Source organism: Paenibacillus phytorum, assembly GCF_013141715.1.
GTDB lineage: Bacteria > Bacillota > Bacilli > Paenibacillales > NBRC-103111 > Paenibacillus_E > Paenibacillus_E phytorum.
In genome coordinates this window covers 57,672-98,473 of record NZ_WHOA01000116.1, presented here as the reverse complement: position 1 = coordinate 98,473, position 40,802 = coordinate 57,672, and the positions used below count along the sequence as shown (strand labels likewise).

General features: G+C 45.9%; 42 protein-coding genes. 32 read left to right on the top strand and 10 right to left on the bottom strand.

Annotated features, from left to right (window positions below):
* Nucleotides 1-104: 104 nt before the first annotated feature.
* Entirely contained in the window at nucleotides 105-740 is a 636-nt protein-coding gene (locus GC098_RS17750) for an FMN-dependent NADH-azoreductase (RefSeq protein WP_171644456.1), read from the bottom strand.
* Between the two features lie 231 nt (nucleotides 741-971).
* On the opposite strand from GC098_RS17750, the gene GC098_RS17745 reads away from it, so the two are divergent.
* The 4 genes from GC098_RS17745 to GC098_RS17730 all read left to right on the top strand — a co-directional run bounded on the left by GC098_RS17745 (nucleotide 972) and on the right by GC098_RS17730 (nucleotide 4,435).
* Entirely contained in the window at nucleotides 972-2,006 is a 1,035-nt protein-coding gene (locus GC098_RS17745; protein WP_171644454.1) for an agmatine deiminase family protein, read from the top strand.
* 5 nt (nucleotides 2,007-2,011) lie between these two features.
* The gene (gene aguB, locus GC098_RS17740) at nucleotides 2,012-2,887 is read left to right on the top strand and encodes an N-carbamoylputrescine amidase (protein ID WP_171644445.1); all 876 of its coding nucleotides are present in this window, start codon (nucleotides 2,012-2,014) and stop codon (nucleotides 2,885-2,887) included.
* A 5-nt stretch (nucleotides 2,888-2,892) separates the two neighbouring features.
* Nucleotides 2,893-3,513 (top strand): LysE/ArgO family amino acid transporter, encoded by a 621-nt coding sequence (locus GC098_RS17735; RefSeq protein WP_171644444.1) that lies wholly within the window; start codon nucleotides 2,893-2,895, stop codon nucleotides 3,511-3,513.
* 448 nt (nucleotides 3,514-3,961) lie between these two features.
* Nucleotides 3,962-4,435 carry a YkvA family protein gene (locus GC098_RS17730; protein ID WP_246358678.1) on the top strand — a complete coding sequence of 158 codons (474 nt, stop codon included), beginning with the start codon at nucleotides 3,962-3,964 and terminating at the stop codon, nucleotides 4,433-4,435.
* Between the two features lie 246 nt (nucleotides 4,436-4,681).
* Here GC098_RS17730 and GC098_RS17725 read toward each other — a convergent pair whose 3' ends face one another.
* Nucleotides 4,682-5,752 carry a branched-chain amino acid aminotransferase gene (locus GC098_RS17725; RefSeq protein ID WP_171644443.1) on the bottom strand — a complete coding sequence of 357 codons (1,071 nt, stop codon included), beginning with the start codon at nucleotides 5,750-5,752 and terminating at the stop codon, nucleotides 4,682-4,684.
* Between the two features lie 126 nt (nucleotides 5,753-5,878).
* Between GC098_RS17725 and GC098_RS17720 the strand changes: the two genes are divergently transcribed.
* Complete coding sequence (locus GC098_RS17720; RefSeq protein WP_171644442.1) at nucleotides 5,879-6,751, top strand: LysR family transcriptional regulator; 873 nt, start codon at nucleotides 5,879-5,881, stop codon at nucleotides 6,749-6,751.
* Nucleotides 6,752-6,894: 143 nt separating this feature from the next.
* Nucleotides 6,895-7,899, top strand: a complete 1,005-nt coding sequence (locus GC098_RS17715) for a TRM11 family SAM-dependent methyltransferase (protein WP_171644441.1) — start codon at nucleotides 6,895-6,897, stop codon at nucleotides 7,897-7,899.
* Nucleotides 7,900-7,901: 2 nt separating this feature from the next.
* On the opposite strand, the gene GC098_RS17710 is transcribed toward GC098_RS17715, so the two are convergent.
* Nucleotides 7,902-8,519, bottom strand: coding sequence for a PdaC/RsiV family protein (locus GC098_RS17710; protein WP_246358677.1), 618 nt, complete (start codon nucleotides 8,517-8,519; stop codon nucleotides 7,902-7,904).
* A 585-nt stretch (nucleotides 8,520-9,104) separates the two neighbouring features.
* A complete protein-coding gene (locus GC098_RS17705; RefSeq protein ID WP_171644440.1) occupies nucleotides 9,105-9,272 on the bottom strand; it encodes a hypothetical protein in 168 nt (55 codons plus the stop codon).
* Between the two features lie 294 nt (nucleotides 9,273-9,566).
* Here GC098_RS17705 and GC098_RS17700 point away from each other — a divergent pair, with 294 nt between their 5' ends.
* A complete protein-coding gene (locus GC098_RS17700; RefSeq protein ID WP_171644439.1) occupies nucleotides 9,567-10,136 on the top strand; it encodes a pyridoxamine 5'-phosphate oxidase family protein in 570 nt (189 codons plus the stop codon).
* Nucleotides 10,137-10,147: 11 nt separating this feature from the next.
* Here GC098_RS17700 and GC098_RS17695 read toward each other — a convergent pair whose 3' ends face one another.
* Complete coding sequence (locus GC098_RS17695) at nucleotides 10,148-10,540, bottom strand: acyl-CoA thioesterase (protein ID WP_171644438.1); 393 nt, start codon at nucleotides 10,538-10,540, stop codon at nucleotides 10,148-10,150.
* A 199-nt stretch (nucleotides 10,541-10,739) separates the two neighbouring features.
* Here GC098_RS17695 and fumC point away from each other — a divergent pair, with 199 nt between their 5' ends.
* The 7 genes from fumC to dgoD all read left to right on the top strand — a co-directional run bounded on the left by fumC (nucleotide 10,740) and on the right by dgoD (nucleotide 20,234).
* The gene (fumC, locus tag GC098_RS17690; RefSeq protein WP_171644437.1) at nucleotides 10,740-12,131 is read left to right on the top strand and encodes a class II fumarate hydratase; all 1,392 of its coding nucleotides are present in this window, start codon (nucleotides 10,740-10,742) and stop codon (nucleotides 12,129-12,131) included.
* 259 nt (nucleotides 12,132-12,390) lie between these two features.
* Complete coding sequence (locus GC098_RS17685) at nucleotides 12,391-13,731, top strand: ABC transporter substrate-binding protein (protein WP_246358675.1); 1,341 nt, start codon at nucleotides 12,391-12,393, stop codon at nucleotides 13,729-13,731.
* A 95-nt stretch (nucleotides 13,732-13,826) separates the two neighbouring features.
* A complete protein-coding gene (locus GC098_RS17680) occupies nucleotides 13,827-14,711 on the top strand; it encodes a carbohydrate ABC transporter permease (protein ID WP_171644436.1) in 885 nt (294 codons plus the stop codon).
* Complete coding sequence (locus GC098_RS17675; RefSeq protein ID WP_171644435.1) at nucleotides 14,708-15,523, top strand: carbohydrate ABC transporter permease; 816 nt, start codon at nucleotides 14,708-14,710, stop codon at nucleotides 15,521-15,523. Before GC098_RS17680 ends, GC098_RS17675 begins: the two co-directional genes overlap by 4 nt.
* Before the next feature lie 114 nt (nucleotides 15,524-15,637).
* Nucleotides 15,638-17,392 (top strand): sensor histidine kinase, encoded by a 1,755-nt coding sequence (locus GC098_RS17670; RefSeq protein WP_312880181.1) that lies wholly within the window; start codon nucleotides 15,638-15,640, stop codon nucleotides 17,390-17,392.
* A complete protein-coding gene (locus GC098_RS17665) occupies nucleotides 17,389-19,005 on the top strand; it encodes a response regulator (RefSeq protein WP_171644433.1) in 1,617 nt (538 codons plus the stop codon). Before GC098_RS17670 ends, GC098_RS17665 begins: the two co-directional genes overlap by 4 nt.
* Before the next feature lie 80 nt (nucleotides 19,006-19,085).
* Entirely contained in the window at nucleotides 19,086-20,234 is a 1,149-nt protein-coding gene (gene dgoD, locus GC098_RS17660; protein WP_171644432.1) for a galactonate dehydratase, read from the top strand.
* 512 nt (nucleotides 20,235-20,746) lie between these two features.
* Here dgoD and GC098_RS17655 read toward each other — a convergent pair.
* The gene (locus GC098_RS17655) at nucleotides 20,747-21,160 is read right to left on the bottom strand and encodes a hypothetical protein (protein ID WP_171644364.1); all 414 of its coding nucleotides are present in this window, start codon (nucleotides 21,158-21,160) and stop codon (nucleotides 20,747-20,749) included.
* A gap of 65 nt (nucleotides 21,161-21,225) precedes the next feature.
* On the bottom strand, nucleotides 21,226-21,642 hold the full coding sequence (locus tag GC098_RS17650; protein WP_171644431.1) for a YtxH domain-containing protein: 417 nt from the start codon (nucleotides 21,640-21,642) through the stop codon (nucleotides 21,226-21,228).
* Between the two features lie 262 nt (nucleotides 21,643-21,904).
* Between GC098_RS17650 and GC098_RS17645 the strand changes: the two genes are divergently transcribed.
* From GC098_RS17645 to rsbW (GC098_RS17610), 8 genes are all read left to right on the top strand, one after another.
* Complete coding sequence (locus GC098_RS17645; RefSeq protein WP_171644430.1) at nucleotides 21,905-23,038, top strand: PP2C family protein-serine/threonine phosphatase; 1,134 nt, start codon at nucleotides 21,905-21,907, stop codon at nucleotides 23,036-23,038.
* 285 nt (nucleotides 23,039-23,323) lie between these two features.
* Nucleotides 23,324-25,228 carry a 1,4-alpha-glucan branching protein GlgB gene (gene glgB, locus GC098_RS17640; RefSeq protein WP_171644429.1) on the top strand — a complete coding sequence of 635 codons (1,905 nt, stop codon included), beginning with the start codon at nucleotides 23,324-23,326 and terminating at the stop codon, nucleotides 25,226-25,228.
* Nucleotides 25,229-25,235: 7 nt separating this feature from the next.
* Nucleotides 25,236-26,420: a glucose-1-phosphate adenylyltransferase gene (locus GC098_RS17635; RefSeq protein ID WP_171644428.1), complete on the top strand. Its 1,185-nt coding sequence runs from the start codon at nucleotides 25,236-25,238 to the stop codon at nucleotides 26,418-26,420.
* Between the two features lie 104 nt (nucleotides 26,421-26,524).
* Nucleotides 26,525-27,676 carry a glucose-1-phosphate adenylyltransferase subunit GlgD gene (gene glgD / locus GC098_RS17630; RefSeq protein WP_171644427.1) on the top strand — a complete coding sequence of 384 codons (1,152 nt, stop codon included), beginning with the start codon at nucleotides 26,525-26,527 and terminating at the stop codon, nucleotides 27,674-27,676.
* Nucleotides 27,677-27,705: 29 nt separating this feature from the next.
* A complete protein-coding gene (locus GC098_RS17625; RefSeq protein WP_171644426.1) occupies nucleotides 27,706-28,395 on the top strand; it encodes a hypothetical protein in 690 nt (229 codons plus the stop codon).
* A 279-nt stretch (nucleotides 28,396-28,674) separates the two neighbouring features.
* Entirely contained in the window at nucleotides 28,675-29,760 is a 1,086-nt protein-coding gene (locus GC098_RS17620; protein WP_171644425.1) for an RNA-guided endonuclease InsQ/TnpB family protein, read from the top strand.
* 131 nt (nucleotides 29,761-29,891) lie between these two features.
* Nucleotides 29,892-30,224, top strand: coding sequence for an STAS domain-containing protein (locus GC098_RS17615; RefSeq protein WP_171644424.1), 333 nt, complete (start codon nucleotides 29,892-29,894; stop codon nucleotides 30,222-30,224).
* Nucleotides 30,221-30,655: an anti-sigma B factor RsbW gene (rsbW, locus tag GC098_RS17610; protein WP_171644423.1), complete on the top strand. Its 435-nt coding sequence runs from the start codon at nucleotides 30,221-30,223 to the stop codon at nucleotides 30,653-30,655. The genes GC098_RS17615 and rsbW (GC098_RS17610) overlap by 4 nt, the downstream gene beginning before the upstream one ends.
* Before the next feature lie 359 nt (nucleotides 30,656-31,014).
* Here rsbW (GC098_RS17610) and GC098_RS17605 read toward each other — a convergent pair whose 3' ends face one another.
* Nucleotides 31,015-31,473: a Dps family protein gene (locus GC098_RS17605; RefSeq protein ID WP_171644422.1), complete on the bottom strand. Its 459-nt coding sequence runs from the start codon at nucleotides 31,471-31,473 to the stop codon at nucleotides 31,015-31,017.
* A gap of 166 nt (nucleotides 31,474-31,639) precedes the next feature.
* Here GC098_RS17605 and GC098_RS17600 point away from each other — a divergent pair, with 166 nt between their 5' ends.
* From GC098_RS17600 to GC098_RS17555, 10 genes are all read left to right on the top strand, one after another.
* A complete protein-coding gene (locus GC098_RS17600; RefSeq protein ID WP_171644421.1) occupies nucleotides 31,640-32,095 on the top strand; it encodes a DUF948 domain-containing protein in 456 nt (151 codons plus the stop codon).
* A gap of 14 nt (nucleotides 32,096-32,109) precedes the next feature.
* Nucleotides 32,110-32,481, top strand: coding sequence for an STAS domain-containing protein (locus tag GC098_RS17595; protein WP_171644420.1), 372 nt, complete (start codon nucleotides 32,110-32,112; stop codon nucleotides 32,479-32,481).
* A complete protein-coding gene (gene rsbW / locus GC098_RS17590) occupies nucleotides 32,478-32,936 on the top strand; it encodes an anti-sigma B factor RsbW (protein WP_171644419.1) in 459 nt (152 codons plus the stop codon). The genes GC098_RS17595 and rsbW (GC098_RS17590) overlap by 4 nt, the downstream gene beginning before the upstream one ends.
* Complete coding sequence (locus tag GC098_RS17585) at nucleotides 32,933-33,700, top strand: sigma-70 family RNA polymerase sigma factor (protein WP_171644418.1); 768 nt, start codon at nucleotides 32,933-32,935, stop codon at nucleotides 33,698-33,700. Before rsbW (GC098_RS17590) ends, GC098_RS17585 begins: the two co-directional genes overlap by 4 nt.
* Before the next feature lie 12 nt (nucleotides 33,701-33,712).
* Complete coding sequence (locus GC098_RS17580) at nucleotides 33,713-34,522, top strand: PPK2 family polyphosphate kinase (RefSeq protein WP_171644417.1); 810 nt, start codon at nucleotides 33,713-33,715, stop codon at nucleotides 34,520-34,522.
* Between the two features lie 101 nt (nucleotides 34,523-34,623).
* Entirely contained in the window at nucleotides 34,624-37,407 is a 2,784-nt protein-coding gene (locus tag GC098_RS17575; RefSeq protein ID WP_171644416.1) for a CHASE3 domain-containing protein, read from the top strand.
* An 11-nt stretch (nucleotides 37,408-37,418) separates the two neighbouring features.
* Nucleotides 37,419-38,267, top strand: a complete 849-nt coding sequence (locus GC098_RS17570) for a CheR family methyltransferase (protein ID WP_246358681.1) — start codon at nucleotides 37,419-37,421, stop codon at nucleotides 38,265-38,267.
* Nucleotides 38,268-38,689: 422 nt separating this feature from the next.
* Nucleotides 38,690-39,253 (top strand): DUF1003 domain-containing protein, encoded by a 564-nt coding sequence (locus GC098_RS17565; RefSeq protein WP_246358673.1) that lies wholly within the window; start codon nucleotides 38,690-38,692, stop codon nucleotides 39,251-39,253.
* Between the two features lie 103 nt (nucleotides 39,254-39,356).
* Nucleotides 39,357-39,521: a DUF1328 domain-containing protein gene (locus tag GC098_RS17560; protein WP_029196203.1), complete on the top strand. Its 165-nt coding sequence runs from the start codon at nucleotides 39,357-39,359 to the stop codon at nucleotides 39,519-39,521.
* A 56-nt stretch (nucleotides 39,522-39,577) separates the two neighbouring features.
* Nucleotides 39,578-39,958: a YflT domain-containing protein gene (locus GC098_RS17555; RefSeq protein ID WP_171644415.1), complete on the top strand. Its 381-nt coding sequence runs from the start codon at nucleotides 39,578-39,580 to the stop codon at nucleotides 39,956-39,958.
* A 175-nt stretch (nucleotides 39,959-40,133) separates the two neighbouring features.
* On the opposite strand, the gene GC098_RS17550 is transcribed toward GC098_RS17555, so the two are convergent.
* Entirely contained in the window at nucleotides 40,134-40,334 is a 201-nt protein-coding gene (locus tag GC098_RS17550; protein WP_082562262.1) for a cold-shock protein, read from the bottom strand.
* Nucleotides 40,335-40,399: 65 nt separating this feature from the next.
* Nucleotides 40,400-40,600: a cold-shock protein gene (locus GC098_RS17545; RefSeq protein WP_029196201.1), complete on the bottom strand. Its 201-nt coding sequence runs from the start codon at nucleotides 40,598-40,600 to the stop codon at nucleotides 40,400-40,402.
* Between the last annotated feature and the right edge of the window lie 202 nt (nucleotides 40,601-40,802).

Below are 40,802 nucleotides of genomic sequence, written 5' to 3'. Positions count from 1 at the left end.
TTTATCATTAGATAAGAAAGTATAAGTTTTATACTTTTGCTTCGCATCTACCTTGACAAACGCGCTCGTCCTAGAAGGACGACGGAGTCGTTTATCCTTGTTTGTTAGAACGTTTTAGCTAATGCTTGCGCACGGCTAATCGCTTCCTCTTTAATTTGTGGAGCCTTGTCGGGTGACTGAGCCATTCCTTCAACAAAAATTCCTTGGAAATCCGTAATGCCGAAGAATGACATGATGACACTTAAATAACGATGTCCCATTTCCATAGCGGCAGCAGGTCCTTCCGAATAAACGCCGCCGCTTGCTTGGATATGCAGCGCTTTTTTGTCAGGCAGCAAGCCTACAGGGCCAGTTTCTGTATACTTAAACGTCTTGCCAGCGATACAAACAGCATCGATATAGGCTTTCATAAGCGGAGGGAAAGAAAAGTTCCACATTGGCGTTACGAATACGTATTTATCCGCTGCGACAAACTGATCCGTTATTTCGCCGAGTCGACCTACTTTTGTTTGTTCTTCCTTGCTCAAATCTGAGAATTGTTGACCGCCTCGCAATTTTCCCCACCCGCTGAATACGTCGGCATCAATGTGAGGCAATTGAATACTGTACAAGTCCAGATGGATGACTTCATCATTAGGGTTGGCTTCCCGATAGGTATCAATAAAGGCTTTGCCTACAGCCATACTGAATGATGTTTGATGGTCATGTGGATGTGCTGAGATATGTAAAACAGTTGCCAATGTGATCCGTCCTTTCATTTGGTTGCATGGTAAAGCCATATATAATGTTCATTAAAAGCAAATAAAATATGCAGGCAGAGCAAATTGGTTTTTTAACGATTGCTAAATTTGTAAACCTATGTACATTGAGCATAAGCTCCTTTTGGTATATGATGAAAGACGGTGCATTTGACTTCAATATTTGCCCTTCATATGGCTGCAAACAAATTTATATAAAGTGAGATGGATGAGATGAAACCTAAGGATTTACACTATAGAATGCCAGCAGAGTGGACAACACACGAACGTACATTTATTTCTTGGCCCGTTCAATCTTCGATGGTTTATCCGGAGGATCATGCGGTTGTATCAAAAGGCTATGCAGATTTGGTCAAGGCCATTGCCGAGTTCGAGCCTGTGACAGTGATCGTGAACCCGGCGGATGCTGAGCAAGTAAAGGCTATGTTCGACGAGAAGAACGTTGATTTTCTGATCATTCCGCATAACGATGCTTGGTTCCGAGATAACGGCCCAACGTTCTTGTTAAATGAACAGCAGGAAATTGCAGCTGTGAATTGGAAATTCAACGCGTGGGGCGGCAAATATGCGCCGTGGGATCTTGATGATAACGTGGCTCCGCAAATTCTAGAGCATCACGGTGTGAAGCGTTTTGACGCTCCGCTCGTCATGGAAGGCGGCTCCATTCATGTGGATGGAGAAGGTACGCTTTTGACTACGGAGGAATGTCTCCTGAACACGAACCGCAATCCAGACCTAAGCCGTGAACAAATCGAAGAGTGTGTGAAAGATTTCGTCAACGTTGAGAAAATCATCTGGCTGAATAAAGGGCTGGACGGCGATGAAACGGACGGTCATGTCGACAATATTGCTTGCTTCGCGGCTCCAGGCAAAATTATTTTGCAGGTTTGCAACGACCCAGCGGATGCGAACTATGCGATTACTCAGGAGAATTTAGAAATTCTGCGCAATGCGACGGATGCTAAGGGACGTTCTTTTGAAATTATCCAGATCGAACAGCCTCCTTTAACGTTTTTTGAAGAGCAGCGTCTGACGCTGAGCTATTTGAACTTTTATTTCGTAAACGGCGGCATCATTTTGCCAGTGTTCGGCGGAACAGCGGAAGAGACAGATCGTAAGGCGGCAGAGGTGCTAAGCGCAGCTTTCCCAGATCGCAGAATCCGCACAATTAACGGCATGTCCATCATCAAAGAAGGCGGCAACGTTCACTGCACGACACAGCAAATGCCAGCAAGCAAGAGAGGGTGATTCCATTGAGAAATGTCACAGTAGCAGCAACGCAAATGAGCTGTTCCGATAATATAGAAGAAAACATTCGCAAAGCAGAGGCCTTGGTTCGCCAAGCAGCCGCGAAGGGCGCTCAAATTATTCTGATCCAAGAGCTGTTTGAGACACCGTATTTCTGCCAAAAAGAGAAGTCCGACTACTATCATTACGCGACGGAGCTGGAGAACAACAAAGCGATCAATCATTTCCGTGAAATTGCTAAGGAGCTTCAGGTTGTACTACCGATAAGCTTTTATGAGAAAAAGAATTACGCGCGCTACAATTCGTTAGCTGTCATCGATGCTGATGGCGAGGTGCTTGGCCTTTATCGCAAAAGTCATATCCCTGACGGTCCGGGGTATGAGGAGAAGTTCTATTTTAACCCTGGCGATACCGGGTTCAAGGTTTGGAAAACACGCTATGCCAAAATCGGCGTAGGCGTATGTTGGGATCAATGGTATCCAGAAGCTGCAAGGGTTATGGCTTTGATGGGTGCGGAGTTACTGTTCTACCCGACTGCTATCGGCTCTGAGCCGCAGGACGGTTCGATCGATTCTAAGGATCACTGGCAAATGTGCATGCGCGGCCACGCAGCGGCGAACCTGATGCCGGTTATCGCGTCGAATCGCATCGGTAAGGAAGAAGATGAAGAGTCCAGCATCAACTTCTATGGTTCGTCTTTCATCGCAGGCCCGCAGGGCAATATGATTGAGGAAGCTGGCCGCGATGAGGAAACGGTGCTTGTTGCTGAATTCGACCTTGATCAGCTGGAAGTTCAGCGTATTGAGTGGGGCATTTTCCGCGACCGTCGTCCGGATCTGTATAAGAAGATTGCTACGTATGATGGTGAGCAGGTACTGTAATCACAATGCTCATTCCGTTGTTGAAAGGAATTTTACTGGGGCTCTCGATCGCTGCACCGGTCGGGCCAATCGGTATTTTATGTATACGAAGAACGATCACATTAGGCAGACTGCATGGCTTTTTGTCAGGATTAGGAGCTGCGTCGGCTGACGCTTTCTACGGCTTTATTGCCGGTTTCGGTCTTACGCTTATAACCAGCTTCCTGCTTGACCAAAAGGTGCTGCTGCAAGCGGTCGGTGGCTTATTCCTATGTTATTTGGGCGTGCGGACCTTCCGCTCTAAGCCTGCTGCCGATGCGGCCAAAGCTTCAGGCAATACGCTTTTCAGATCGTACGTCTCCACGCTGATGCTGACCATTACGAATCCGATGACCATAATGTCTTTTCTTGGTTCTTTTGCTGGTTTAGGGATGGGCGGCTCACAGACAGGCATTGCTTCAGCTGTTGCCCTGGTGATCGGCGTATTCGTAGGCTCCGCCTTATGGTGGCTTGCGCTAAGTACTGTGATTGGCATGCTTAGAGATCGTATTCATGTTACGGCTTTTCGCTGGATCAACCGAATATCGGGTGTCATATTAACCGTGTTTGGCTTGGTAGCCATCATAGGGCTGCTCCTTGGGGAGTAGCTCTTTTTTTTGATGATTTCATTGTCGAACAAAAGCAAACGGAACTACGATCCGCTATTTATCAAATATCCAGCCTTTTTGAGCTTAAAGGGAACATGGAGACGTTATTTTGCCATTTTTGATTGAAATACTGCCTACGGAGGAGAAATAAGGGCTTGATGTTCCGTTTAACGAGTTAAATAGCGATTTTCAGCAAAATAACGCATATACGTTCCCTTTATGAGACTTCGGGGTGTTAGAACTAGGTCGGAGAGAAGTCACTCTCCGGTCTAGTTCTTTTTTCTTCAAGGACGCCTTGCAAATGTCCTTAATTTTGTGACAAAATCAACATAGATTCACTGAGTGAGGGAGCAAGCCTAGAAACGTGAGTTTCTTGGCGTTAGGGAGAGCACACTAACGAAATAACAACATGTGATTATCAACTGGGAATGCTTTATTTCTATTGTATATGCGTTATATATATAAAAATGATTGGAGTGATCGTGCGATGGACTCTTCCAAATATCAGAAATATTTCTCAACCGACGGCTTCTGGCTGAAACTGAAAAAGGGCGCCAAAAAGGCAGGCAGCAAAGTCATTTACAGCGGATTGCTGCTCTTCTACGCCGTAGAAAGTCCGAAAACACCGCTTAGAGCAAAAGTTCAAATCTACGGCGCGCTGGGCTATCTCATTTTGCCGTTGGATCTCTTGCCGGATTTGCTACCGATTGTCGGATATGTAGATGATTTAAGTGCTTTGGGGTTAGCCTTGGCATCTGTCGCAAGGAGTATCGATGACGATGTGAAGCGCAAAGCGAAGAACAAGCTGAGGGATTTTCTTGGTGATGATGTGATGAACAGCAAGGATATTATCGATATCGATGGGCAGCTTGTAGAGCAGAAAGAGAAGGAATCAGAGAGTGATGAGCATGGAGTAAAATAGAGTGTTGCTGACTACTCCCCGGGCTGTTTGCAAAGCGTTAGCACTTTTTGCATGATTTGGCCTGAAAATCCTGACATAGAGTAAATTTGATGCACTTTCTGCATCAAAGGTGTATGGCTTGGTTATCGTGCCTGTTATTTGGCGATACATGTGAGAGCCTCGGGTGATAGACCCTCATTTAAATTACAGTAGTCTCCAAATGAGAAAAGACACCCAAGAGGTGTCTTTTTTATTAACAGCTGGAATTCAGCAAGAAATCGTCCAACCGTAAGAATCCTCGATCCCTCCGTATTGAATCCCAGTAATCGTGTCGTAAAGCCGACGAACCAGATCACCAATGTTGCCTTGGTTAATCACCATGGGCGTACCGTTCCACAAGAGACTGCCAATAGGGGACACGACGGCAGCCGTACCGGTACCGAAGGCTTCCTCCAGGGTTCCGTTCTCATAGGCCTGAACAATATCATCGATCGAAATTTTCCGCTCTGTAACCGGAATGCCCCACTCCTTCATCAGGTGAATGATGCTTTTTCGTGTGATGCCATCCAGAATACTGCCGCTAAGGTTCGGGGTCACAACTTCCCCGTTGATTTTGAAAAAGACATTCATGCTGCCTGCTTCTTCTATATAAGTCTTCTCGATGGCATCCAGCCAGAGCACTTGAGCACAGTTGTGTTCTTTGGCGAGGGCTTGTGCTTTGAGGGTTGCAGCGTAATTACCAGCTGTTTTGGCACTGCCTGTACCACCTTGAACGGCCCTGGCATAATGGCTTTCGACAAGGATGTTAATGGGCTGAAGACCTTCCTCATAGTAGGCGCCAACCGGCGACATAATGATAACGAACGAATAGCGCGAAGAGGCACGCACGCCTAACCCAGCTTCGGTGGCAATCACAAAAGGACGAATATATAAAGAGGAGCCCTTCTTTCGAGGCACCCAATCGGCATCCAAACGAACGAGGGTTCGAATAGCGTCTACGACGAATTCTTCATCCATTTGGGGCATTTGCAGCCGGTCGCTGGAACGGTTTAGTCGCTGTGCATTTTGGTCAGGTCGAAATAGAACAATCTCATCCTTTTCCGTACGAAAAGCCTTTAACCCCTCGAACACGGCTTGCCCATAATGGAAAACCATCGCTGAAGGATCATGGGAAATGGGTCCATAAGGGATAATACGCGGATCATGCCAGCCCTTTCCTTCCTCGAAATCCATCATAAACATATGATCGGTAAAATGACGCCCAAACCCTAAGTCCTCTTCAAAACGGGGCTTTGCTTTACAACTCAGATTGTGTTCGATTCGAATCTGTCCATACATCGCCATCAACCACCTTTTCGAATGTGCTTTCTTGTTATCGTTACTATAGATAAATAACAATCATTGATCAATTGCGAATAATCAATTACCATCATAGTTAATAACTATGATCGGAGGCATACCAAGATGGAGCATCGATTGTTGGAATACTTTTTAGCGGTATGCGAAGAACTTCACTTCACGAAGGCAGCGGAAAAGCTTGGCATCAGCCAACCCACACTTAGCCAACAGATTCGTTTGTTGGAGCATCGGGTAGGATCACCCCTTTTTCAGCGAATCGGAAAAAAGATTTACATCACAGAAGCAGGCGAGATCCTTCATAAACACAGCAGGAACATGTTCCATGAGTTGGATCAAGCTCAGGCGGCTATTAATGAGATCCAGGGTATGCAGCGGGGACGGCTGCGTATTGGCTGCTCCGGTAATCATTTGCTCACCGCGACGATTATTGCCTTCCATGCCCTCTACCCGAAGATCGAGCTATCTGTGACCGAGCTCGCTACCGAGGAGACGAAGGAGCGTCTGCTGAGCAACCAGCTTGACATCGGCGTGGTTTTCCTGCCTGATGAAGATGAACAGTTCCATTACATGCCGTTGTACAATGAACAGCTGCGGTTTGTTATTTCGGACAAACATCCGCTTGCACAGGCGAAAGCCATTCGTTTGACGGACTTGGCCCAGCTTCCAGTCGCTATGCTCCAGAGAAAGTTTTATGTTCGGCAAATGATGGATGATTGCTGTGAGCAGTCTGGCTTTGAGTGGAAGCCGGCGATAGAGCTCTCCACCTTGGAGTCACTGCTTCAGATGGCCAAAAATAATGTAGGCGGAGCTATTTTGCCACAGTCCTATGTGGACAGTATCCGCAGCAGCGGCATCCGGAGTATCCCGATTATAGACCCGATTCCCCAGAAGGACGTCGGCATTGTTTATCGGAAGGATATGTTCCTATGTAAGACGATGGATATGTTTATGAAGCAATTGATGCAGCAGTTTTTGTAGACATAGGAAAGATAACAGAGAGCGGAAAATTGAAAGACATAAGGCATAAGGCATAAGACATAGGCATAAGGCAAAAGACAAAAGACAAAAGACAAAAGACAAAACAGATTTAGGCATTTAACATGTAAAATGAGGGATGATGTATGGAACATATATACGTATACGCCTGCCACGAAGACGAGCAGGCGCTGTGCCAGTTAGAGCTGCGCACCTTACTGGGCGCAGAGGCAGTGCTTGGCGCGCGCTACGCCGTTAGCGCGCGTCGTGTAGAGCCGAGCCGCAGCCCGTTTCTGAAGCTGCGGCTGGATGTGTTGTTCGAGGCCGGCAGCTTGCCGGAGCTGGCCTCGATGGTGGCAGCGTTGACCGTACAGGGGTCAACGTTCAAGGTTGCGTTCGCGGAGACAGACACTGCGGTCAGTACGGACCGTCAGCGGGAGGTCGCTCGCGAAATAGGCCGGCATCTTCGCGGCAAAGCCGAGATGCGACGGCCGGAGCAATGGTTCGCCGTGACGGAGCTGGGAGGCCGATGGTTGTTCGGCCACTGCAGCTACGGCGAAGCCGTGTGGCTTCAGCATCAGCAGAAGCCACAGAACTACTCCACCGCCCTGAGTACGCGCGTAGCGCGGGCGGTGGTGAACATTGCCGTGCCCGACGTAGCGGGCACGAAGGCAATTGACCCGTGCTGCGGCATCGGCACGGTGCTGGTGGAGGCGATGTCGATGAGCATCGACATCGTGGGCTGCGACATCAACCCGCTGGCAGTGCGCGGTGCGCGGGTGAATCTCGAGCACTTCGGCATGCCGAACGTAGTGAGCATCGCGGATATGCGGACCCTAGGCCTGGTAGGTGAGCAGGTTTCGTCACCGATCAGCCTTGGATGCATAGGCGAGCAGGTGATGGAATCACCGACCAGCCCACAGGTCCGCTACGATGCGCTCATCCTAGACATGCCGTACAATCTCTGCTCGAAGCTCCCAGAGGACGAGCAGCTGCAAATGCTCCAAAGCGCCCGCCGATTAGCAAAGCGCGCGGTTATCGTTACGACGGAGCAGATCGATCCACTCATCGCGAAAGCAGGATTTCGCATCGCAGAGCGCTGCACCGTCAATAAAGGTAACTTCAGTAGACAAATAATCGTCTGCGTCTAGCACTAATAAAGCATTTTACCAAGCGGTCCATCTTCAGTGATGATATCCTGGATGGCATACACAGAAATAGGAAAATACAAAAATCCATAGACATAAGCGGCCAGCTCATACACTTGAAAATAAATGACCAAAGCCTTATCGGCGATATAAAAATCCTGGTCGGGTCTAATACTATTAAATTCTACCAACAAAGGAATATCCCGAGTTTTAAGCTCAGCCTTAATAATGGCACTAAGCTTGGCAACATAATCGCTGCCGGGTTTAAACAGATCTTTGAGCGCATAGGCTTTGCCCGATTCCGTGTTGAAGGTCAGTGCGTTTTGGATCGTTAGTCCATGGGCTCCACCCGAAAAAGCATAATTCCATAAGGTCAAGCTAAGGATGCCGCGTTCATTCGTCTTAAGCTCATAATGAGCCGTCACGTCTGTCTGCGGATTTTGTGGATAGCCTTGCTCGCGAAGCTGCTTATTAACTGCGTTAACAATCGCTGTGTTCATTGCAAGCTCTGCCGTGTAAGGCGAATGCTTCACAACAGCTGGGTACAGTAGGTTTAATTTATCACGAAGCACTTTATACGTCTGTATACTAACGGGTTCATCTAATCCGTTCATCTTCATCATCCATCCATACGTTTTTGCTACAATTTATTCGGCGCATGGGCGTTTGGTTCAATGTTCTTGGGAATGTTGGAGAATAAGAGTCTCGAAAGACTCCTATTGCGGAATAAAATACAACAAACAGAAGAATAGAAGCCCTAAAAGACTTCTATTTCCATCAAATTACCTACTATAACTCACTTTTTTCGAAAATAAGAGTCTCTAAAGGCTGTTATTTCGATCAAAAGGGATGAAAACGGAGAAATAGCAGTCTCTGGAGGCTCTTTTTGGGGAAGCGCGGAGAGGTAGGGAGTAGAGGAAGGGAGGAATGGGCGGTAGAAGTAGGAGTTAGGAAGTAGAAAGATGGAGGAGCGCAGCTGTACTAGAGAAGTGGAAAAGTAATTGTGTGTAGAAGTGAGTTAAAGCACTCCGATTGGTCGAAATTGGCAGCGGGGTTCACTCAGCTCATCCGCCTATCATCCTTTAGTACCAAAAAAGGAGCTCTTCCTCGGTCTAGATAGACCAGTAGGAAAAGCTCTTTTTGCAGTACCTTGTTTGTTCTTATCTAATAGTGTTAATTCTTAATCATCTAAAATGATTTGCAGCAGATTACTCTTGTGAGGACGTATCTTCATTGGCGCTGGAGTTTGTTGCTGCACCTTGAAGCAAGGAGTTTAACTCCTCCACTTTTTGTTTAGATTCGCTATCTTCCGCGTTGGCCTGTGCGGCATTAATGCCATGGCTCACCACATCATCACTGCTGTTGGTCGTTGACATTTGAAATCACCTCCTCTAAGTTTCAGTTGATCAGTAAGTATAAGTTGGCAACTTATCTTACTTTGCATCAACCCTGACAAACGCACTCGTCCTAAAGGACAGCGTAAGCCGTTTATCTTTGACTAACTAAGTATGTCTCTATTTTCCAGTAAACATACAGGCTGTTTATTTGATATTAGAATGCAGTAGCTATAAACCATAGGTAAAGACTATAAAGAATGTCTATTTTAACTATTTCACAAATACCGTAAGGGAGAGCATAATAGAAGAAAATGGAAAGGCGATGATTCGCATATGGGGAAATCATTTGAAGCGCTGCTGCCGGAGCATGAAGCATTTATCGCGAAGCAGCACATTTTTTTTGTGGGGTCGGCACCGTTATCGGCGGAAGGGCACGTTAATCTTTCACCGAAGGGTCATGATGTGCTGCGTATTTTATCAGCGAATGAAGTGGCCTATTTGGACTTAACGGGGAGCGGAAATGAGACAAGTGCGCATCTGGAGGAGAATGGACGAATTACGTTGATGTTCACGGCCGTGGAAGGACCACCTATGATTCTGCGCCTGTATGGGAAGGGGCAAGTTGTTTTGCCAGGGACCCCAATGTGGGAGAAACTGTCTCCGCGTTTTACGATGCTGCCTGGAGCTCGGCAAATTATCGTCGTCCAAGTCCATGAAGTCAAAACATCATGCGGCTACAGTGTTCCCTTTTATACTTATGAAGGAGAGCGGAATACCCTGCAGAATTGGGCTACGAAACAAGGCGAGCAAGGGCTGGATGACTATTGGCAAGAAAAAAACGTGACAAGCATGGACGGACTGCTGACGACAATCGGTCAAAAGTTATCCACAGGCACTGTGTAAGATCGCATTTTTTATTCAAAATGTTTTCGCAATGCCTCGGGCGCTTCTCGGCTTTTACGCGTCGTGCTATCCATCGTTACGCTGGTGACAAGGGCGTCAGCACATAGCTCGCCTTGCTTGTTGAAAATTTCTTGCTTCAGCACGTAGCTGGAGCGTCCCATTTTGTCAGGGCGGCAGGTGACCGTTAGTTGATCTCCTTGTTTGCATTCTTTTTTATAATTGATGGTGATGTTCACGGTAACGGTTTGAATCCCCATCGCACCAAAGGTTTCATAGGATAGCTGGGACTGCTCATACCATTCCTCGCGCCCCCATTCTAGGTACTCCAAATATTTGGCATTATTGACGTGTCCATTCACATCAATTTCCGTTGATCTGACGATGATATCCAGTTTGGATTCCATGAAAATGAGCTCCTTCTTTACACCTGACATGGGCAGGTGTTTTTGTTCATTATAGCTCGTTTACGGATGTGAAAACCAGTAGAAGGCTCATACTGCAGCATAACGTGGGCAAACTATGCCATGCGTGTTTGATGATGTCAGTAGATTGGTTAATTTATTTTATCTGCACATAAAGCTAGGTAACGGGAGGCGGCACAAAATGGCGCAAGATTATCGCATTGAAAAGGATACGATGGGTGAAATCAGAGTACCTGTGGATAAGTTATGGGGGGCTCAGACGCAGCGCAGCTATGAGAATTTTAAGATTGGCACGGAGAGGATGCCGGTGCGGTTGATTGGGGCTTTTGCCTTGTTGAAAAAAGCCGCCGCGCAGGTGAACCGCGAGCTAGCCGGGTTAACTCCCGAGAAGGCGGAGGCGATTGCGCAGGCTGCAGATGAAATCGTGGAGGGTCGCTGGAACGACGAGTTCCCGCTCGTCGTATGGCAGACGGGCAGTGGGACGCAGTCGAACATGAACGTCAATGAGGTGATTGCTCACCGAGGCAGCGAACTGCTGGGGGATGGCGGCGAACGCATTCATCCCAATGATGATGTGAATCGTTCGCAAAGTTCAAACGATACGTTTCCTACCGCGATGCATGTCGCTGGCGTCATCGCGGTGGAGGAGGAGCTTTTGCCTGCGATGGAGCTTTTGCAGGCTACGCTCCACAGCAAGATGACGGATTTCGCCGACATCGTGAAGATCGGCCGCACCCACCTGCAGGACGCTACCCCGCTCACGCTGGGGCAGGAGATCAGCGGCTGGTGGGCGATGCTGGAGCAGACGGGGCGCATGGTGCGCAGCAGTGTCGATACGATGCGCGAGCTGGCTATCGGCGGTACCGCCGTCGGCACCGGGCTGAACGCGCATCCCGAGTTCGGCGCGCGTGTCGCCGAAGCTTTGTCTCGCGAGACGGGCACGCGCTTCGTCTCGGCAGAGAACAAGTATCATGCGCTGACCAGCCATGATCAGATCGTTTACGCCCACGGCGCGCTGAAGGCGCTGGCGGCGAACTTAATGAAGATAGCCAACGATGTGCGGTGGCTATCGAGCGGTCCCCGCTGCGGGATCGGTGAAATCACGATCCCGGAGAACGAGCCCGGCAGTTCGATCATGCCGGGCAAGGTCAACCCCACGCAGAGCGAAGCGATGACGATGGTCGTTTGCCAGGTCATGGGCAACGATGCGGCCATCGGCTTCGCCGCCAGCCAGGGCAACTTCGAGCTGAACGTGTTCAAGCCCGTGATCATTCACAACTTCCTGCAGTCCGTGCGGCTGTTGGCTGATAGTATGCGCTCGTTCAACGATAACTGTCTCGTTGGTATGGAGCCGAATCGCGAGGTGATTCAGCGCAATCTCGAGCAATCCCTTATGTTGGTTACAGCGCTCAACCCGTATATCGGGTATGAGAAAGCGGCCAGCATCGCGAAGCAAGCCCATAAAGAAGGGCTGACACTCAAGGAGTCAGCCGTGCGCAGCGGCTACTTAACGGCCGAGCAGTTTGACAGCTACGTGCGTCCGGAAGACATGGTGAGTCCAAAGGAAAGATGAGTGATTTTCATAAAGAGGGGTTGGGCGCAGTTTACACTGACGCTCATCCTTTTTTTTTACCGGTAGAGTTTGTTTAAGAGCCGAAAGAGCCAAAAAGGCGCATTTAGTGCAAATATCGAGGATTTTCTATTGACCCACCTTTTCCCTTCACATGTAGTTATGCATGTTTAATTTTCGTTATATAACGGAATATAAGAATCAAGTACTCTTAGATATGTAAGCACATACATTTAAGATTACCTGGGAGGTCACATATCAGATGAAAAAATCATTGAAACAATGGGTCGGTGTTGGAACCACAGTTATCATGGCAGCAACAGTTGTTGCAGGATGCGGAAGCACGCCGGAGAAAACGCAGCAACCAACGCCTGCAGCGGGCGCAACCGCTAATGCGAAGCCTTTTGCAGGAAAGACGATCTCTTTAGTAGCAGCGAATCATCCTTGGGCGGATGCGATCAAGCCTTTGCTGCCTGACTTCGAGAAGGAAACGGGGATCAAGGTCAACGTTGAGAGCTTTTTCGAGGATCAGCTGACACAAAAACTAACCGTACAATTTACATCCGGTTCTGCGACACCAGACGTTTTCATGTATCGTCCGCTTCAAGAGGGCAAGCTTTTCTATAAAAACGGTTGGGTTCAACCGCTGGATGATTATGCTCAAAAAGCAAAGGACTATGACTTCGCCGATTTCGCTAAATCCGCTGTTGGTTCCACGACGGTTGATGCGAAGCTAGCTGGTATTCCGATTATTACTGAGCAAGAAATTTTGTACTACCGCAAAGATCTGCTGCAAAAAGCTGGTATTGCGGTACCGAAAACGTTAGATGAGCTGCAAGCAGCAGTTAAGAAGCTGCATGATCCGAAGAACGAAATGTACGGTTTTGTGGCTAGGGGCCAACGTTCACCGCTAGTTACGCAAGTATCTTCCTTCTTATACTCAGAAGGTGCAGACTTCACGAATGGCGACAAAGCGTCGATTAACACGCCAGAAGCAATCAAAGCATTTACAACATACGGCACTCTACTTAAGGATTATGCGCCTCCAGGCGTACTCAATATGTCTTGGCCGCAAGCTTTCGGTATTTTCGCACAAGGGAAAGTTGCTTTCTTAACAGATGCGAATTCGCTCTACAAAAATGCGACTGACCCAGCGAAGTCCCAAATCGCCGATCAAGTTGGTTTTGCCGTTATGCCAGGTGGTAAAGCAGGTTCTAAGCCTTACAGTATTACATCTTGGGGTCTTGCAATGAACGCCAAATCGGGTAACAAAGATGCGACTTGGGCATTCATTGAATGGGCGACAAGCAAAGATATCGTGTTGAAAACGCAGCAAAAAGGGAACCCAGGCGCTCGCGCATCGGTATGGGATAAACCAGAAGGTACGACAGGCTTCCCAGCGGATCTTGTTCCTATCATTAAAGAAAGCTCCAAAAACGGTGTTGACCACGACCGTCCGACGGTAATTAGTGTTGGTGAAGCTCGTGATGCCGTTGGTGAAATCGTACAAAAATTAATGACTGGTGAAACGAACATTCAGCCAGTAGCAGACAAAGCGAATGCAGCTTTGCAAGCGATTATGGATAAAGACAAAACGAAATAAATACAGCACGAACGTTAGCAATGAGGGTCATCTCAAGTGGCCCTCTTCACCCTTTGCATAAGGGTACAATTTCATCAGGAAGGGTGAATGAAGTCATGCAATACAGTTGGTTTAACCGCAATTTAAAATGGATTTATACACTTCCGGCGGTCATCTTCGTCCTGTTGATGATGTTGTTTCCAATCATCTATACATTCCGAATCAGCTTCTATGAGTGGAGCATGTCCGCAACAACACCACCACTTTTTGTAGGGTTGTCGAATTATATCGCCTTATTCAAAGATGAGCGCTTTTGGCATGCCACAGGTTCAACGTTCTACTTCACGATCATGGCCCTTGGGCTTGAAGTTATTCTGGGGATTGCGATTGCCTTGCTGCTGTCGAGGGAATTCAAAGGCAAAAACATCGTAAAAACGGTATTCCTGCTGCCCATGGTAGCAACACCGGTAGCTATGGGCTTGGTGTGGATGCTCATCTATGAGCCGACCATTGGGGTAGCTAATATGATGCTCAAATCGATGGGGTTGAAGCCTTTACTATGGCTAGCCTCACCTAATCAGGTTATACCTTCCTTAGTTATTGTAGACGTCTGGCAATGGACACCGATGATTGCTCTAATTATTATGGCAGGCTTAGCTACACTTCCAACCGATCCTTATGAGGCGGCGGATGTAGATGGTGCAACGGCATGGAGAAAATTCGTTTCCATTACGCTGCCCTTGCTGAAACCAACGATCATTGTAGCGGCGATGCTTCGCTTAATCGATGTGTTGAAGACGTTCGATATTATTTATGCGACCACACAAGGCGGACCGAATTTTGCTTCAGAGACATTGAACTTGTACGGCTATGTGCTCGGATTCCAATACTTTAAGTTGGGTATGGCTTCATCGTTACTTGTTATCTTCTTTGCTCTGGTGATGGGACTGACTTTATTTATGATATGGATGCGCAAACGATTGGAGGGAACCTCATCATGAAGCCAAAGAAGGGCTTAAGACTTATACAAATGCTGCTAACGTTCCTAGTCCTAATCGCTTTTGGTTTTCCATTTATCTGGATGTTATTGGCTTCTTTTAAGACGCAATCACAGATTTTATCGACAGGTGATATCTTCTTTTTCAAACCGACTTTTCATAACTATGTCAGTGTATTCAAAGAGTACAATTTCCTGAAGTTTATTTGGAATAGTTTCCTTGTTGCGGCTGGTTCAACGCTTTTGTCCCTTATTTTAGGGCTTCCTGCGGCTTATGCCATTGCAAGACATCACCTTCACAAGCTGGGACTTCTCATCTTAGTTGCGAGAATTATTCCGGGAATCACGTTCTTGATTCCTTGGTTCATCCTGTTCTCCAAGATCCATTTGGTAGACACGTATACAGCTTTAATTCTAAGTCATATGCTTGTTGGATTACCGTTTATTATTTGGATTATGATTTCATTTTTCGAGGCCCTTCCTACGGAAATCGAAGAGTCTGGGCTTATCGATGGATGTACGCATCATCAAGTGTTTCTGCGCATTATTTTGCCTATCTCAGGACCAGGTGTCATTACTGCATCGCTGCTCTCATTCATTTTTTCGTGGAACAATTTCATGTTCTCGGTTATCTTGGCAGGGGACAAAACCAAAACATTACCGATCGCTGTGTTTAACTTTATGTCCTATTCCGAAATCAACTGGGGTGCGCTGATGGCAGCGGCTTGTATCATTACACTTCCGGTTCTGATCATAGCTTTAGTGTCTCAACGCTACGTGGTCAGCGGACTTTCTGCTGGTGCAGTTAAAGGCTAATAACGAAGACATAACGAATACGAGGATAGTCGTCGCCTTTTCTTTGCATGACTTCTCTCGTATAGTTAACTCTAAGTTAGAAAGCTTAGCAGAAGCATGGAAGGTGAGCCCAGCGTGCCGTATAAACTTAATATTTTCAGCAAAATTCTCATTCTATTGGTTCTACTCCTTATCCCTATTGTGCTGCTCTACAGCTATACGAATCGGATAACGAATAACGTTGTTCAAGACCAGATTCAGTCATCGAATTTAAACCAGCTGTCTTTCTTCATGCATCAATTGGATGGGGACGTGGAGCGATTAGCGATGTCTCCCGTTATTCTTGGCAGCGATCCTTACATAAGGGAATTTATCGACAGGAATGAGTCGCCCGATTATGACATGCTGAAAGAACAGTCGCGTATTATACAAAAACTTAGCCTTCAAAGTGTCTCCAGCGGATGGGTGAATGAACTGACCATTGCCATTCCACATGGGAAGCAAGTGTTATCTTCCAGTATTTTTGTGAATGGGACGGATACTTGGCCTTGGGATAGCCCGATAAAGCGAACATGGACGTATGAGGAACGCAAGGGTGACAATGGGGTAGGGTCGTTCGTTAGGGAAATTAGTGAGCCGATACGTGCCCAGGTTGCCGGTCAAGCTAATGTGCTGTATCAAGTAAGGTTCAGCGTGCAGAATATGATTCAACTGCTGGATGTGTACAAGCAAGATAAACGAAGTGATCCTTTTTTGGTTGATGGGCAAAATAGGGTGGTTTTCAATAGCTCGTCGAATCCGTCGATTACACATACAATCCATGAAAGATTGGCTGGTCAAAGCTTACCGCTTACCGGCCAAGTTCAATTTGAAATCGCGAATCAACAGTATTTGATCAGCTTTGTCAAATCGGAACAGTTGGATTGGTACTTGGTTGATTATGTACCTGTGCAGAAGATACTTTCTCCTATTACCATGACGCGTAAATTGTTTTATGTTTCTATTGCTTTGCTACTTGTGATGAGTATTCTGGCTTCATTCTTGCTGTATCGCAACGTGCAAATTCCGATTGGCAAGATGATTCAAAGTGTACAGCAAGTGAAGCGAGGCGATCTATCGGCTCGGATCGCGTATAGAGCCAAAAATGAATTTGATTTCCTCATCCAGCGTTTTAATGAGATGGCGGAGCAAATTCAAGTACTTGTAGAGGATGTTTATGCGGAGAAAATCCGTTCACGTGAAGCGACTCTGAAGCAGCTGCAATCGCAGATTCACCCGCACTTTCTGTATAATTCCTTATTCTTCATCATCAATTCAGCAGAGATGGAAGATAAAGAATCAGTCGTAGCCATGTCGCAAAATTTAGCTGAGTTTTACCGTTACACGACGAGAGTCGAAAAACAAAGTGTCCGGTTGCGTGATGAGCTGGATTTGGTAGGCCATTATTTAACGATTCAGAATCTCCGCATACACCGGTTGAAATATGAGATAAATGTGCCGGAAGAGATGCTGGGCGAGTGGGTTCCCCGACTTATTTTGCAGCCGTTAGTAGAGAATGCCATTGTCCATGGAATTGAGCGCAGCGCAGAGGGTGATCGAATCACGATCACGGGTGAGCAGAAGGAAGGTTGGAATCGTCTGATTGTTGAAGATAACGGCGGAGGGTTGGATGAAGCGGGCTTAGATAAGCTGCTTAAACAGCTGGAGGCTCCAATGTCTGATGAGATTGGCTGTGGAACATGGAATGTCCACCACCGTTTGTATTATCAGTTCGGGGAAGGCTCCGGACTTACTTTTGAACGAGTACATGACGGTGGTTTAAGGGCCGTACTGACTTGGAAACACAACTCGCAGGAGAGTGATCTAGCCACCGAGGTGATAAAACGATGATTCAACTATTGATTGTCGATGACGAAGCGCATGTCGTGGATCGGCTTCAGTCTACGATTGACTGGGCATCTATCGGGATTGAGCAGGTTTTTAAGGCATATTCTGGTAAAGAAGCGCTGGAGCTGCTCGAACAAATGTCGATTAATATCGTGATTACGGACATTCAGATGCCAGGTATCTCCGGTTTGCAATTAATTGCTGAGATCAACCGTCGTTGGGCGAAGACCAAGTGTATTCTCTTGTCCGGATACTCGGACTTCAACTATGCCAAAGAAGCGATTCTTCAGGGCTCGGAGGATTATTTGCTTAAGCCTGTCACTGAACAAGCTTTACTGGCTACTGTCAGCCGGGTGATGGAAAAGCTGCAGAAGGAATGGGAGAACGTCATCTCCACGCAGCGTCTTACGTATACTCTCAAGGAAAACCTCCCTCTGCTAAGGGGGAATTTATTGAATGATTTACTTCAAGGGCACAAAATATCGGAGCATTCACTTCGAGAAAAAATGCAGATTCTAGAGCTCCCAGATTACCATGAGCATGCTTGCGTATTGATGATGGTTCGGTTGGAATCGGATTTTCTGGAATATGATACCGGACATTTGTCGTTAATGGAATATGCGATTAGCAATATGGCCGACGAATTATTTGCGGAGAAATTCGATAGCTGGCATACGAAGGATGCTCACGATTATTTGGTATTTGTGATGAAGCATAAGCAGGAAACATCCGACAAGGAAGATTCGGCTTGGCTGGAACGTACGGCTGCTGATCTCCAATCAGCCGTGAACAATTATTTGAAAGGCAAAATTTCCATCCTTCTGAGCAGTTGGGGCGACTTCCCGGCCGAAATAAATGCGCTATACAATAGCTCGCTTAGCGCATTTCGCAAACGTATCGGGAGTGAGCACGAGCTGTTCATGCGGCTTGGCGATGAGTCTGTTCAGACCGAACTGTCAGCCTTGCAAAGGCTGTACGAGCCGCCGACGCTTAATCATTTGTTGGAAGCAGCAAGATGGGAAGATACAGAGGAGAAGCTGTCCCTGATTTTTGATGAAATGGAAGTTAGATTTTCGGAATCTCAGGAACATCTATTAGAAGTTTATTTCTCGATCGCATCCGCTTTTGCTTATATTGCACATAAGAATGGCCGACAGCTGCATCAGCTCATTGGCGGTGATTACGAACGAATGATGGAAGGTATACCTTTTCGTACCGTGAATCAGCTGCGCGAATGGTCGATTCGTTCTTTACAACGCATGAAGGAGGATATGGATCAAGAAAGGCAGGACAGCCGTTCAACGCTGATCAAGGATATTAGGTCTTTCATCGATCAGCATCTGGCTAGCGACGTCTCCTTACAATCGATTGCCGATCATGTGTACATGCATCCGGTTTATATATCAAAGATCTATAAACTTGAAACGGGTGAAAATTTAAGCGACTACGTCAATCATGCACGGATGGATAAAGCCGCTTATCTGCTGAAGAATGGCCAGGATAAGATTTATGAAATCGCCACACAGCTTGGCTATCAGCGCCCACACTCCTTTAACCATGCGTTCAAGAAGCATTATGGCATGACTCCGCAAGAGTATCGAGATCAATATTCATAGCGAACAATTCATCGCTGATTGGTGAGAGGAGTTTGGACTCGCCCGGCGAATTCAACAGGGGATAGAGGAGGACGATGATCATGAAAATTACGAAGCTGGAACTGTTTAAGGTGCCGCCAAGATGGTTATTTCTGAAAATCGAAACGGATGAAGGCATTACGGGATGGGGAGAGCCCGTCGTTGAGGGCAAAGCGGATACAGTTGCTGCCGCGGTGATGGAAATGAGCGACCATATCATTGGCAAAGATCCGATGCGGATCGAGGATATGTTCCAAGTGCTGTACCGCGGGGGCTTCTACCGCGGAGGGCCGATCTTGACAAGTGCTATCTCAGGCATTGAGCAAGCGCTCTGGGACATTAAGGGCAAATTCTACAATGCGCCCGTCTATGATCTGCTTGGCGGTGCTTGCCGCGACAAGACGCGTGTCTATTCGTGGATCGGCGGGGACCGCCCGAGCGACGTAGGTCAAGCGGCCAAACAGCAGGTCGCTGCTGGATTTACGGCGGTGAAAATGAACGCCACCGAGGAAATGCACTACATCGACTCCATCAGCAAAGTCGATGAAGCTATTGCGCGCATTGCCGCGGTACGCGAAGCCGTCGGCAAAGACGTTGGCATCGGCATCGATTTCCACGGCCGGGTGCACAAGTCGATGGCCAAAATCATCGTCAAGGAACTAGAGCCGTATCGTCCAATGTTCATTGAAGAGCCTGTTTTGCCTGAAAATAATGAAGCGCTTAAAGAGATCGCTCGCTACACTTCGTGTCCGATTGCCACGGGCGAGCGGATGTATACGCGCTGGGGCTTCAAAGAGCTGCTGGCCCAAGGCATCGTGGACATTATCCAACCCGATCTCTCCCATGCTGGAGGCATCTTGGAAACACGCAAAATCGCCGCGATGGCAGAAGCCTACGATATTGCAATTGCGCCGCACTGTCCGTTAGGCCCTATCGCTTTGGCAGCATGCCTACAGCTGGATACGTGCTCTCCGAATGCCTTCATTCAGGAGCAAAGTCTCGGCATTCACTACAATAAAGGCAGTGATTTGCTCGATTATTTGAAAGATCCTTCTGTATTTAAGTATGAAGGAGGCTTCGTTGCCAATCTAACAGCCCCAGGTCTTGGTATCGAGATCAATGAAGATAAAGTACGAGAGATGGCTACTATTGGTCATAATTGGAAAAATCCAGTTTGGCGTCAAGCCGATGGTACGGTAGCCGAGTGGTAAGTGGAACAACAGGAAAGAGCAAGAATGAGGCTGTCCCATAAGGCGTTCATCTTTAGGCTGCCTCTGTTTTCACTGTTGCACTACATGGAAAACCTACCGTTAATTTGGGTATTTTTTCATGAAAAGCTAGTTTACATGGAAAATCTCCCGTTATTTCAGAGGTTTTCTCGCTGAATAGCGATTTCCCCAAAAATTAGAGGGAGGTTTTCCAGTTAGATGACCGTTTAGAACAATTAACGCCAAATTAGCTGGAGGAATTCCTGTTAGATTTCGCTCCGTATCGAAACAAAATAGAGGCTGCTCGCTAGGTTATTAACCTTTTGAGTCAGCCTCTCTTTTTTTTGTATAGGAAATTATGATTTTCACAGTTTGTGGATTAGGTGCTTAATCTGCATGGACGTGCGGGACAGTCTGCCGAGAAGTCGATTTCCGGCTTCTCAGCCCGGAGCTCTCCACTTCTGGTACATGATCAAGACATTGATCTGGAAGGTAAGAAAAGACGAATCCTTGAGCTACTGAATCGGATCAGGAATCATATTCTTTTCCAGCAGCTCGCTATTCGTCTTCATATGTTTCATTTCATTACCCAGCTTCTTCATCTCATCCATATCCTGCGCCATGGAGCCATTGTTGGCTTCTGCCAAGGATCTGCTGGCTGATCCATTACAGAGTCGCTCTAATTCAATTAGCTTGTCCAATGCTGTTCGGCGAACTTGCAGAGGAACGAATTCATTCTCTTGAAAGTCGGCCTCATGGAAATGAACGGTTGTATTCCCGTGTTCAGAGGTGAATGTGGTTAACGTAAGCGGGTAGGCGGTTGATGTGGCATCGTGATAAATATCGAATTTATAGACCGATTTCTCCGTGTACTCGATACGTTCCAACCCCAAATCGGTTAACTGTTGATGCAAGATGCCTTTATCCATCGTAATCTACTCCTTTCGAGCAAGCGGAAATCGTTAATCCGTCCTTACGAATCTATGTGATACCCTTAATGTTGATTGTTTTGGTAATTCGTTTTGGCAGCCTGTAAAGACTCATCTACAAGCTGTTTGCTTTCTTTGGCCTTATCAGCGGCCTCAGAAGCTTGATGGCTAACGGAGTGGGCCATATCCTTTGTTTTCTCACTGACTGCTGAAGCAACTTCCTGCGTCTTCTCACTAAGAGCTGACGCGATATCTTGTGTTTTGTCACTTACGGTCGAGACAATATCCTGTGTTTTCTGACCTACAGCGGAAGCCAATTGGCTTGTTTTATCATTGAACGTGCGATACGTATTTGACAAGTCTTCACGCAGCTCCGACCCGGCTTTAGGGGCTAATAACAATGAGGTTATCGCGCCTACAGCGCCGCCGATTACTAAACCTAACAATAGTCCGCCTTTGTTTGTTCCGACTGCTTCACTCATGAGTCATCTCTCCTTTAGTTTGGGTGTTGTGGTGTTGCCATGCTTCATACTAGGATGTAACCTTCTTTCTTTTATTTGAAACACGAAAAACTCATTTTTATTTCCGTTTCATTGATATAAGCGAGGAAGCCCGAGCATCCTTGTGATTGAATTTTTTTCAAATGGGTAGTAGATAAAATAAACGATCAACATGTTTGATAATAAATTATGGTAAACTACGATGAGGGTTTCCGTTAACTTTTACCCGAAAGGGGTTTGAGAAATGAGTATTGTGATAGTAGACGATAACGCAACAAATTTACTTATTATTGAAAAAATTCTGCTTAAAGCCGGTTACACCGAGTTAGTTATGGTGTCTTCTGCGAGAGAGCTGTATCAATTATTAGATATGGATTCACCAAGCACGGTTGAAGTGCCGGTTGATTTGATTTTGATGGATATGATGATGCCGGAAATTGATGGGGTGGAAGCTTGTCGGACGGTTCAAGCCGATGAAAGGTTCCGGGATATTCCGATTATTTTCGTGACGGCGATGGGGGATTCCAACAAGCTGGCTGAAGCGCTCGATGCCGGTGCACTCGATTATGTGATGAAGCCGATTAACAAGGTGGAACTACTTGCGCGTATTCGTTCTACGCTCCGCTTGAAATATGAGAAGGATTGGCACAAAGAGCGGGACAAGCGGATTAAATATGAGCTTGATTTGGCCAAACAAGTGCAGCTTAGTGTACTGAGCAACCCGATTCAGAATGAGCATATCCAGATCTCAGCGGTCTATAAACCCTCTTCTGAGCTCGCGGGTGACTTCTATGCCTGGTATCCGATTGGACCCAATCGGCATGGGATCATTTTGCTGGATATGATGGGGCACGGCATTTCGTCTTCGCTTGTCTGCATGTATATTTATTCCGCTTTGAAGGATACCATCACGAACATTTGTGATCCGGAAGGCGTGATGCGTGAGCTGAATGGGCGGATGAATCAGCTGCATCAATCAGATAACCTGATTAATTATTATTTTACGGCGATTTATATGGTCCTAGATACGGAACAGCGCACGATTGAGTATGTGAATGCCGGACATCCTGCAGGCATCGCGCTTTTGGACGGTGAAGTGAAACTATTGACAGAAGGCTGTTGTGCCCTTGGCTTTTTTGAGGGGATTGAGATTACCAAAGGTGTAATTCCCTACGAGAAGGATGCCCGGATTGTCTTATTCACTGACGGTCTGTCGGAGTGGCTCGATGATGAACAGGAGGATGGCATCACCAAAATCATGAGAAGCTTGCAGGAGACGACGACGCACGATCCCGATGGCTTGGTTGAGCGTATTTACCCTTTTGCCAAAACAGGTTCTCCGCAAGACGATATGTGCTTGGTTATGATTACGACGTAGTAGTTAGCGGTGAAAAACATCGTTTCAGTCGGCCAATTGGCGAAAAATGGCCATCTCCCACAACTGTAAGCATGTTTTACATCGTTAAAGGGGCAAAATTCCGCTTTCCCCGTCGGTTAACGATGAAAAACATCGTCTCAGATAGCCGATTGGCGAAGAATGGTTTACAAAAAACGCACAAGTTTTATCCCAAATCGGGAATAAAACTTGTGCGTTTTTTGTTTCAATAGACCCGAAGGCGTGTAATAAGGAGTATTAGAGTCCAACACGTTGGGAGGAATTGGGATGGCGACATTGGCATCGGAAACCAGTTCAGACGTTTTGTATTTGTTACATGAGGGTACGCAGTATCAAAGTTATCATTTTCTGGGTTCCCATGTGGAAGAGCGCAGTGGTCAGATGGGGGTTAACTTCGCAGTTTGGGCGCCAAATGCCAAGCAGGTTAACGTTTCAGGTAGCTTCAATGGATGGGATGGCAGCAATCACCAGATGTCGCTAGCAGATGGCGTATGGACGCTGTTCATTCCGGAACTCGGTGAAGGCACACTATATAAATATGAAATCGTCACACTAGACGATGAATGCTATCTAAAGTCAGATCCTTATGCGTTTCATTCCGAGCTTCGGCCCGGAACGGCTTCCATTGTTACCTCATTGGAAGGCTATGAATGGCAGGATAAGCAGTGGCTGGCGAACAACACGTCAAACCAATTCCTACAACAGCCGCTTCTTATCTACGAGGTGCATTTGGGCAGCTGGAAGCGGAAGGAAGACGGCGGATTCTACAGTTATGTGGAATTAGCTGACGAGCTGGTCGATTATGTGCATGAACGGGGCTATACCCATATTGAGCTGATGCCGTTAGAGGAACATCCTCTGGATGCGTCTTGGGGCTATCAGGTAACCAGTTATTTCTCGGTGACGAGCCGGTTTGGATCGCCGAAGGACTTCATGTACTTCGTTGATCGTTGCCACCAGAAGGGGATTGGCGTCATTATGGATTGGGTGCCCGCACATTTCTGCAAAGACGCTCACGGCTTGACCCGATTCGATGGAACACCGCTTTATGAATATGCAGACAGCCGAAAAGGTGAACATCCTACTTGGGGGACACAGGTATTCGATTATGCAAAGCCGGAAGTTCTTAGTTTCTTGATCTCCAATGCCCTATTTTGGATGGATGTCTATCATATTGATGGGTTAAGAGTAGATGCCGTTTATAGCATACTTACGCTGAATTTTGATCGAGAAGATGAAGATCGTATTGTGAATGAACAGGGCGGCGATGAGAATCTCGAAGGAATTGCCTTCCTCCAGAAGCTGAATGCCGTCGTATTCTCTAGGTATCCCAATGCACTGATGATGGCTGAGGATACGAGCTCTTATCCAGGCGTAACCGCCCCCGTCGAGAATGGCGGACTAGGCTTTAATTACAAATGGAACTTAGGCTTTACTTGGAACACGCTTGCGTATATGAAGAAAAATCAGGAAGAACGCTGCAGTCAGGAAGATCAATTAACGAATTCGCTGCTAAATGCTTGGGATGAGAATTATATTATCCCCTATGCGCATGATGAAGTGGTTCACTCCAGTAAATCCCTTCTCGGTAAAATGTCAGGTGACGACAACTGGCAGCGTTTCGCCAATTTGCGGGTGCTGTACATCTATATGATGGGTCATCCGGGTAAAAAGCTGCTTTTCATGGGAAATGAATTCGGTCAGATCGATGATTGGAATTCGGAAGCATCGCTGGAATGGGATTTATTGAAATTTGAAGAACATCAGCAATTTGAGCATTTTGTGAAAAATATGAATCACTTCTACATAGCGGAGAGAGCCTTATGGGAATTGGATTATGAACCGAGCGGCTTCGAACCGATTAACGCTGAGGATAAAAGCGATGGACTGGTTTCTTTTATTCGAAAAGCGGAAAACAGCGATGAACAGCTCGTGATTCTCTGTAATTTCAAGCCTGAGGCTCATGAGGGATATCGACTAGGGGTGATGAGGCCCGGGCGTTATCAGGAGGTCTTTAATAGTGATAAGCAAGAATATGGCGGATCGGGCGTGACGAACGACAGTACGCTAGTCTCCGAAGAGTGGACATGCCAGGATTGTCCACATAGCTTAACGATATCGATACCTCCCCTTGCAGCAATCGTACTCAAATATATTCCTTCGGAAGGATGAGATGACTATGAAAAAGCAGGAATGTGTAGCCATGTTATTAGCTGGTGGTGAAGGTACTAGATTGGGTCCTTTAACTAAAAATATCGCTAAACCGGCTGTTCATTTTGGAGGAAAATATAGAATTATTGACTTTACCTTGAGCAATTGCCGTAATTCCGGTATCGAAACGGTCGGTGTACTGACGCAGTACAAGCCAGCTGTTTTGAATGCCCATATTGGCAATGGGGAAGCCTGGGGCATGGCGAGTGAAAATGGCGGCATCTCTATTCTGGAAAGGCAAGTTGGCGCTCCGAATGCTTATTCGGGGACAGCGGATGCCATTTATCAAAATATATCCTACCTTCGTGCACATGATCCAAGCTACGTGTTAATTATTTCTGGTGATCATATTTATAATATGGATTACAGAGCTATGCTCGAGCATCATAAGGCATCTGGTGCCAATGTGACGCTTTCGGTTATTCCAGTGAGATGGGAAGAAGCAAGCCGGTTCGGCATTATGAATACGGACGAGCATCACCGAATTACCGAATTTGCTGAGAAACCGCTCAAGCCTGTTAGCAATCTGGCTTCCATGGGCGTGTATATATTTAATTGGGATGTGCTGAAGGCATGTCTGGAACAAGATGCGAAAGATATGACATCAAGTCATGATTTTGGTCATGATATTATTCCTGGACTGCTGACGGCAGGAGCCCATTTATCCGCATATCCTTTTGAAGGGTATTGGAAAGATGTCGGTACGATCGAAAGCCTATGGGAATCCCATATGGATTTACTTGGTTACACGCCAAGGCTGCAATGGGATCACGATACATGGCCTGTGCTGACCCAAGAACGTGATCTTCCGAAAAGCCATGTCTCCCTAAGTGCCAGAGTGAACAATGCGGTGATAGGAGACGGCGCAGCCATTCATGGTAATGTAAGTCATTCTGTTCTATTTGATGGCGTTAAGGTTGGAGAAAATAGTAGGATCCTGAACAGTGTCATCATGCCGGGTGTTCAGATTGGAAAAAATGCACTTATTCTTAATGCTGTTATTGGAGAAGGATCCATTATTAAAGATGGAGCTATTGTTGGTAAGCCAGGTGGTGCAGAGATTATTGCAGTAGGTGAGAAAACAGTGGTAGGACGCCATTATCCAGCTGTGATACCTGCTAAGCTGACGGATACGAGGCTGAATTTCGGTTAATTGGACATAGCTAATGCTTACGAAGCTAGTTTTGCTAACGCAAAACTCAGTAAATGCTTACGATGCAAGTCTTGCTAAAGCAAGACTCTAAGGAGGAGTGTATGATGAAAAATGTTCTTGGCATGATCAATCTCATGAATGAACAGGATGATTTATCAACGCTTACACGCAATCGTTGTGTCGCTGCTGTGCCTTTTGCCGGTCGGTATCGACTGGTCGATTTCGCGCTTTCCAATATGAGCAATTCGGGCATTCAGAAAGTCGTCGTTCTGGCTAATTCGAAGGCGGATTCGCTGCTTGAACATGTGGGTGACGGGCATCACTGGGGTTTAGATGCTCCGGATGCAGGAGGGGTCTCTATTCTCCCTCCTTTCTCCCTATGGATTGATCCCGCGAGTGATACGCGAACCTTCGACCATGGCGATCTCCTTCATCTATACAGTCATCTCGATTATTTAAAGTCGTGCACCGAAACCTATATTTTGCTTGCGCCTAGCCGTGTTATTTATCGTTCTAATTTCGAAAATATGGTCGATTACCACCTCAGCAGCGGGGCAGAAATTACGGTCCTTTTTAAACATTTGACAGAGATTGACCGTCATGCTCATATTGGTCGCGCTTACAACTTGGAGATGAATGATCAAGGTCGCGTGATCAGCGCCTCTCCCACCTATCACGCACTGCCGAGCTTAACACCGCAGAATATCGATTTGGACACGATGGTTATGGAGCGGAAATTACTGATCGATCTTATTGAGAAGAGCTTGAAGCGCGGGAGCGAGATCTATCTGAAAGAGGTCATCTGGGCTCATCTGGCCGATATTCATGTACAAGGCTATGCCAATCATGGGTATATGGCAATTATGGATTCCATAGATAGTTACTATGTGCACAGCATGGATCTTCTGCAACCGCAAGGCTGGAAGCAATTCATGATTAATCAAGAGTTTGTCTATACGCGGAAAGAGGAAGAACAAGCAACGGCCTGTAACCATGACGCGCTGATCCGCAATTCGTTCGTCGCTCATGGCTGCCGGATTGAAGGCTATGTAGAGAACAGCATCTTGTTTCCAGGTGTGACGGTAAGTAAAGGCGCCAGTGTTAAGAATAGTGTCATCATGCATGACTGTGCAATTGAAGCAAGCGTGTATTTGGACCGAGTTATTTTGGACAAGCAGGTCGTAGTGGAGCAAGGGGCCGTGTTATGCGGTCAGTACGCACACCCCTTTGTGGCTGAGAAAAGTGGAGTGATCTAATCCAAAGTGCGAGAGTAGGAGGATCAGATATGAACGTAATGTTACGTGATAAAGGTGCTAAGCTGCTAACACACATAACAGGCTACCGTAGCCGTGTCTATAAGCTAGCTTTGTTCTTTCTAGTCGTTATTCTAGCGATGATTATCGTCAGATGGACAACTTCTGAACAAATCGGTGAACCGGAAATCATCCTTTCACCGGGGATCATTACTCTGAATCCGGAAGGACCAGATAACACTTTTCTACCCGTTCTGCCGCCTACTCTTGCCGCTGCCCAAGCGGAATCTAGCAGTGATATAGGTGCTAATTTACAGGTAGCTGAAGCTAACTCATTGGTGCCTATGCTCAATAGCCTAGAGGGAATCTCACTTTATGATGATACAGAGTCAGTCATTGCCAAGAAAGGGTATCCACTAACGTTTGTTCAGGATCCCAACTTTGTAGAAGCCTTTACGTATGAATACCCGGATATGAATATTGGCTTCAAAGATGATATCGTGACTTTTGTTCAAATTCCAGCCAAGGTTGGGCACGTTCAAATCAATGATCAACGGATTCCGTTGACGATAACGGATGTGAAGCGGCTGCTAGGAGAACCCGATTATGTGGCGGAGGACGGTATCGTCTTTGGGCGGAGAGAAGCATTAATTAAGCTTTTTATTGAACCAGAGACACAAGAACTGATATCCATAGATTATTATCATCTTTCAAGTACCTAATGTCTGCAGCTGGCCTCTATGGTCAGCTTGAAGGCATATGCAGGGAGATCTTCCTATTTTAGGACATGCGGATGAGAATCCTTCCCATTTTAATGGGAGAGATGAAAGTCCGCTTTGCCCGATATCCCTTTGTGGGATGGCAGGGGCAAAAAAATGCCTATTCTAACAATACTCTTCCTCTCCTCTTTGAATTAGAACATTTGTTTGGTATAATGGAATCAGATAAGAAACGAATGTTATATATTTGATTTCCACAAGGCAAATGGAAGGAGACGGCTAATGCAAAGAACCTATAAATTCCGCTTGTATCCAACCAAGGAAGAGCAAGAAAACATTCATTTCGTACTGCAACGTTGCCGTCTTCTCTATAATCGATTGCTCGGAGAACGAATCGCTGCCTATAAGCAAACTGGGCTAAGCTTAACCTATTACGAGCAGAAGGCGACGCTGCCAGTGAGAAAACAGTATATACCCAAGCTCAAAAATGTCCATTCACAAGTTCTTCAAAATGTCGTAGAACGGTTGGACAAGGCGTATCAAGCCTTTTTTCGCCGCGTCAAAAACGGTGAGAAAGCAGGCTTTCCAAGATTCAAGCCTGAAAGTCAGTATAGCTCCTTTACCTACCCGCAAAGCGGATTTTCCTTAGAGGGAAAGCATCTTCAGCTTTCCAAGATCGGCAATGTGCGCATACGACTTCATCGGGAACCGCAAGGAACGATTAAGACGTGTACCATCATGGTCAAGAGTGGCAAATATTACGCTTGTTTTTCTTGTGAAGTCGAAAGCAAATACCTTTCAGCGTCAGAAAAGCAGATAGGCATTGACCTTGGTGTGTCACAGCTTGCGGTAACATCAGACGGTGATCGTATACGATCACCGAAATTTCTTCGTAAAAGCGAAGAAAAGTTGAAACGAAAGCAGCGTGCGGTCTCGAAGAAAAAGCGCGATTCAAACCGCAGACGCAAAGCTGTAGGCGAACTAGCCAGACTTCATGAAAAGGTAGCGAGTCAGCGTAAGGATTATGCCCATAAAGAGTCGCGAAAGCTAGTAAATGAGTATGGACTCATTGCCTTCGAGGACTTGAACATACGTGGGATGGTCAAGAACCATCATCTTGCAAAAAGCATTGCGGATAGCGGATGGAAGCAACTTGTTCAATTCGTGACGTACAAGGCTGAAAGCGCTGGTCGTCAGGTTATGCAAGTGAATCCCTATCAAACATCACAACGATGCTCTAACTGTGGTGAAATCGTCAAAAAATCACTTACTGTTCGTGTCCATCAATGTTCTTGCGGATACAGGGCAGATCGGGACGAAAATGCAGCCATTAACATATTGAAACTAGCTTTACAAAAAATATCGTAGCCATACTAGTCCAATCAGGCTAGGAACTAGCCTTCAAGGAGGGACGAGGTTACGAGTCCCGATGAATTGAGAAGCTCGTTAATTAATTGACGAGAGGTTCACAGAAAGAATAACGTAAGGGAGTGTGGCTGATGTCAGCAGAGAAGTTCCAAGTTGATCAGGAAGAATTGGAGAAATCTATACAGCTTCGTATCAGTGGGGAGCTCGATTTGGCTGCGGCCTTAACGTTCCGTCATGCGCTCGAAGCGGTTGTTCATCGGGCGGATAAGGCGTTAATCCTCGATGTGGGGCAGTTGAGGTATATTGATAGCACGGGGATTGGTATTGTGGTCTCGGCTTTGAAAATTCGGGATGAGTTGAAAGCCCCGTTCACGGTCAGTAATATCCCGGCCGGCATTAAGCGGCTGTTTGATCTTACGGGAATCTCTGGATTCCTGAACGAAGGGATCGAAGGAAGCGCATGAATGTGATTCGTTTACAAATACCCGCGGCAGCGGAATACTTGGATATCGTAAGACTCAGTCTTTTTGGGGTTGCTACCAAGTTAGGTTTCTCATATGAAGATATCGAGGATATGAAGGTAGCGGTTTCGGAGGCTTGCAACAATGCTGTACTTCACGGGGAACCGCAGAGTGGCAGTGGGCAAATCGAAATTAGCTATGAGCCCGGAGACGACAGATTGACTGTGAAAGTGAAAGATGATGGCACAGGCTTTAATTATCAAGAACGCGACGAGCATACGATGCCTTTGTCAGGGGCTTCGCCCAGCGAGCTAGAGTCTGGAGGCCTCGGGATTTATCTCATGCAAGCGCTGATGGATGAGGTTATCGTGAACACAGAACGAGGAACCGAAGTCACGCTCATCAAATATGTCCAACAAAAAACCACGGATTGACGGGAAAACCGCCGATCCGTGGTTTTTTGTTAAGCTAAGTGGGAATGTGTATACAAGTATAAGCTCTCAGTAAGAGACTATTTTCTACTGGATTTTTGTTTTCTGGTTCTTGGGAAAATGGCCAATCAGAAAGGCAAGTTGTACAGCGTACAACAATTTCCTTGATTTCTTCTTGAAAAGCTCAGGTTGTTGTAGTTTATACAACAATTTATCCCTTTTGTAGGCTGTAGAGCTACTTTAGGCTGGAATTATTGTATTTTCTGCAACAATCGCGTGGAAAACGCGAATTAGCTTGCTTATTGTTGTACAGAGTACAACATGTGCGCACTCACAACCAAGGACGGCCTAAGCCGGTGTTTTTATTTGCCAAGATACGCATCCAGCATCCAGCTATGCTTCTCAAGCGATGAGCGAATCCCGATGAGCAGATCGGCTGTCGGTTGATCCTTTTGCTCTTCAGCAAGTTCAATTCCCTCTGTCAGCTCCGAGCAAATGCGGGTGAAGTCACTTACCAGCTGCTTCACCATTTGCTCAGCCGTCTCCTCATTTTTAGCTTCCTTTATGGACGCTGTGGCCAAATGTTCCTGCAAGGTTGCTGTCGGAATCGTACGAAGAGATAGCATTCTCTCCGCGATAACGTCTAGATGCAAGGCAACCTCTGTATATAATTCTTCGAATTTGATATGGAGGGTAAAGAAATTCTCGCCTTTCACATACCAATGATAATTATGCAGCTTCATATAAAGAACGGAAAAGTTAGCGACCTGCTTGTCAAGAATCTCTGTAATCGGACTTGCTTTCGTTGCCGTTTTGACCATTGTAAAATCCCTCCACTTAATTAGTATGGTTGTGCATACGTATATGTACCCTTCCTTATGCCTCTTGAAACAGAAAGGAAAATAAATCGAAAATTTCTTCATAATTGTTTCAGATGCCAAGAACAGGGGTAAGCAATAAGTAATTAAGCAGATAGGGGTGATTGAAATGTTAGTACAAATTAGTGCGATCATTGCAGCCGTTGCGTTTGTGTTCCTTGTCTTCTATTTGATTCAAACTTTGAAATCACTGAAAAACTCATTAGATGAGATCACATTAACGATGGGCCAAATGAAGGATGAAGTCACACAGATCAGTTCGGAAGTACAGGACGTTATTCTCAATACCAATGAGATGGCCATAGATGTGCGTGTGAAGCTGTCGAAGCTTAATCATTTATTCAGCTCGGTTAACGATGTAGGGCAAGTGATTCATGAGTTAACATCGTCGGTGAAACAATCAGCTGCGAGCCTAATCTCAGCCGTTAAACAAACGAATTTAACCCAACAAACTCAGCCGCTTAGTACGAAATGGAAGACGATTTTGCAAGGAGCTGCCATCTCGTATGAGATGTTGCAAAAAATGAAAGCCAAGAAATCACCGCAAACTGGAATTACGAAATAGAGAGGGGTCATCTTGTGAACGCTATACGTAAATTTACTGTCTACAAACAATCGAATGGGAAAGAAAATATCATATACTTAAGTGGAGAACTTGATTTATCTGCTGCATCGGAGCTAGCCACAGTGCTTGACTCGGTCGTTCATAAAGGAAATGAGGTTTTAACGTTGGATTTAAAAGAGTTGCGTTATATTGACAGTACAGGAATTGGTATGATTGTCTCCGTGCTTAAAGTGAGAGCTGCTATGAAGGCAGCCTTCCGTATTCATCACATTCCTGCCAAAGTTCAGCGATTATTCGAACTAACCGGCATTGCCCGCTATTTGGTAGATCGTGAAGACCAAAGTCAAAACCAAGGTGTAACAGAAAGGAAAGAAGAAATCATATGAGCCCATACATTGGCCTTACGATACCGGCAAAGGCGGAATATCTAGATATTGTTCGACTCACTTTATATGGCGTTGCCACCAAAGCGGGCTTTTCCTTCGAAGATATTGAAGACATGAAAGTTGCTGTGGCAGAAGCTTGCAACAATGCGATCCTGCATGCTTACTCTCATGACCAGTCAGGAAGCGTAGAGGTTCAATTTGAGCACAGCAGCGGCTTTTTAAGAATTTCTGTGAAGGATGAAGGTAATAGCTTTAATTATGTTCAAACAGATGCAGAAGCTGCCTCGCTGCACCATAAATCCATCAGTGAAGCGACGGTGGGGGGACTAGGTTTGTTCCTGATGCAAGCTTTAATGGATGATGTACAAGTATTGACGCATAGCGGTAAAGGAACCGAGGTTATTCTGACGAAGCAACTGGCAAGCCAGCTGAATAGAAAAGAGGAAATGGTATGAATGCGAATGCATCATCCTCGAAACCGTTATATGAAATGTATTCGAAAATGAAGATTTATCGGGAAACCGAATGTCAAGAGACGGCTACGGCGCTGCTGCTGCACTATGAACACATTGTTCGTATGGCAGTAGGTAAGATGTCGCGGAGCCGTCCTGATTTATATGAGGATTTATTTCAAGTCGGACAGATGTCGATGCTGCGGCTTTTTGTACAATATGACAGCACCATGGAGATTCCGTTTGAAGCCTATGCAATGAAAAGCTTAATTGGTCACCTGAAAAATTATTTGCGTGACAAGTCATGGTACATTCAGGTTCCAAGACGAATTAAAGAGAAAGGTTCGCTTGTCCAGCGTGCCCTGGATGAACTGACCGTGAAGCTGGAACGTTCGCCGAGTATCGATGAGATTGCGGCTTATTTAGAGCTCAGTCCGGAAGAAACGATTGAGATTCTGGCAGGCCGCGATTATTATAATTACACATCACTGGATACTCCGCTCACGAGTGATGGGGATAGTGCGACGATTGGCGATATGATCGCTGGTCCAACGGATGACTATCAAAACCTCGAGAGACGTATGGATCTTGAAGAGGCGATGACTTGTTTGAAAGAGGAAGAACGTACGGTTATTGGTCTTATTTATCATGAAGGACAATCGCAACGGCACATTGCCGACAAATTAGGGATTTCTCAGATGAGTGTATCCCGGATTCAGAAGCGGGCGATTGATAAGCTGAAGACTGTCTTAAACCAGAGCACGTAAGGAGGCTACCCGATGCCGGGCGACCATTTTCAATTGGAATACGGGAAGAAAGTACGTTTAGAAAGCATTGATCCTAATGAAACCGGAGCCCTTCACGATCGTGAAGAGGCCGAACCGAATATAGAACGTCTGAGCGAACGATTAGAAACCTTGCAAAATATCCTGTACGCCGAGAAGAAGCAGTCTGTTCTTTTTGTGATTCAGGGCATGGATTGCAGCGGTAAAGACGGCGTCGTTAAGCGTGCGCTCGGAAGACTCCATCCACAGGGCTTTCAAGTAAGCAGCTTCAGAACGCCTACTGAAGAGGAATCCGCTCATGATTTCTTGTGGCGCGCTCATAAGGTTGTGCCTGCGAAAGGAATGATCGGGGCCTTCATTCGGTCTTATTATGAGGATGTACTGATAACCCGCGTACACAACTCGATTAGTGATTCAGAAGCGAAGAAACGATTCAAGCACATTAATCGATTTGAGAAATTGCTGGAGAGCAGCGGTGTAAAAATCGTTAAGATTTTCCTGCATATTTCCAAGGATTTTCAACTTGCAAAGCTGCGGAATCGGCTAACGGATCCAACGAAACGTTGGAAATTCGACAAGAATGATCTCGTGGAGCGAGAATCCTGGGACGAATACCAGAAGGCTTATGAAGATGTATTTAAGCAGTGCAGCTCAGCTTCTGCTCCGTGGTATGTCGTGCCTGCTAATCATCGCTGGTACCGAGATTGGGCCGTTCTGCAAATTGCTGTAGAAGCGTTGGAAAGCATGAATGTAGCTTATCCGGAATCCGATCCGGAGCTCGATCAGTTGCTTGATCAATTATAGAAACAAGGCTCAAACTATCTCTCTAGCTCTCTTAATGTGGTATAGTGAGAACAGTAGAATGTTAACATAACATTCTCTACGAACTGTACTAGGAGGCAAACATGTTTAAATCTATTCCTATCAACATAAAGACGAAAATCACGCTAGGATATGTCTGTATTATTCTATGTTTAGGGGCTGCCCTCTTAGTTGTGAGTGATCGAATAACCTCTCTTCAGAAGGAAGTAGACTACATATCCACGCATGATATTGAAGTGCGCGATCTCCTTAATGTTATACAGAAAAACATGATCGATATGGAAACGGGGATGCGAGGCTACGTCATTACTGGGGAAGAGCAGTACCTGGATCCCTATGAGGCTGGCAGCCGAGCATGGCTCGATAATTATAATAAGCTTCATCTTTTAATAAGTGATAATCCTGCACAACAGAAAAGTTTGGAGCAGATCAAGCCAACGATTCAGAACTGGATCAAGAATGGTGGCGATAACGTTGTTAAGTTGAAAAAAGAAAACAATACAGCAGCCATTAATGATTTTTTTAAACAAAATTCAGGGAAAAAATTGATGGATCAGCTGCGCACGCAGTTTGATTCCTTTCTTAGGGTTGAACAGCAGTTAACGGCTGCAAGAGTCGATCAATTAGCAAAAAGCAACTATAATCTTAGAGTTGTTCTTTTTACCGTTTTGGGCATTACTTCTATTTTTGCGGTTCTGGTGGCTGTATTTTTGTCCAATTCAATAACTAGCACGATCAATCGAGTCATTAAGACAATTCGAGATATTACAGCTGCTGAAGGAAATCTAGATGCAAGAATTGAAGTGAGAACCAATGACGAGATTAGAGTGCTGGCAGAAGCAACGAATGATCTGCTGGCAAGCTTAGACAAGCAAAACTGGATTCAAACCAATATAACCGAAGTATCAACCTTGTATCAGGGGATTAGCGATATCACGGAATTGAGTGAAACTTTTGTGAGTAAGCTAGCTCCTATGCTGGATGCCGTCTATGGTGTTGTTTACCTCCGTAATAACGCTGGGGGCGAGACTCGGTATGTGAAAATAGCAGGATATGCAGCATCCGGGGTGGACCCCTCAACGGCTAGCTTTCGATTAGGGGAAGGCTTAGTCGGTCAATGTGCCATAGATAAGCGGATTTTCCTGATGGATAATCTTCCGGAGAACCATATTAAAGTAACGTCAGGTTTAGGTGTTTCCACACCTCGAAGCTTACTTGTTGCTCCTATCATGGTGGAAGGCAAAGCAGAGGCAGTTATTGAATTAGCTTCACTTCAACCCTTCCAATCGAAGCATCTTACGTTGGTCGATTCGCTGCAAGAGAAATTCGGTACGGCGATTACGAGTGTGCGAAGCCGAATGGAAGTAGAGCGTCTGCTTTCGGAGTCACAGATGTTAACGGAAGAGCTGCAGGCACAATCGGAAGAGCTGCAGACACAGTCTGAAGAACTCCAGATGCAGCAAGAACAGCTGCGGATGACGAATGAGTTCCTAGAGGAACAGAACCATTTCGCGGAGCAGAAAGTGTTAGAGTTGAAGAAAGCGAAGGATGAGCTGGAAGAGTTCTCGCTTAAGCTTCAGACGAGTTCGCGGTATAAATCCGATTTTCTGGCGAATATGTCCCATGAGCTGCGAACACCGCTCAATAGCATTATGATTTTGTCGCAAATGCTTGCGGAAAATAACGGTGACATGCAAATGTCGGAGGTTGTGGATTATTCACGTGTCGTTTATGCTGCAGGCAATGATCTGCTCGCGCTGATTGACGATATTCTTGATTTATCCAAAGTAGAAGCGGGTAAAATAGAAATTATGACGGATGAGGTCAACGTGACTGAAATACCGCAATTAATGAAGCTGATGTTTGATCCCGTAGCGGATAAGAAGGGGCTGGATTTCGAGGTCATTTTGGAGCCGAATGTGCCTAATGTGATTTTGACGGATGGCCAACGCATGCAGCAAATCATGAAGAATCTGTTATCTAACGCTTTTAAATTTACTGAGCAAGGCTCTGTAACCATGAAAATCGCACTCGCTGACCCTTCTCGAGTCAAAGAGCTGCTTCATAGAGATCCGGAAGAAACCGTACTGGCTATTTCGATTACAGATACCGGAATAGGTATCCCGATTGATAAGCAGCAGGTTATTTTCGAAGCGTTCCAGCAGGTGGATGGTACAACGAATCGTCAATACGGCGGAACGGGACTTGGTTTATCGATATGCCGCGAGTTTACGCGTTTGCTTGGTGGATCCATTGTCGTGAAAAGCGAACTTCACAAGGGCAGCACGTTCACCCTCTATGTGCCTAACGCGCGTGAATTGGAGCCTGAGGTCCAAGAGAACGATCATTCGCGGGGGGAAATTGCAGCAGCTAGCGAGGAATTAAAACTAGATACAACTGTAACAGTTTCGACTGAACCTAGTTCCTTGATAGCAGAGCAGCAAATGGCTGAGCTCATAAGCTCAGATTCGCAATTGTTTCATGGTAAAAGAGTGCTTCTCGTAGACGATGATGCGCGTAATGTTTTCGCGCTTGTCACAGCACTTGAGACGAAGGGAGTTACCGTGGAGATTGCTGATCACGGCAAGCATGCCCTGGAGCTTTTATCCATAGATTCCGACTACGACCTTGTGTTAATGGACATTATGATGCCTGTCATGGGGGGCTATGATGCGATGAAAGCGATTCGCGGTCAGCTGAAGCTGCACGATTTACCCATCATTGCGCTAACGGCGAAAGCAATGAAGAGTGAGAAAGAGAAATGTCTGGAGTCCGGCGCTTCCGACTATATCACCAAGCCGCTGAATATGGATCAACTATTCTCGCTTATGCGGGTATGGTTGACGAAGCAGGTGAAGAAACATTGATTCGCCAGTCCTTGGATAATTACTCCGAATTAGAAGAACTGCCCTACGATGAGCTGCAAAATATCGAGATTAATCTGCTCTTGGAAGGCTTATATCAAATGTATGGGTTCGATTTCCGCCATTATGTGCGTTCATCCTTACGCAGGAGAATTCTTAATCGCATGAAAGCAGAGAAATTGCCATCCATCACAGCGCTGCTAGAAAAAGTCCTGCACAAACCCGGCTTCGTGGAACAATTACTGAACGACATGTCGATCCGAGTGACAGAAATGTTCAGAGATCCAAGCTTTTTCAGCGCTTTTCGTAATCAGGTAGTTCCCGTGCTAAGGAAGTATCCTGAGATTCGGATTTGGCATGCAGGCTGTGCGACCGGAGAAGAAGTCTATGCGATGGCGATCCTGATGCAGGAAGAAGGCTTGGCCGAGAGAACGAAGATATATGCGACAGATATGAATGAGAAAGCGATTGAGAGCGCGCAAAAGGGCGCTTTCCCACTGAAGCAGATGCAAGTCTATACGAAGAACTACTTGGAATCAGGTGGGACCAAGGCCTTCTCCGAGTACTATACAACAGATCATCAATATGCTTATTTTCAGCCGCTGATGAAAGAAAATCTGATGTTTGCGCAGCACAATCTCGTCACGGACGGCTCCTTTAATGAATTCCATGTCATCCTGTGCCGCAATGTCATGATCTATTTCGATACGAAGCTGCAGCAGCAGGTACACAGCCTATTTCATGGAAGTTTAATTCCAGGTGGATACCTAGGCTTAGGAAAAAAAGAATCCATTCTTTTCGTGCCCGAAGGCGTGCAATATGATGAATTCGTACCGCAGGAACGAATTTATCGTAAGAGGTAATTTTGCTGGACACTCTCCCTTGGAGAGTGTTTTTTGTTTAATGCCCGACTTGTAATCGCGCAGCCTCGATCTCTGCGGAACGTAGATACCTTATTTCGCTCGAAACCGCGTATTTCATGGTTTCGCGGAACGAGGATCCGCTATTTCACGATTCAGAGGTGTAAAATTGCAAAAACACTAAAATAGCGTACGTACGTTCCGCATATAGGCGGCCCAATATCGACATATTAACCGAAATAGCGGCCCCTCGTTCCCCAAGAGCCTCAGATCAGCAGTTTAGTACCTAAATTTTGAAACTACATTGATTTATGGATCTACAACCTCCAATAAAGGAGCACGTCCCATAGGGTTGTTTCATCAGCAGCGGGGAACGTTTACATATAAAGTAGCTTGTACTTTAGAAGCAGAAAGAAGGGAAACGAATGGAAGAGGAAATCGATGAGATGAAATCTACAGGCGATTGCACGCCTGAGAAGTTGTTTCAGGAACTGGACAACGATCCGAGCACCAAGCTGGATAATGACCAGTTAGATCGCATAACGGCCATGGTGAATGAATATCAAGGGAATATTAAGTCCCATTTGATTGAACAGCAGGAGAAGAAGTCTTCAAGGGCAGATCGCCTTGCTGATCATATTGCCTCTTTTGGCGGCAGTTGGACATTTATAGTGTTGTTTTGCACTTTTTTGGGCATTTGGATGATCATTAATCTGATGAGCTTCGCATTTGATAAGCCGCCATTCATCCTGCTTAACTTGATTCTATCTTGCATTTCGGCTTTGCAGGCACCGGTTATTCTGATGAGTCAGAATCGTCAAGCGGCGCGAGATAAGCAGGAGGCGATCCTTGATTTCGCGATCAATTACCGAGCCGAACAAGAGAATATGGAGCTAAAGACACTGCTCGAACGTCTAGATAAAAGGCTGGAAAGAGTTGAACAGATGGGCTTAACACGGCAAGCTGAAAGTGAAGATAACAATGGATGATGTCCTATTTTTCAACTGAAAAGTGTTTCATTACTAGGCGAAGTGGTTAATAGATAACATAGCAAGAACAACCAATATTCGATGATAAGAGAGGGTGTTTCCTATGTTAGGTTGGGCAATTATGTTTCTAATCATTGCGCTTGTAGCCGGTGTTTTTGGATTTTTCGGGATTGTCTCAGCAGCGGTAGGGATTGCCAAAGTCTTATTCTTCGTATTCCTGATTATGTTCGTCGTATCCTTGATTTTCGGAAGACGAAGAGGCTTTTAGCAAAAGTTTCATACATCACTAACCCAATAAATAATAGCCAAAGAGGAGGAAATACCATGAATACTTATACCAGAGTGAGTGTGACATCGAATCTTCAAGAGGCACAGAATAAAGTGCAGCAATTGTACAGAGAAGGCTTTGAGCGAGAGCATATTTATGTGCTGACCCATAGTGCTGAAGGTACTGATTACGTCGCTAACTATACGGGAGCTGAGCAGATCACCATGGCTGAAGAGGGGGTGCTGACGTCTATCGCTAATCTGTTCCGTTCTCGCGGCGATGAGCTGCGGGCGAAGATGAGAGCACTCGGTGTGCCAGAAGTGGAGGCCGGTCGTTTGGAAAGTGAGCTGGATAAAGGGAAAATCCTTGTTCTGGCTACCCCTTCAACGGAAGTTAGGGAATATAATGGCCAAGATTTTCAACGCACTATTTTATGATAAAACCTTAAAAAGGGGACTCCTTCAAGGAGTCTCTTTTCTGTGTAGATAAGAAAGTATAAGACGGCGTAGCCGTTTATTTTACCTCATGCAAAAATAAAAACAAAAAAACCCTAAACGCCTCCATTCGGAGACGCGAGGGTTTCTCTTGAAATCAATTGCTACCTTCTTGCATTCATCGCCTGCTGCTTGTGTTCGATAAGGTTGGGAGCATCTTTAAATCCTTGACCATGGATGAATTGCAAATTGGACATGCAGGACTATCAGCGAATGAAAAATTATCTCTCATCCAGCATGAGCACTGTTCGGTGCTGCAGGTCCAGATGCTGGTTTGCTCCTCGGGGACAGGTTCCAACGATTTCTTTGAAAAGTACAATCGAACTCCTCCTTGTCATAGTAGACTCAGACTCGCAAGCAGTTAAAGCAATATGTGGTGAAGGACTACAGCTTGACTACATTTTCAGCTTGCGGTCCGCGGTTACCTTGAACAACTTCAAACTGTACGCTTTGGCCTTCATCCAAGCTTTTGAAGCCTTCCCCAGTAATAGCGCTGAAGTGAACGAAGACATCTTTGCCGCCTTCCATTTCAATGAAACCAAAACCTTTTTCTGCGTTAAACCATTTAACCGTGCCTGTTTCCATGTATACAAAAACCTCCAACAATAATTTGTGCCTGCGCTCCTGTTTCCGAAGACCACGTAGATCCCGATAGCTTGTTAACGCAGCTTTGATAATATATCCATTTATAGGGGAGCTTATTCCATTTTTACTAAAAATTCATTGATCGAAAAATTTATCACAAAGTCATTGCGTTGATAAGTATTGACTTGCCGCCATTTTCTGC

Bases quoted from the DNA above. Each gene is read 5' to 3' on its own strand.
- GC098_RS17635 (WP_171644428.1), top strand. From the start codon at position 25,236: ATGAAAAAGCAGGAATGTGTAGCCATGTTATTAGCTGGTGGTGAAGGT.
- rsbW (WP_171644419.1), top strand. From the start codon at position 32,478: ATGAGCCCATACATTGGCCTTACGATACCGGCAAAGGCGGAATATCTA.
- glgD (WP_171644427.1), top strand. From the start codon at position 26,525: ATGAAAAATGTTCTTGGCATGATCAATCTCATGAATGAACAGGATGAT.
- GC098_RS17560 (WP_029196203.1), top strand. From the start codon at position 39,357: ATGTTAGGTTGGGCAATTATGTTTCTAATCATTGCGCTTGTAGCCGGT.
- GC098_RS17735 (WP_171644444.1), top strand. From the start codon at position 2,893: ATGCTCATTCCGTTGTTGAAAGGAATTTTACTGGGGCTCTCGATCGCT.
- fumC (WP_171644437.1), top strand. From the start codon at position 10,740: ATGGCGCAAGATTATCGCATTGAAAAGGATACGATGGGTGAAATCAGA.
- GC098_RS17675 (WP_171644435.1), top strand. From the start codon at position 14,708: ATGAAGCCAAAGAAGGGCTTAAGACTTATACAAATGCTGCTAACGTTC.
- GC098_RS17730 (WP_246358678.1), top strand. From the start codon at position 3,962: ATGCGTTATATATATAAAAATGATTGGAGTGATCGTGCGATGGACTCT.
- GC098_RS17665 (WP_171644433.1), top strand. From the start codon at position 17,389: ATGATTCAACTATTGATTGTCGATGACGAAGCGCATGTCGTGGATCGG.
- GC098_RS17705 (WP_171644440.1), bottom strand. From the start codon at position 9,272: ATGTCAACGACCAACAGCAGTGATGATGTGGTGAGCCATGGCATTAAT.
- GC098_RS17680 (WP_171644436.1), top strand. From the start codon at position 13,827: ATGCAATACAGTTGGTTTAACCGCAATTTAAAATGGATTTATACACTT.
- glgB (WP_171644429.1), top strand. From the start codon at position 23,324: ATGGCGACATTGGCATCGGAAACCAGTTCAGACGTTTTGTATTTGTTA.
- GC098_RS17545 (WP_029196201.1), bottom strand. From the start codon at position 40,600: ATGGAAACAGGCACGGTTAAATGGTTTAACGCAGAAAAAGGTTTTGGT.
- GC098_RS17715 (WP_171644441.1), top strand. From the start codon at position 6,895: ATGGAACATATATACGTATACGCCTGCCACGAAGACGAGCAGGCGCTG.
- GC098_RS17725 (WP_171644443.1), bottom strand. From the start codon at position 5,752: ATGTATGGACAGATTCGAATCGAACACAATCTGAGTTGTAAAGCAAAG.
- dgoD (WP_171644432.1), top strand. From the start codon at position 19,086: ATGAAAATTACGAAGCTGGAACTGTTTAAGGTGCCGCCAAGATGGTTA.
- GC098_RS17575 (WP_171644416.1), top strand. From the start codon at position 34,624: ATGTTTAAATCTATTCCTATCAACATAAAGACGAAAATCACGCTAGGA.
- GC098_RS17745 (WP_171644454.1), top strand. From the start codon at position 972: ATGAAACCTAAGGATTTACACTATAGAATGCCAGCAGAGTGGACAACA.
- GC098_RS17650 (WP_171644431.1), bottom strand. From the start codon at position 21,642: ATGAGTGAAGCAGTCGGAACAAACAAAGGCGGACTATTGTTAGGTTTA.
- GC098_RS17720 (WP_171644442.1), top strand. From the start codon at position 5,879: ATGGAGCATCGATTGTTGGAATACTTTTTAGCGGTATGCGAAGAACTT.
- GC098_RS17695 (WP_171644438.1), bottom strand. From the start codon at position 10,540: ATGGAATCCAAACTGGATATCATCGTCAGATCAACGGAAATTGATGTG.
- GC098_RS17580 (WP_171644417.1), top strand. From the start codon at position 33,713: ATGCCGGGCGACCATTTTCAATTGGAATACGGGAAGAAAGTACGTTTA.
- GC098_RS17600 (WP_171644421.1), top strand. From the start codon at position 31,640: ATGTTAGTACAAATTAGTGCGATCATTGCAGCCGTTGCGTTTGTGTTC.
- rsbW (WP_171644423.1), top strand. From the start codon at position 30,221: ATGAATGTGATTCGTTTACAAATACCCGCGGCAGCGGAATACTTGGAT.
- GC098_RS17620 (WP_171644425.1), top strand. From the start codon at position 28,675: ATGCAAAGAACCTATAAATTCCGCTTGTATCCAACCAAGGAAGAGCAA.
- GC098_RS17625 (WP_171644426.1), top strand. From the start codon at position 27,706: ATGAACGTAATGTTACGTGATAAAGGTGCTAAGCTGCTAACACACATA.
- GC098_RS17585 (WP_171644418.1), top strand. From the start codon at position 32,933: ATGAATGCGAATGCATCATCCTCGAAACCGTTATATGAAATGTATTCG.
- GC098_RS17685 (WP_246358675.1), top strand. From the start codon at position 12,391: ATGAAAAAATCATTGAAACAATGGGTCGGTGTTGGAACCACAGTTATC.
- GC098_RS17655 (WP_171644364.1), bottom strand. From the start codon at position 21,160: ATGGATAAAGGCATCTTGCATCAACAGTTAACCGATTTGGGGTTGGAA.
- GC098_RS17700 (WP_171644439.1), top strand. From the start codon at position 9,567: ATGGGGAAATCATTTGAAGCGCTGCTGCCGGAGCATGAAGCATTTATC.
- GC098_RS17645 (WP_171644430.1), top strand. From the start codon at position 21,905: ATGAGTATTGTGATAGTAGACGATAACGCAACAAATTTACTTATTATT.
- GC098_RS17605 (WP_171644422.1), bottom strand. From the start codon at position 31,473: ATGGTCAAAACGGCAACGAAAGCAAGTCCGATTACAGAGATTCTTGAC.
- GC098_RS17555 (WP_171644415.1), top strand. From the start codon at position 39,578: ATGAATACTTATACCAGAGTGAGTGTGACATCGAATCTTCAAGAGGCA.
- GC098_RS17565 (WP_246358673.1), top strand. From the start codon at position 38,690: ATGGAAGAGGAAATCGATGAGATGAAATCTACAGGCGATTGCACGCCT.
- GC098_RS17710 (WP_246358677.1), bottom strand. From the start codon at position 8,519: ATGATGAAGATGAACGGATTAGATGAACCCGTTAGTATACAGACGTAT.
- GC098_RS17615 (WP_171644424.1), top strand. From the start codon at position 29,892: ATGTCAGCAGAGAAGTTCCAAGTTGATCAGGAAGAATTGGAGAAATCT.